General features: G+C 42.2%; 37 protein-coding genes, 1 tRNA gene and 2 pseudogenes (1 of these 40 cut by a window edge). 14 read left to right on the forward strand and 26 right to left on the reverse strand.

The annotated features are described in order from the left end of the window. The 6 genes from folC to pdxB all read right to left on the reverse strand — a co-directional run. Window positions 1–223 carry the 5' portion of a bifunctional tetrahydrofolate synthase/dihydrofolate synthase gene (folC, locus tag AAC147_RS17245; protein WP_047678482.1) on the reverse strand. It extends 1,076 nt beyond the left edge of the window, so 223 of the gene's 1,299 nt are visible here — the first part of the coding sequence; its start codon is at window positions 221–223; the stop codon falls past the left edge of the window. Then, a complete protein-coding gene (gene accD / locus AAC147_RS17250; protein ID WP_047678484.1) occupies window positions 216–1,160 on the reverse strand; it encodes an acetyl-CoA carboxylase, carboxyltransferase subunit beta in 945 nt (314 codons plus the stop codon). The genes folC and accD overlap by 8 nt, the downstream gene beginning before the upstream one ends. Window positions 1,161–1,311: 151 nt before the next feature. Next, the gene (locus AAC147_RS17255; RefSeq protein WP_276552539.1) at window positions 1,312–2,001 is read right to left on the reverse strand and encodes a DedA family protein; all 690 of its coding nucleotides are present in this window, start codon (window positions 1,999–2,001) and stop codon (window positions 1,312–1,314) included. A gap of 46 nt (window positions 2,002–2,047) precedes the next feature. Beyond that, on the reverse strand, window positions 2,048–2,887 hold the full coding sequence (gene truA / locus AAC147_RS17260; protein ID WP_047678487.1) for a tRNA pseudouridine(38-40) synthase TruA: 840 nt from the start codon (window positions 2,885–2,887) through the stop codon (window positions 2,048–2,050). Further along, a complete protein-coding gene (locus AAC147_RS17265; protein ID WP_047678593.1) occupies window positions 2,887–3,897 on the reverse strand; it encodes an aspartate-semialdehyde dehydrogenase in 1,011 nt (336 codons plus the stop codon). Before AAC147_RS17265 ends, truA begins: the two co-directional genes overlap by 1 nt. An 88-nt stretch (window positions 3,898–3,985) precedes the next feature. After that, window positions 3,986–5,113 carry a 4-phosphoerythronate dehydrogenase PdxB gene (pdxB, locus tag AAC147_RS17270; protein WP_047678596.1) on the reverse strand — a complete coding sequence of 376 codons (1,128 nt, stop codon included), beginning with the start codon at window positions 5,111–5,113 and terminating at the stop codon, window positions 3,986–3,988. A gap of 171 nt (window positions 5,114–5,284) precedes the next feature. On the opposite strand from pdxB, the gene AAC147_RS17275 reads away from it, so the two are divergent. Then, window positions 5,285–6,169: a DMT family transporter gene (locus AAC147_RS17275; protein WP_047678490.1), complete on the forward strand. Its 885-nt coding sequence runs from the start codon at window positions 5,285–5,287 to the stop codon at window positions 6,167–6,169. A 164-nt stretch (window positions 6,170–6,333) separates the two neighbouring features. Here the strand turns inward: AAC147_RS17275 and AAC147_RS17280 are convergent, their stop codons facing one another. Further along, entirely contained in the window at window positions 6,334–7,437 is a 1,104-nt protein-coding gene (locus AAC147_RS17280; RefSeq protein ID WP_156115310.1) for a hypothetical protein, read from the reverse strand. Window positions 7,438–7,773: 336 nt separating this feature from the next. On the opposite strand from AAC147_RS17280, the gene AAC147_RS17285 reads away from it, so the two are divergent. From AAC147_RS17285 to AAC147_RS17295, 3 genes are read left to right on the forward strand one after another with little or no spacing between them, the layout of a single operon-like run. Beyond that, a complete protein-coding gene (locus AAC147_RS17285; protein ID WP_047678496.1) occupies window positions 7,774–8,748 on the forward strand; it encodes a Bug family tripartite tricarboxylate transporter substrate binding protein in 975 nt (324 codons plus the stop codon). Between the two features lie 13 nt (window positions 8,749–8,761). Beyond that, entirely contained in the window at window positions 8,762–9,193 is a 432-nt protein-coding gene (locus AAC147_RS17290) for a tripartite tricarboxylate transporter TctB family protein (RefSeq protein ID WP_047678499.1), read from the forward strand. Between the two features lie 10 nt (window positions 9,194–9,203). Next, a complete protein-coding gene (locus AAC147_RS17295; RefSeq protein WP_047678502.1) occupies window positions 9,204–10,727 on the forward strand; it encodes a tripartite tricarboxylate transporter permease in 1,524 nt (507 codons plus the stop codon). 51 nt (window positions 10,728–10,778) lie between these two features. On the opposite strand, the gene fabB is transcribed toward AAC147_RS17295, so the two are convergent. After that, complete coding sequence (fabB, locus tag AAC147_RS17300; protein ID WP_047678505.1) at window positions 10,779–11,993, reverse strand: beta-ketoacyl-ACP synthase I; 1,215 nt, start codon at window positions 11,991–11,993, stop codon at window positions 10,779–10,781. A 214-nt stretch (window positions 11,994–12,207) separates the two neighbouring features. Between fabB and mnmC the strand changes: the two genes are divergently transcribed. After that, entirely contained in the window at window positions 12,208–14,253 is a 2,046-nt protein-coding gene (gene mnmC, locus AAC147_RS17305; protein ID WP_047678598.1) for a bifunctional tRNA (5-methylaminomethyl-2-thiouridine)(34)-methyltransferase MnmD/FAD-dependent 5-carboxymethylaminomethyl-2-thiouridine(34) oxidoreductase MnmC, read from the forward strand. Window positions 14,254–14,534: 281 nt separating this feature from the next. Here the strand turns inward: mnmC and AAC147_RS17310 are convergent, their stop codons facing one another. The 13 genes from AAC147_RS17310 to hutI all read right to left on the reverse strand — a co-directional run bounded on the left by AAC147_RS17310 (window position 14,535) and on the right by hutI (window position 28,425). Continuing rightward, entirely contained in the window at window positions 14,535–14,924 is a 390-nt protein-coding gene (locus tag AAC147_RS17310; RefSeq protein WP_231571304.1) for a GNAT family N-acetyltransferase, read from the reverse strand. A gap of 108 nt (window positions 14,925–15,032) precedes the next feature. After that, window positions 15,033–15,593 carry a hypothetical protein gene (locus tag AAC147_RS17315; RefSeq protein WP_231571305.1) on the reverse strand — a complete coding sequence of 187 codons (561 nt, stop codon included), beginning with the start codon at window positions 15,591–15,593 and terminating at the stop codon, window positions 15,033–15,035. Window positions 15,594–16,131: 538 nt separating this feature from the next. Next, entirely contained in the window at window positions 16,132–16,419 is a 288-nt protein-coding gene (locus AAC147_RS17320) for a YfcL family protein (RefSeq protein ID WP_047678508.1), read from the reverse strand. 21 nt (window positions 16,420–16,440) lie between these two features. Continuing rightward, window positions 16,441–16,992, reverse strand: a complete 552-nt coding sequence (locus tag AAC147_RS17325; protein ID WP_047678511.1) for an elongation factor P hydroxylase — start codon at window positions 16,990–16,992, stop codon at window positions 16,441–16,443. A gap of 36 nt (window positions 16,993–17,028) precedes the next feature. Continuing rightward, window positions 17,029–17,829: a sulfite exporter TauE/SafE family protein gene (locus tag AAC147_RS17330; protein ID WP_047678514.1), complete on the reverse strand. Its 801-nt coding sequence runs from the start codon at window positions 17,827–17,829 to the stop codon at window positions 17,029–17,031. Window positions 17,830–17,947: 118 nt separating this feature from the next. Further along, on the reverse strand, window positions 17,948–19,033 hold the full coding sequence (gene aroC, locus AAC147_RS17335; protein ID WP_047678517.1) for a chorismate synthase: 1,086 nt from the start codon (window positions 19,031–19,033) through the stop codon (window positions 17,948–17,950). A gap of 162 nt (window positions 19,034–19,195) precedes the next feature. Beyond that, window positions 19,196–20,128 (reverse strand): 50S ribosomal protein L3 N(5)-glutamine methyltransferase, encoded by a 933-nt coding sequence (prmB, locus tag AAC147_RS17340; RefSeq protein WP_047678520.1) that lies wholly within the window; start codon window positions 20,126–20,128, stop codon window positions 19,196–19,198. A gap of 180 nt (window positions 20,129–20,308) precedes the next feature. Further along, on the reverse strand, window positions 20,309–21,679 hold the full coding sequence (locus AAC147_RS17345; RefSeq protein ID WP_047678524.1) for an amino acid permease: 1,371 nt from the start codon (window positions 21,677–21,679) through the stop codon (window positions 20,309–20,311). An 80-nt stretch (window positions 21,680–21,759) separates the two neighbouring features. Beyond that, a complete protein-coding gene (gene hutH / locus AAC147_RS17350; protein WP_047678527.1) occupies window positions 21,760–23,319 on the reverse strand; it encodes a histidine ammonia-lyase in 1,560 nt (519 codons plus the stop codon). A gap of 14 nt (window positions 23,320–23,333) precedes the next feature. Further along, window positions 23,334–25,058 carry a urocanate hydratase gene (hutU, locus tag AAC147_RS17355; protein WP_197056343.1) on the reverse strand — a complete coding sequence of 575 codons (1,725 nt, stop codon included), beginning with the start codon at window positions 25,056–25,058 and terminating at the stop codon, window positions 23,334–23,336. A 295-nt stretch (window positions 25,059–25,353) separates the two neighbouring features. Then, entirely contained in the window at window positions 25,354–26,085 is a 732-nt protein-coding gene (gene hutC / locus AAC147_RS17360; protein WP_047678529.1) for a histidine utilization repressor, read from the reverse strand. A gap of 51 nt (window positions 26,086–26,136) precedes the next feature. Continuing rightward, a complete protein-coding gene (hutG, locus tag AAC147_RS17365) occupies window positions 26,137–27,096 on the reverse strand; it encodes a formimidoylglutamase (protein WP_047678532.1) in 960 nt (319 codons plus the stop codon). Between the two features lie 63 nt (window positions 27,097–27,159). Then, entirely contained in the window at window positions 27,160–28,425 is a 1,266-nt protein-coding gene (hutI, locus tag AAC147_RS17370) for an imidazolonepropionase (RefSeq protein WP_047678534.1), read from the reverse strand. A 111-nt stretch (window positions 28,426–28,536) separates the two neighbouring features. Here hutI and AAC147_RS17375 point away from each other — a divergent pair, with 111 nt between their 5' ends. Beyond that, complete coding sequence (locus AAC147_RS17375; protein ID WP_047678537.1) at window positions 28,537–29,157, forward strand: hypothetical protein; 621 nt, start codon at window positions 28,537–28,539, stop codon at window positions 29,155–29,157. A 91-nt stretch (window positions 29,158–29,248) separates the two neighbouring features. Continuing rightward, on the forward strand, window positions 29,249–29,791 hold the full coding sequence (smrB, locus tag AAC147_RS17380) for an endonuclease SmrB (protein WP_047678540.1): 543 nt from the start codon (window positions 29,249–29,251) through the stop codon (window positions 29,789–29,791). A 38-nt stretch (window positions 29,792–29,829) separates the two neighbouring features. On the opposite strand, the gene sixA is transcribed toward smrB, so the two are convergent. The 3 genes from sixA to fadI form a co-directional block, all read right to left on the reverse strand. Further along, window positions 29,830–30,327, reverse strand: a complete 498-nt coding sequence (gene sixA, locus AAC147_RS17385) for a phosphohistidine phosphatase SixA (protein ID WP_047678543.1) — start codon at window positions 30,325–30,327, stop codon at window positions 29,830–29,832. 301 nt (window positions 30,328–30,628) lie between these two features. Further along, the gene (gene fadJ / locus AAC147_RS17390) at window positions 30,629–32,797 is read right to left on the reverse strand and encodes a fatty acid oxidation complex subunit alpha FadJ (RefSeq protein WP_047678606.1); all 2,169 of its coding nucleotides are present in this window, start codon (window positions 32,795–32,797) and stop codon (window positions 30,629–30,631) included. Continuing rightward, the gene (fadI, locus tag AAC147_RS17395) at window positions 32,797–34,107 is read right to left on the reverse strand and encodes an acetyl-CoA C-acyltransferase FadI (RefSeq protein ID WP_047678545.1); all 1,311 of its coding nucleotides are present in this window, start codon (window positions 34,105–34,107) and stop codon (window positions 32,797–32,799) included. Before fadI ends, fadJ begins: the two co-directional genes overlap by 1 nt. A 727-nt stretch (window positions 34,108–34,834) precedes the next feature. On the opposite strand from fadI, the gene fadL reads away from it, so the two are divergent. Then, window positions 34,835–36,169, forward strand: coding sequence for a long-chain fatty acid transporter FadL (fadL, locus tag AAC147_RS17400; protein WP_047678548.1), 1,335 nt, complete (start codon window positions 34,835–34,837; stop codon window positions 36,167–36,169). Window positions 36,170–36,230: 61 nt separating this feature from the next. On the opposite strand, the gene mlaA is transcribed toward fadL, so the two are convergent. After that, window positions 36,231–36,983: a phospholipid-binding lipoprotein MlaA gene (mlaA, locus tag AAC147_RS17405; protein ID WP_047678551.1), complete on the reverse strand. Its 753-nt coding sequence runs from the start codon at window positions 36,981–36,983 to the stop codon at window positions 36,231–36,233. Between the two features lie 198 nt (window positions 36,984–37,181). Between mlaA and AAC147_RS17410 the strand changes: the two genes are divergently transcribed. The 6 genes and pseudogenes from AAC147_RS17410 to AAC147_RS17435 all read left to right on the forward strand — a co-directional run bounded on the left by AAC147_RS17410 (window position 37,182) and on the right by AAC147_RS17435 (window position 40,648). After that, window positions 37,182–37,256 (forward strand) — tRNA-Arg (locus AAC147_RS17410). 100 nt (window positions 37,257–37,356) lie between these two features. After that, a pseudogene (locus tag AAC147_RS17415) lies at window positions 37,357–37,539 on the forward strand (Arm DNA-binding domain-containing protein); the annotation flags it as partial. A 61-nt stretch (window positions 37,540–37,600) separates the two neighbouring features. Beyond that, window positions 37,601–38,754: pseudogene (locus AAC147_RS17420) on the forward strand (IS3 family transposase). Window positions 38,755–39,170: 416 nt separating this feature from the next. Further along, window positions 39,171–39,518, forward strand: a complete 348-nt coding sequence (locus tag AAC147_RS17425) for a hypothetical protein (protein ID WP_047678560.1) — start codon at window positions 39,171–39,173, stop codon at window positions 39,516–39,518. 147 nt (window positions 39,519–39,665) lie between these two features. Further along, a complete protein-coding gene (locus AAC147_RS17430; RefSeq protein WP_047678563.1) occupies window positions 39,666–40,274 on the forward strand; it encodes a hypothetical protein in 609 nt (202 codons plus the stop codon). Next, window positions 40,274–40,648, forward strand: coding sequence for a type II toxin-antitoxin system YafO family toxin (locus tag AAC147_RS17435; RefSeq protein WP_081988930.1), 375 nt, complete (start codon window positions 40,274–40,276; stop codon window positions 40,646–40,648). The genes AAC147_RS17430 and AAC147_RS17435 overlap by 1 nt, the downstream gene beginning before the upstream one ends. A gap of 163 nt (window positions 40,649–40,811) precedes the next feature. Here AAC147_RS17435 and AAC147_RS17440 read toward each other — a convergent pair whose 3' ends face one another. After that, window positions 40,812–41,087, reverse strand: a complete 276-nt coding sequence (locus tag AAC147_RS17440; RefSeq protein WP_047678569.1) for a hypothetical protein — start codon at window positions 41,085–41,087, stop codon at window positions 40,812–40,814. Window positions 41,088–41,376 lie beyond the last annotated feature (289 nt).

Below are 41,376 nucleotides of genomic sequence, written 5' to 3' on the forward strand. Positions count from 1 at the left end.
CAGCCAGAAAAATGGATTCAAGGGTATGACAGGTTGTGCCTTTGCCATTTGTGCCAGACACCGTAATGACTTTTGGGGCCGGATGTAATAGATCCAACTGCCTGGCGAGTGTTCCTACACGTTCAAGCCCCATATCGATAGCTTTCGAGTGCAAATTTCCAAGATAGGAAAGCCACGTCATCAGTGACGACGTAGCTTGAGGAGTTTGTAAAGTATCAGACATCTTCTTTATTAGGATTGATGTTTGTGTCAACTTCAACGTCAGCAGGTTCGGCAACAATTTCTGTCACCTCTGTCTTCGTACCAGGTTGTGGCTGATGAGTCAGCATTGCAAGCAGGTTAGCGATTTTTCCCCGCATTTCCGGGCGACGTACGATCATATCAATTGCTCCTTTTTCCAGCAGAAACTCACTGCGCTGGAAACCTTCCGGCAATTTTTCACGGACGGTTTGTTCAATAACCCGTGGGCCTGCAAAACCAATCAGTGCCTTAGGCTCTGCAATATTGATGTCACCTAGCATCCCCATACTGGCGGTCACTCCCCCCATTGTCGGGTTAGTCAGAACACAGATATAAGGTAAACCCCGATCCTGCATTTTCGCCAACGCAGCACTGGTTTTTGCCATCTGCATCAGCGACATCAGCGCTTCCTGCATACGTGCCCCACCACTGGAAGCAAAGCAGACAAATGGGCAGTTGTCTTCCAACGCCTGTTCAACTGCGCGAACAAAACGTGCTCCCACAACTGAACCCATTGAACCTCCCATAAAGCTAAACTCAAATGCACCAGCCACCACTGGCATATCGTGTAGTGTACCTTTCATCACGATCAGGGCATCTTTTTCCTGAGTTTGCTTTTGGGCCGCAGCCAAACGATCTTTATATTTTTTAATGTCGCGGAATTTCAGGATATCTTTAGGCTCCAATTCACTGCCTAACTCTGTCGTGCTTTCTTCATCCAGAAATGCCTGCAAACGCTGACGGGCAGAAATTCGCATATGGTGGTCACATTTCGGACACACTTCGAGATTACGCTCTAACTCAGCGCGGTAAAGTACCTGACTGCAACTGTCGCATTTTGTCCAAACTCCTTCAGGAATACTGGCCTTACGAGTTTGCATTATTTTGCTTTTATTTAGAATTTTTTCAATCCAGCTCATTAATGAACCTTTCCGTCTGATTCTGGCACATACTTTTAACAATGTATTCTCGGTATACTTGAGTATGTGCCAGCTTATGTTTTACGTGCCATTAAACCACAATGCTATAACAGTGTGGACAAAAAACTGCTCAAACCTGTTTGATGGTTATCTAATTATTATCTACCACTTTTTTAGATGCGGCACGGCGATGACGCCAAATTTCAATAACCCCAGGCAGAATAGAAATAAAGATAATTGCAACAATCAATAGTTTCAGATTCTTCTGAACAATCGGCATATCACCGAATAAATAACCAGCATAAGTGAACAATAATACCCATACAAACGCGCCAATGACATTATAAGCAGCAAAATGGCGATAAGACATTTTCCCCATCCCGGCAACAAATGGCGCAAATGTTCGGATTATTGGCACAAATCGCGCCAGAATTATTGCTTTTCCACCATGTTTTTCATAAAACTGATGGGTTTTATCCAGATAGCTACGGCGAAAAATCCTGGAATCCGGGTTATTAAACAATTTATCACCGAAAATTCGCCCAATAGTATAATTTATGGCATCACCGATAATGGCCGCAATGATGATCAACGCCACCATAATATGTACGTTAAGATCGTTAGAATCTAATGCCGATAGTGCTCCCGCTACAAATAGCAGAGAATCTCCCGGCAAGAATGGTGTAACCACCAGCCCCGTCTCGCAAAATACGATTAAAAATAAGATGCCGTATACCCAATAACCATAATCAGCAACCAATTCGGCCAAGTGGACATCAATATGTAAAATAAAATCGACAATGAACTTCGCGAAATCAATAAAATGAGTAAACAACTCCATAATATTCCTCGTTATGCTCAAACATCCTTGTCATCATTCGACAGTATCAGATTAATTCATCGGCCAAAAACAAAGGCCCCATAACAGGCTCAGGCAAGCCAAAATGGACAGGATAATCTACTGCAACTAAATACAGCCCTTCAGCTTTAGCTGTTGCGGCTGATTTTGTCCGATCTTTCAGTGCCAGCAATTCAGCCATCCATTGGATGCCCTGATTACCACAACCAATTTCCAACAAGCTGCCAACAATATTGCGCACCATATGATGAACAAAAGCATTGGCCTTGATATCTACAACCACATAATGCCCATGACGACTGACATTAATATGCATCAGATTACGCCACGGCGAATTGGACTGACACTGTACTGCCCTGAAAGAAGTGAAATCATTCTCTCCCAACAGACATTGTGCCGCTTCATGCATTTTTCTCTCATCCAACGGATAGTGAAAATGCGTGACACCTTTCGCCAGTACCGCAGGACGGTAACGATGGTTGAAAATAACATACCGATACCGGCGTGCCGTTGCACTGAAACGAGCATGAAATTCATCATCTACCGTTTTTACCCAACGTACTGCAATATCCGGCGGCAAATGAGTATTAACTCCCATTGTCCATGCTGCATCTTTACGTTGTACTGACGTTTCAAAATGCACTACCTGCCCGGTTGCGTGAACACCTGCATCCGTTCTGCCCGCACAGAAAACAGAAATAGGTTCATCTGCCACTTTTGACAATGCTTTTTCCAAACATCCCTGTACACTTCTGACTTCTTGCTGGCGCTGCCAACCATAATAACGGCTGCCGTCATATTCAATCCCCAGTGCAATTTTCACTTTTTTTGCTTCTGGTACAGACTGATTTAGTTCTGTAGCAGACATCAGTAAAATTGCTCCTGTATCAGTTTTTCTGCGATTTCAACCGCCATCAGAGCACCACCAAAGCGGATATTATCGGCAACAGACCAGAACTGTAACATCTCCGGCATTCCGTAATCATTACGCAAACAACCGATACTCAACCCATCAGCACCTGATGCATCTGTAACCTGAGTTGGATAATCACCCTCTTCCGAGAGCTGAATTTCTTCAAGACGTTCAAATTCTCCACGCGCTTCTTCTATACCAATTGGACGCAGTGTTTCCAGATTAACCATCTGAGCAATACCGTAAAACACGGAAGATTGAACACAACTCACTGAGACAGGCAAACCTTCATCCTGCAATATTCTGCGAACTTGATCGACGATACGACGCTCTTCGCGCACCGTACCTTCAGCATCAGGCAATAAAGGCAGCAGGTTAAACGCCAATTGCTTATTGAAATGTCCTTCATCGGGCGGAATACCATTCAATAAACGGGCACTTTGCCCTGCCAACTCTTCAATGGCAGCTTTACCATGTACGGAAACAGGCAATATATTGGTTAGCTGTAAACGTGCAATACCCGCAGCATCAATTAACGGTTTGATAGCTGTCAGCACTTGACTTGTCGCACTATCGGCAACCGCAATAATGTTACGGTTACGGTATTCAGCTAAAGCATACGGGTTCACTGTCGGGACAACCAACGGAACATCCGGTTCTGCTGCAAACAATCCACTGCTGTCAATGACCAGACAACCTGCTTCTGTTGCTTTTGTAATATATTGTGCTGTCACTTCCATACCCACAGCAAAAAATGCGAGCTGTGCCTGTGACCAATCAAATTCTGCGGCATCATGAACAGTGATATTTTTGCCGTTAATACGCTGGATTTTCCCGATACTTTGCTCACTGGCAAGAAGATGCAGCTCACCAACCGGAAACTGGCGTTCCTGCAATAACGCCAATATCGCTTCACCTACTGCGCCCGTTGCACCCAAGAGCGCAATATTCCAACCTTCTGACATGTTGGTTTTCTCCACTTCTTTTTTGTTCCACTGCTTTTTTATTTTGGTAACAGGCAAAAACTTCTGCCTGCATTAAATCACTTTTTCGTTAAATTAATTTAGCGTTAAACCCAATTCTGGATAGTAATTGAGCACTGTCTTCTGAATCACAATGCACTGTCAGGGAAGACCACTCTCGACGTTCAGGATAATTTTTCCGCAACTGGTCAAAAGCACCATCCTGCCCGGCTACCTGACGCAGTGGTGTATCATCACGGCGCACATCATACACTAAATGCATCAAGCGCTTCAGGATGCTTTGTGTCACTTCGCCATGAACTGTGATATGACTGAAATCAGACTCAGGCAACAACGCAGATAATTCTGTCTTCTGTGATTTCCCCAGGAATTCACAATACGCCTCAAAAACCTGAGTTGTGCCACGAGCCTTGCCTTCCAGAGTGTATCCCGCAATATGCGGTGTACCGATATCAATCAAGTTAAGCAAAGGTAATGAAAGGTTAGGCTCTGGTTCCCAGACATCAAGTACGACACGTAATTTTTTTCCGTTTTGCAGCGCTGATAACAATGCTTGGTTATCAACCACTTCACCACGACTGGCATTAATCAAGATTCGGTTGTCCGGCAGAGCAGAAAGTAATTTTGCATCTGCTAAATGATAAGTTTGATAAGGGCCTGATGGGTTAAGTGGCGTATGGAACGTCAGAATATCTGCTTCCCTGATCAGCTTTTCCAAAGGCCAGAATTCGCCTTCGTCTCCCCGATCGGCACGAGGCGGATCACACAACAAGGTTTTCACGCCCAAAGCAGCCAGTCGATCAGCCAGACGTCCCCCGACATTACCGACACCAACAATGCCGACAATTTTATCTTTCAGTTGAAACTGATCCTGTTCTGCCAATACCATCAATGCAGAAAAGACATATTCAACCACAGCAATTGCATTACATCCGGGAGCAGCGGAGAAACCAATGCCTGCCTGCTCTAACCATTGCTGATCAACATGATCCATGCCGGCAGTAGCAGTACCGATAAATTTCACCGGACTATCTTTTAGCAAGGACTCATTAACTTTAGTGACAGAGCGAACCATAAAGGCATCTGCATGTTCCAAAACCCCCTCAGGCACAGGGCGGCCCGGAATTGCCTGAACTTCCCCTAATTGTTTAAAGAGCTGTTCAGCATAAGGCATATTTTCATCGACTAAAATTTTCACTTTTCTCATCCAACGGCTTAAATGGGCGTGATCCGCTATTCTGCCATTTAATCGGCATAATACCTAATTCCCCTTTTTCTTTTGAGTTGCTTCTTTGTTAAAAGTCACGCGAAATCTATTGGTCATTGTTACACTAAGTACACGATATTCTGATACACGCGATTTAACTCAATGAAGAATCTATGGTTTCCCCTTATTGCTGTACTAATTTGGTCAATTAACGCTGTGGTCAGTAAAGCCGCTGCCACTTCAATTGAACCTGCTGCTATCGCTTTCTATCGCTGGTTCATCGCTTTTTTGGCTTTAACTCCTTTTATCTTATTACCCACACTGAAACAGTGGAAAATGCTTACCCGATATTGGTGGAAGTTATTGATCCTCGGTTCCCTCGGTATGGTTCTTAATCAAAGTCTGGTTTACTACGCTGCTCATACTGTCAGTGCAACACTGATAGGGATCTTTACTTCGTTGATCCCACTGTTGACTGTCATACTCAGTATTTTTGTCTTGCGAGTTGCCCCGACAGTTGGAATTATGCTCGGTACAGCTTTTTCCCTGTTTGGCCTTATATGGTTAGTTGGCAAAGAAGAACCTGGTGCCCTGTTACAACACGGATTAGGGTCAGGAGATATAATGATGTTTATTGCATCAGCAGCCTACGCTCTGTACGGTGTTCTGACCAAACGCTGGGCAATTCCATTACCGAACTGGCAATCACTCTATGTACAGATCGGATTTGGAGTCTTGTTACTTTTGCCTAACTTCATGATGACAGAAGATATCCGGTTAACCAGCAATAATATTTCTCTTGTGCTGTTTGCAGGTATTCCTGCTTCAATTATTGCTCCTTATCTGTGGATACAAGGGGTTATTCGCCTTGGAGCTAATATGACCTCAATCTTTATGAACCTGGCTCCTGTTTTCACCGCAATTATTGCCATCGCGGTACTCCATGAGAAAATGTATAGCTATCATCTGATTGGTGGGGGTATTGTGCTGGCTGGTGTAATTCTTGCTCAACAATTACGTATCCCAATAACGCGTCAGAAAACTTAACTAGCACTTTATCAACAATATTTTTACCAATTATCGCCCAATGTTTTACTGGGCGATAATGGAAAATAGTTATTATAATAAAATAGCTTCTGATGTTACCAAAGAAAATAAACCAAGTATTGAATAGCTAAATTAACTTTATACAAAAATATCATGTTAACTGATTATTTTATTTTTACTTGATTACTCACTATAAAATATCCTCCGAATTGAGTATACTTTCCACGCTCTGCATTGCGGGGATCTTTTATAATTTTATTCTTATTATCCGTTTTTCTGACTGACATTTTCCCCGGTTTATGAGCCCAAATATGGGAGCGTTCGTGCTTATTATTTAAAACCAATCGATACCAATGGTAGTCCCAGTCATCTGCATAATCGTCAGTAGCAAAAAGTGCTACAACATGGTTCGGATAGTATTTTTCATCTCTATAATCATCTAACATAATTAATCCATCTGACATTGCGCCATCTATAACAACTTTCATAGTGCGTTCTTGTAAAAGTTTCTCAGTATTCCCTCCCGGTTGATAATAATGTCCACCGGCATAATTACAGGCGTAAGAATAACAGTTATGTAACTTCTGCTTTTCAGATGTATTCCAGAAAGTTGTATTGAACAATCCCGCTTGCACAGTAATCAACTTACCCGTTTTCGGACTCAAGATATTGACTGTATAGAGTTCATCATTATTTACATCGTGTAAAGTATGTCTTGTTTCATTATGCAGGTCTTCATCTGGATCGTCTCCCTCAGAACAATCAGAAGTATCTTGCTGAAGGTTAATTATATCCTGAAATATCATGGACTTAAAGTTACTATTTTGGTTAGAGGACTCCATTAAAGTGAAGCCAAGATATCTACTTTGATAAAGATCGGGCGCTCTTCCATCACATATATAAAAAGAATTAGTCAACCCATAACTATGTGCTATTGTCTGCTCAGTGCCATCAATTTCGACTAAAAAACCAGAGAATCCAAGCTTTCCACAGGTTTCTCCAAAGTTAATTCCCTTAATATTATCCCTGAATAACCCCAGTAGCCATCTTGAGTTCATTTCATAATCGAGATCATAGTAATACCAGTAATAATCTTCCAGTCCAGAAAAAGTCAGTAATGTTACTCTAATCATTCCAGGCCCCATATATAATTTTAGTATGGATGTTGTTATTCTCAATAAATACAAACAATTACAAAAACATTTATAATCCATAAATTTATTTTTGTTAATATCAAAATTATTTAGATAAACATCTAAAACAAACATATTTCTATTATTTCTTTTAAAATTGTTTTATATTCTGAAAATACTACAGGTATATGAAGTCACTTCAAGTAATCATATATATGTTTATATTGCATGACATTATATTTTAATAAATCTAATGAATCATAAAAGTTAACTCTTTTCACTTTCAATATCTATTACATAACTTCAAAAAATCTTGAGGCATTTAAAAAATTAACATCTTTCAAGTTAAGTGATTAAAGTCACATCTAAACACTTTTTTCTGTTAATAGAATATTTCAGTTCTATAAATTAATAATGCACCGGAGATTTATAAAATTGTTTCCATCATCGGTGCTATGTGAGGAATAAAAAATGAAGATACTTAAAACATTATTCACTACTGTTGGCCTACTTTTCTGTACCAATACCTTTGCTGTCAGTGCTCCTGACAGAACGGAATGTATTGCCCCTGCTAAACCCGGTGGTGGCTTTGATTTAACCTGTAAATTAGTTCAAGTCTCATTGCTGGATACCAAAGCTATTGATTCACCTATGCGGGTGACATTTATGCCCGGAGGCGTTGGCGCCGTTGCCTATAATGCTATTGTTGCTCAGCGGCCTGCCGAACCCGGCACTATTGTCGCCTTTTCTGGTGGCTCTTTGTTAAATCTTGCTCAAGGAAAATTTGGACGCTATAACGTGAATGATGTGCGCTGGCTGGCCAGTGTTGGTACTGATTATGGTATGATTGCTGTTCGCAAAGATTCTCATTACAAATCATTAAAAGATCTCATTGATACATTCCAAAAAGATCCTACCAGCATCGTATTTGGTGCCGGAGCTTCTATTGGTGGTCAAGATTGGATGAAAACGGCCTTACTGGCAAAACAAGCTGATGTTGATCCGCGCAAAATGCGTTACGTCGCCTTTGAAGGTGGTGGTGAAGCAATCACAGCTCTGATGGGTAAGCATATTCAGGTTTTCTCTGGAGATATCAGTGAAACCCTACCTTATCTGACGAGTGATAAGCTGCGTGTTCTTGCTGTTTATGCCGATAAAAGGCTTGGCGGTGCTTTAGCGAATATCCCGACAGCCAAAGAGCAAGGCTACAACATCGTATGGCCAGTTATTCGTGGTTTTTACATGGGACCCAAAGTCTCTGATGAACAATATCAATGGTGGGTAGATACATTCAATAAATTACAACAAACGGATGAATTTAAAAAACAACGCGAACTACGTGGCCTCTTTGAATTCAATATGACAGGTAAAGAGTTGAATGATTATGTGCAAAAACAAGTTACTCAATACCATGAGATGGCTAAATCCTTTGGTTTAGCAAAATAACAGGAATAGCATCATGAGCGATCATATCTTTGCTGCTATCTGGTTAGTCCTGTGTGGAATTGGATTGGTCATTGGCTGGGGTATTCACAGTGAATACAGCTATGAACCTCTGGGGCCGCGGCCATTCCCGATTGCCATTATCTCATTGATGGCGCTATGCGCACTATTATTGCTATTCAAAAAAACGGAAATAACTCAATGGCCTGTACCACAAGTTCTGCGCCGCTTATTGCTGCTGATGGTTTCACTTCTCTTTTATGCAGGAACATTCGAGTGGTTAGGCTTTCCTCTGGCGACGACGTTATTGACCATCAGCATCGCATTGCTGTTTAACGCCTCACTTCTCGCTGCAATTATTTCTGGGGTGAGCTTAGGTATATCACTCTTTTTTGTGTTTGATCGCCTGTTAGATGTCACGCTACCCATTGGTAGTCTGTTCAGGTAAGGAGAATAAAATGGATACTTGGATATACCTGACACAAGGTTTTGAAGTCGCATTAATCCCTAAGAATCTGATTATCGCATTAATAGGCTGCTTCATTGGTACGGTTGTTGGTTTACTCCCCGGTCTGGGGCCAATAAATGGTGTTGCCATTTTATTGCCGTTAGCTTTTGCCTTGAAATTACCCGCGGAATCCGCCTTAATTTTATTGGCAACAGTCTATATTGGTTGTGAATATGGAGGGCGGATATCTTCAATTCTGCTGAATGTTCCGGGAGATGCCGCCGCAATTATGACTGCTCTTGATGGATACCCAATGGCGAAACAGGGGCAAGCTGGTGTTGCGTTGTCTATCTCAGCAATCAGCTCATTTTGTGGTTCACTTTTAGCTATTGTTGGTATCATTTTGTTTGCTCCTCTTCTGGCGAAATGGTCTTTGGCGTTCGGGCCTGCTGAATATTTTGCTCTGATGGTTTTTGCGATTGCCTGTCTTGGCAGCATGATGAGCCAGAATCCTGTCAAATCTCTATTGGCTGCTTTGATCGGGTTAGGGTTAGCTACAGTAGGAGTCGATGCTAATACTGGGGTTTATCGCTTCACGTTTGATAGTGTCCACCTTTCTGATGGGATTCAGTTTATTGTCGTTGTGATCGGTCTGTTCTCTGTCAGTGAAATTCTGCTGATGCTTGAAAATACTTCCACTGGACAAAAAGTAATAAGTAAAACCGGACGACTACTGTTTAACAAAAAAGAAGCCCAAACCTGTACCGGGCCAATATTACGCTCCTCAGTCATTGGTTTCTTTGTTGGTATCCTGCCCGGTGCCGGAGCAACGATTGCCAGCGCAATCACATACATGACAGAAAAACGGCTGAGTGGAAACAGCGATTCATTTGGTAAAGGTGATATTCGTGGTGTGGCAGCACCTGAAGCAGCCAATAATGCATCAGCATGTGGTTCATTCATTCCTATGCTTACTCTGGGCGTCCCCGGTTCAGGTACTACAGCCGTAATGATAGGTGCACTGACGCTCTACAACATCACACCGGGGCCTGCTATGTTTTCGGAGCAACCGGATATAGTCTGGGGGTTGATTGCTGCCCTACTTATCGCCAATATTCTTTTGCTCATCATGAATATTCCGATGATTGGGCTGTTTACCCGTATGTTGAGTATCCCTCTGTGGTTCTTAGTGCCAGCCATAGCCACCGTTTCAGCAGTCGGAGTTTATGCTGTACACAGTACGACATTCGATCTGATGTTGATGGTTGGTCTGGGGGTGTTCGGTTATATTCTTAGGAAAATGAACTTTCCAATGTCACCGCTCATCTTAGGGTTTGTATTAGGTGAAATGTTGGAACAAAATTTGAGACGGGCACTTTCAATCAGTAACGGTAATTTCGATATTTTGTGGAGGAGTACCATTGCTCAATCTTTGTTGGTCTTAGCTGTGTTGGTTATTATCATCCCTCCTATCTTGCGGATAGTTCACAAAAAACGTAAGAAAAATGAGAAGATTTACAGCCAATCCACATAGTTGGTGAATTGGCTTTCATGTAGACCGTTAAAACTTTTCAGTTTTAGAAAATCAGTTCATATACTTGCGCATTACCAGAGATGCATTTGTACCGCCGAACCCGAAGCTATTAGACATAACCGTTTTTAGCTCGCGTTCGGTAGGTTCAGTAATAATATCCATGCCAAGCGCTTTTTCATCCAGATCTTCGATATTAATACTTGGTGCAATAATTCCATGCTCCAACATCAATAAACTGTAAATCGCTTCCTGAGCACCGGCCGCCCCCAAAGAATGCCCGGTCATCGCTTTAGTTGCTGAAATAGCAGGTGTCTTGTCACCAAATACTTCTCTAATCGCTTCCAGCTCTTTCAAATCACCAACAGGTGTTGATGTGCCATGAGTGTTAATATAATCCACCTCACCTTCAATACCATCCAGAGCCATCTTCATACAACGCACAGCGCCTTCACCTGAAGGTGCAACCATGTCCAAACCATCTGAATTCGCTCCGTAGCCAATAACTTCAGCATAGATATGTGCGCCACGAGCCAATGCATGTTCTAATTCTTCAACAACAACAATACCGCCACCACCAGCAATAACAAAGCCGTCACGGTTTTGATCATAAGTACGGGAAGCTCGGTCTGGTGTTTCATTATATTTGGTAGAGAGTGCTCCCATTGCATCAAATTCACAGGCTATTTCCCAGCTCAGTTCTTCACCACCACCGGCAAAAATAACGTCCTGTTTACCAAGCTGGATTAATTCAACCGCATGACCAATACAGTGTGCAGAAGTTGAACAAGCGGAACTGATAGAGTAATTTACGCCTTTAATTTTGAACGGCGTCGCCAGACAAGCGGAAACACCGGAAGCCATTGTCCGTGTCACCATATAAGGCCCGACACCCCGTAAACCACGAGCACGCATACCATCCGCACAGGCAACCTGATTGTGTGGAGAACCGCCTCCAGAGCCGACAACCAGCCCTGTACGTAAATTAGAAACCTGATCATCGGAAAGGCCAGAATCTTTAATTGCCTCATCCATCGCCAGATAAGCATAAACAGAAGCATCACTCATAAAACGCTGTGTTTTACGGTCAATCAAACCTGTTGTATCCAGTTTGACATTCCCCCATACGTGACTGCGAAGCCCCATTTCTTTGAATTCTTCGGAAAAAGTGATCCCGGAACGGCCTTCTTTCAGAGATTTCAGCACCTCTTTCTGGTTATTACCAATACTAGATACAATGCCCAAACCAGTGATTACTGCTCGTTTCATTAATTACCTCATCAATATGTTTACCTGCGGGATTTCCTTCTCGCACTTTAGCGTACACTTGTACGCTGAACAAGTCCGATCAGGGTAAAAATCATGAACAATTGATCATAACCCAGACGTTAAGATCGCTCATAAGTGGTGTAATAGCATCAAGACCGTTAAAATCCTCGTTATTCTTCTCAACAATACAGGCCTTATTTTGAACAACAGTATTGTGCAAAACAGTGCTATCAGTAGCGCAACCCTAAGCTGGAATGAACAGGGCACACCTATTTCTGAGCAATTTGATGATGTTTATTTCTCAAATCAAGATGGGTTAGAAGAAACCATATATGTATTTTTACAAGGCAATCATTTTCCTCAACGTTTTAGCACTCATCACCGTTCTGATTGCGTTATTGCCGAAACCGGATTCGGTACTGGGTTAAATTTCCTTGTACTCTGGCAATCTTTTTCAGAGTTCAAACAGCAATATCCAGACGCTACGCTAAAAAGGCTGCACTATATTAGTTTCGAAAAATATCCATTAAAAGTCGCTGACCTAAAAAGTGCACATCAACGCTGGCCAGAGCTGCAAAAGTTTTCTGAAGAATTATGTCAGCAGTGGCCTTTACCACTTGCAGGTTGTCATCGGTTAATTCTGGATAATGGTGCTATTACTCTGGATCTCTGGTTTGGCGATGTAAATGAACTATTGCCCAAGGTAAATTCCGGCCTGACAGGTAAAGTTGACGCATGGTTTTTAGATGGTTTTGCTCCTGCCAAAAACCCACAAATGTGGAGCGAACAACTGTTCACTGCAATGGCAAAATTTTCTCGTCCGAAAGGAACATTTGCGACATTCACATCAGCAGGTTTAGTACGCCGTGGACTACAAGCAGCCGGTTTTACTGTCACAAAAATCAAGGGGTTCGGGCGTAAGAGAGAGATGCTGACAGGTGTTTTACCTGCCTCAGTTCACAACGCCAAAACGGATATGCCCTGGTTTGCCCGCCCTGGCACTGATCATACTGATGATGTCGCAATCATTGGTGGAGGAATTGCCAGTGCATTTACTGCTCTTGCTTTACTGCAACGTGGTGCAAAAGTCACGCTATACTGCCAGGATACACAGCCAGCACAAGGAGCATCAGGTAACCAACAAGGCGCGCTTTATCCTTTACTCACTGGTCGTCACGATCCATTAGAACGTTTCTTTACCTCTGCATTCACCTTTGCCCGTCGTCAATATGATGAACTGACTAGTGAAAACGTGTTATTTGAGCATCAATGGTGTGGTGTTAGCCAAATAGCTTATGATGAAAAAAGTCACAACAAAATCGACAATATGCTGCACACAGCATGGCCGGAAGATATTGCTGCTGGAATGGATCGTCAACAATTGAGTCAAATCAGCGGCCTAGATGTCAACTATCATGGTATCCATTATCCACAGGGAGGATGGTTATACCCGGCACAATTAACTCAAGAAATTATCAAACTTGCACAGCAACGTGGTATGAGGACATATTTCAACCACGAAATAACACGACTGGTTCAGCATGAAAATGGTTGGCAACTACACATTGAACATCAGGGAAAAACACAACTTAAAAACCACAAAGTGGTTATCATTGCCAATGGACATTGCCTGGCCCAATTTGAACAGACCGAAAAATTTCCTGTTACCGCAGTCCGTGGTCAAGTCAGCCATATCCCAACAACTGACCGGCTTAGCCAGCTAAAAAGTGTGCTGTGTTACGATGGTTATATGACCCCCGTGAATCCCAAAAATCAGCATCACTGTATTGGTGCAAGTTATCAACGCGATCAATTAGATACTCAGTACTCTTCTGCCGAACAACAGGAGAATCGTGATCGTCTCCTGAAATGTCTCCCTGATGTTGATTGGGTAAAACAAGTTGACATTTCAGAGGATAAATCCCGTCAGGGGATACGATGTGTGATTCGGGATCATATGCCAATGGTCGGGAATGTACCTATTTTCAGTGAAATTATGGCAAAATATGCCGATTTACCTCAACAGATACAGTCTGGGGAGAAAATAGACGAATCACCTTGCTACCCTGATTTATTTGTTATTGGCGCATTAGGTTCACGTGGTTTGTGTTCTGCTCCTCTAAGTGCTGAATTACTTGCAGGGCAAATATTTAATGAAGCCTTGCCACTTGATGATGAAATATTAGCGGCTTTGCACCCAAATCGTTTCTGGGTCAGAAAGCTGTTACGCGGTAAAAAAGTGAAAGCAGAAAGGCCTTAATTTTTGACAACCTCACCCGTCCTAAGAGGTTGTCGCAAAGGCTGAGGTTTTACGACACAACGAATAAGCCTCGATTTGCATCAGGCATAATTTGTCATGCCTGATGCTACTGAAATTGCATCAATTGAAACGATTAAAACTCAATTGTAGCTTTCTCATGCAATCACTAAGCGTTTCATTGCACAACGCTGGACTGCCGAAAACCCATATTTAATTTCATCTTGTAAAATCTGTTTCAATGCTTCACTTATCTGCTGAGATTCTAAAATAGAAAATCCCAGTCATTGATAAAAAGGAGCATTCCAACTGACATGACGGAAAGTCGTTAAAGTCACAAACTGTAATTTACGCTGTTTAGCAACCTGAATAACTGTTTCTATTAACGACTTACCGATTCCCTTTCTCTGCCAATCTCCATACACAGACAGTTCAACGATATGCAGTCCATCATCCAAAGGTTTAACCAGAATAAAGCCTATCGGTTTCCTCTTCTCCAAAGCTACCCAACTATTATCCTGAGCAGTATAGTCCAAATGTTGTTGTTCCGTTTGTACGTGACCATCAGCAATCCAGGCCAAATCAGGTATAAAACGAAACAACTGTGCAGCAGAATATTCAATTGCAGGTAATTGACTTACATCCGATGTTTGTGTTTGACGAATAGTAAACATGATTTATCCTGACAATTTATTTGATGGTCATATTAATAATATTAAAATAAATACTCCACTTATAAATAAGAATTTAAAATACGTCAGTTTATTGATTCTAAAAGTTATTCAAAGCATAAATTTCATTGCTGTAATAATAATACCAGAAAAACCAAACATCATTGTTACCATCCACTTGGTCTGAGCCGCCATTTTATCTGAAACTTCCTTATGTAGAGATAATATTTTACTATTCATAGATGACATTTCCTTATATACAGATGACATTTCTTTATTCACAGATGTTATTTCATTATGAATAAGTACTTTTACTGATTCAATATCAGCTTTTGTCGCATAATTGGATTTTATCACTTCCATATCTATTTTTAATTGTGAGACATCCGTTTTTAGCAGTGAGACATCTTCTTTTAACAATGAAACATCTATCTTTAACTGAGAAACATCTATCTTTAACTGAGAAACGTCTACCTTTAACTGAGAAACATCCGTTTTTAGATAGGAAACATCTAATTCCAGATTGTCAAATTTTTTTTCCAATTGTGGATTCATACTTTGCCTTCCCCTCCATCTTGAAGCACTAAAACTTATCGATTCAGGTAACAAAAACATCTTATCACCAGTATAAAATCCATATCCACTTCGCACAGAGCAACTTCCCAACCCCATGTTATTACCTCCTGAAATATCCTTTTCAACTCTGAACTTTCACAGATAATTAATTCTATTTTTTATGAATTATCTGTTTATTTTCTATTAATTAATCGCATTTCATACGATTAAATTTCCTCTCCTATTAAGCTGATAGAAAATCTATATTTTCTCTGTATTGAAGCAATCCAGAACTTATTGGATATACAACTAAAAAACACCTAATTATTGACTAAACCATGACCTAAACTTTACCACCATTAATTTTTTTAATCATCACGCGTTCTACTAATAACATGATTATTTTAACCGCCTCAAAAAGAATAGCACCACGCAAACTCTGATTTAAAAACCCTCTAAGTAACTCTGCTAACTATATTATCTTAATCTATATACACTATAAAAGGATCAATAAAGACTCATGCTTCTCAGTTTTATTATAGTTATTGCGAGCCATTGCGAATTTTTATGTAACCGAACATTGAGATTTACGTTATCTGCATAAAAAATAAGGGCTGCAAAACAGCCCTCAAGAAAGAATTTTAGTGTTAATAGATCACACCCTTACACTATTCAGTAGTTTTGCTAATAGTTTTTGCCAGGTCGTTAAAACTAAAACTTGATCTGGTGGCGTCAATTCTCCCACCTTAATCGCTTTATGGATACTTTCTTCTACACGTTGGTGAAGCTGTTCAATAGTATTAGCGCCTTCTTGTTCCAATTCGGCAACAGCCAGCGTCAGATGCCCGCGGAGGTATCCACCAGCAAATAATTCGTCATCACTGGCATATTCAACCATATCGTCTATATATGCCAGAATGCGTGTTTCAAACTCTGCGAGCATTGTTTTTCCTTAAAAATCAATTTAGTTAGCAAAAGGATCTTCCGGGTAAGGGAAATGTTCTGCTTTTAGTGGAGGCGTATTGTAAAACGATTGCAGCGCATGAATAAAGTGTGCTGCACGTGTGGGTATTTCGTTTTCAAGATATGCCATTACTTGCGCATGAACTTTCTGCTGAAAAGTAAAGCGATCCGGCTCAAAATCGCCGTCCAAATTATCGCAACTAATGTTGAAAGGAAAACCAGCAGCTACACAGAATAACCATTCTAATGCTTGTGGCTTAACTTCGACTTTCTCGAACTCCGCTTGAGTCTGGGCATCACGACCGTCAGGGCAATACCAGTAACCAAAATCAACCAATTTACGACGCTCTTTACCCGCAATACACCAATGCGAAATTTCGTGCAATCCACTGGCGTAAAAACCATGAGCAAACACAACCCGATTATAAGCTACCTCTTCATCCGCGGGCAGATAAACCGGCTCATTATCACCTTTTATCAAACGGGTGTTATAGTCATCGCTAAAACAATTATCAAAAATTTCAATCAGTTGTTGATAGTGATATCCAGCCATGTATTAATACAATATCCTCAAAATAATAGCCTAAAATCAAAAATAAAATGCCAGCCAGGAACGGATGGTATCACCGTGTTGATCATGGAGAAGCTTGATACTCATTAGAAAAGAGATAGTCACCAGCATTGGGCGGATTAACTTTTGCCCCCTGCTCAATACTAAACCAGCGCCTAAACGGGCACCAATCATCTGGCCGGTCAGCATGACAAAACCGAGCAGCCATAAAACCTGCCCGCCAAGAATAAAGAAACCTAATGCACCGAGATTGGCTGCGCAGTTTAACACTTTTGCATGTGCTGTTGCCTTAGCCAGATTGTAACCACAGAGCATTACGTAAGAGAGTGCCAGAAAAGAACCTGTTCCCGGCCCGAATACACCATCATAAAAACCTATCCCGCCTCCCGCAAGACAGCCAAAAGCTATCGGCCCCAAACGACGTTGTCGATCTTCTGCACCAATATTAGGTACTAGCAGAAAGTAAAAGCCGATAATCATCACTAATATAGGCAGGACGTAACGCAATAAATCGGGTGATACAAACTGAACCAGCAATGCTCCCGACATACCGCCTAGCACAGTCATAGCAATGGAAAATCGCTGAGAACGCAGGTTCACTATACCACGACGGATAAAATACAGGCTGGCAGATAACGAACCACCTACAGATTGAAGTTTTCCTGTTGCTAATGCCTGAACCGGAGAAACACCTGCTGATAATAGAGCAGGAATCGTCAATAATCCGCCTCCACCTGCTATAGAATCGATAAAACCCGCAACCAGAGCAACCAAAAAGAGAAAACCATAAACTTCTGGACCCAGTAATGACCATTCCATTATTTATTTCACCAGAAAATTACTTACCTGTTCATCAGGAGATCTTTTGGCATCGTTCGACGCTTATATCTCGGAAAATATATCCTGAAAAATATAGCTCGAAAAAACTGTTACCGATTTACCAGCTCGGAAGTATAGATGTGACATCGGCACACTGCGCTCTCTGACGCAACAGGTGATCCATCAGTACAATCGCCATCATAGCCTCTGCAATAGGAACCGCCCGAATGCCAACACAAGGGTCGTGTCGACCGCGCGTCACCATTTCTACCTCTTCGCCCTGACGATTAATGGTCTTACCCGATACCATAATGCTGGATGTCGGTTTCAGAGCAATATGGGCGATAATTGGCTGGCTGCTGCTGATCCCCCCCAGAATGCCACCCGCATGGTTGCTGATAAAACCTTGTGAAGTGATTTCATCCCGATTTTCACTGCCACGTAAGTTAACAACGCCGAAACCGTCACCAATTTCAACTCCTTTCACCGCATTAATGCTCATCAAAGCATGGGCAATATCTGCATCCAAACGATCAAAAACCGGTTCTCCCAATCCTGCTGGCACATTTTCAGCAATCACCGTCACCTTAGCACCAATGGAATCCCCCTCTTTTTTCAGAGTACGCAATAGCTCATCAAGTTGAGTTAGTTTACTTTCATCAGGGCAAAAAAACGGGTTCTGCTCAACGAACTCCCAATCTTTCAATTCACAATGAATATTTCCCATCTGGGTCAAGCAGGCACGGATACGGATACCATGCTTTTCAAACAAGTATTTTTTTGCAATCGCACCAGCAGCAACACGCATCGCAGTTTCACGAGCAGATGAACGGCCACCACCACGATAATCACGCAATCCATATTTTTGCTCATAGGTATAATCTGCATGACCGGGGCGAAAAACGTCTTTAATCGCACTGTAATCTTGTGAACGTTGATCGGTGTTCTCAATTAATAAACCAATACTGGTTCCTGTTGTCACACCTTCAAAAACGCCAGAAAGAATTCGTACCTGATCAGGTTCACGGCGCTGTGTAGTGTAGCGGGAAGTTCCCGGACGACGTCTGTCTAAATCAATTTGCAAATCGGCTTCTGTAATGGCAATACCCGGCGGAACACCATCAACAATACACCCCAATGCAACCCCGTGAGATTCACCAAATGTAGTGATTCGGAAAAACTGCCCAATACTGTTTCCTGCCATTCCTATCCTGCCGTTATTTCTTATGCGTTAAAGATGTGTGTTAATGATTTGATATTGGCTAACAATAACCTAACCAATGGTTAAAGCCTAATTGATTTCATCAACTTTATTTAAATTAAATTGATGAAAAAACGCTTTAACCATCAGCACAATGGCAAAATATTAGTCTTTAAATAGACAGAAATATTCGTGATATTCGGTCAATTGTTTGCGTGTGAGCATAAAAACACCATCACCACCATGCTCAAACACCAACCATGTGAATGGTACATCAGAGTATTGTTCAATCAAATGAATCATGCTGTTACCCACTTCACATATCAACACCCCTTCTTCGGTGAGAAAATCCGGTGCCGTGGCAAGAATACGACGGGCCAGATCTAACCCATCACATCCTGCTGCCAGTCCCAACTCTGGCTCACGGTGGAACTCATCTGGCAGATCACTCATATCTTCCTCATCCACATAAGGCGGATTGGTAACAATCAGATCGTATTTCATCGGAGGCATATCACGGAATAAATCTGACTGAATCGGTATGACACGGTGTAAAAGCCCATGATTTTCAATATTGTGCTCAGTAACGGCCAAAGCATCAGCAGAAATATCAACCGCATCAACTTCCGCTTCCGGGAAGGCATGAGCACAAGCAATTGCAATACAGCCACTTCCTGTGCACAAATCAAGAATGGCGGAAGGTTCCTGTGGGAGTAACCCGGCAAACTGAGTGTTAATCAACTCACCAATTGGCGAACGTGGCACCAAAACTCGCTCATCAACATAAAATTCATGCCCACAGAACCATGCCCGGTTAGTCAAATAAGCAACAGGAATACGCTCATTGATACGGCGCAAAACCCGCTCAACAATACGATGGCGCTCTGTGGTTGTCAGTCGGGCTGTCATCATATTTTCTGGGATATCCAGAGGCAGGTACAGTGTTGGAAGAACCAATTGCAAAGCTTCATCCCACGGGTTATCTGTTCCATGTCCATAATAGATGTTGGCTGCACTGAAACAACTGGTTGTCCAACGCAGCATATCCTGAATGGTATGCAGCTCTGCCACGGCTTCATCTACGAAAATCTTATCCACAAGTACCTCTAAACCACAAAAATGTCATTAGTGCGTTAGTTTGCCATGATCCATGCTACAAATCAGCAACCTGAATGTGCGAATTATTTTAAGCTCAGAGACTCATGTAAGCGTAACAAAAACACAAAAACCACCCTGCGTTAACAGGATGGTTTTTATCGGCGTTATCCATTTTGTTTATCAGCTAGTTTTTTCACCCGATTTTTTTACCCATAAGAAATAACTGACAGTCAGTAGCACAATCCACACGATTCCCACAAACAATGCGACACGCGTATTGGGGAAATAGCCCAGTACCATGATGATAAATGCCATAAATGCCATTGTCAGAGCCGGTGCTATTGGCCACAATGGAACCGGAAATTTAAGCTGTTTAGCCTCTTCTGTCGGCATTTTCCGGCGCATCATATATTGTGACAACAAAATCATCAGCCATACCCACACTGTGGCAAATGTTGCAATGGAAGCAATAATGATAAAGATTTGTTCAGGCAACAGATAGTTCAAAACAACACCGATTAACAAAATGACTGACATTGCCAATACCGTGATCCACGGTACTCCATGTTGAGTCAGTTTGGTGAAAGAAGCAGGAGCCTGTTTTTCCTGCGCCATGCCATACATCATTCTCCCTGCGCCAAAAATATCACTGTTAATCGCTGAAATGGCGGCTGTAATAACGACAATATTCAGGATATTGGCTGCGGAGTTAATCCCCAGACTGGAGAAGATCTGGACAAACGGGCTGCCATTCTGACCAACTTGATCCCACGGATAAATACACATCAGCACGAATAAAGTAAGAATATAAAATAGCAAAATGCGTAGCGGCACCGCATTAATTGCCCGTGGAATGGATTGTGCCGGATTTTTCGCTTCACTGGCGGTAATACCGATAACTTCAATACCTCCAAATGCGAACATGACAACGGTAAATGAAGCTATCACTCCTGCAATCCCATTCGGCATAAAACCACCGTGTTCCCACAAATTTGATAACCCGGTAACATGACCTGCTTCCTGACCAAATCCATACATCATAATCACGAAGCCACCGATAATCATGGCAACAATCGCTGTGACTTTAATGATAGAAAGCCAAAACTCCATTTCACCAAACACTTTGACATTGCACAGATTTATCGCCCCGATGAAAAAGACGATGCCGAGAACCCAAATCCATTGGTCAACATGGGGAAACCAAAGTTTCATATAGAGGCCAAATGCGGTGACATCTGCCAGACAGACAACCAACATTTCAAATACATAAGTCCATCCAGTCAAAAAACCCGCCAATGGCCCCAGATAGTGATTGGCATAATGGGAAAAAGAACCCGGCACGGGGTTATGGACAGCCATTTCCCCCAATGCACGCATAACCATAAAAACTGCCGCACCACCAATAGCGTATGCCAACAATACCGCAGGCCCTGCTGCTTGAATGGCTCCCGCAGAACCATAAAAAAGCCCAGTACCAATCGCCGACCCCAGTGCCATAAACCGAATGTGACGAACACTTAACCCACGCTTGAGTTGTGAGATGTTTTGCATGATTTATCCCTATTTTCTTTTATTATTAGATGTGAAAGATAAATACAACGATAAGGCCGGAGAACCGGCCTAAAAACGATTTAATTTATGTGGTTTTTCAGAATATTATTATTCGACAGGATCGTACCAGTCGGCAGCAGTGCAGAAAGTTGCTGCTCTGCTAACAATTGAATAGCTGTTTCAATGTCTGGTGAGAAAAAACGATCTTTATCGTAATGTGTTACTTTCTCACGCAGAATATGGCGGGCTTTTTCCAGAATCGGGCTACTCGTCAAACCTGCACGAAAATCCACCCCCTGACAAGCCGTCAACCACTCAATCGCCAGAATTCCCCTGACGTTATCCGCCATTTCCCACAAGCGGCGACCTGCTGCTGGCGCCATTGAGACATGATCTTCCTGATTCGCTGAGGTCGGCAGGCTATCAACACTGGAAGGATGTGCCAGTGCTTTATTTTCACTTGCCAACGCTGCCGCAGTTACTTGAGCAATCATAAAACCGGAATTAACACCGCTGTTTTTGACCAGAAACGGGGGCAACTGAGACATATTGCTATCCATCAGCAGAGCAATCCTGCGTTCTGACAACGCGCCGATTTCCGCCAAAGCGATAGCCAGATTATCCGATGCCATTGCGATAGGCTCTGCATGGAAGTTACCACCAGAAATCACTTCATCCTGTTCAGTAAAGACCAGTGGATTGTCAGAAACAGCATTAGCCTCAACCATAATGACATCAGCAGCATAGCGGATTTGGGTCAAACAAGCTCCCATTACCTGTGGCTGACAACGTAACGAGTAAGGATCCTGCACTTTCGGGCAGTTTTCGTGCGAGGCAGAAATGTTACTTTGTTCTTCCAATACAAAACGGTATAAAGCTGCAACATCAATTTGCCCTTGCTGTCCACGCACCTCATGAATGCGAGCATCAAATGGCTTACGGGAACCCAAGGCTGCTTCAACAGATAAGGCACCACAAACAATGGCAGATGCAAGTAACTCTTCTGCCGCAAAAAGCCCTTTCAAAGCAAATGCAGTTGAGGTTTGTGTACCGTTAAGTAGTGCCAGCCCCTCTTTTGCCACCAGTTGAATGGGCTTAAGTCCCGCTTTTGCCAGAGCTTCTTTTGCCGGCAACCATTCACCACGATAACGGGCTTTGCCCTCTCCCAACAATAACAGACTCATATGCGCCAGTGGAGCCAAATCACCAGAAGCGCCGACCGAGCCTTTACTTGGAATGCAAGGGTAAACTTCGGCATTTACCAATGTTACCAGTGCCTGAATAACTTCCAAACGAATACCGGAATAACCACGAGCCAGACTATTGATTTTCAATACCATAATTAACCGGACGATTTCATCCGATAAAGGCTCACCAACACCTGCTGCATGTGACATTACGATAGCGCGTTGCAACTCTTCCAAATCTTGCTCTGCAATTCGGGTATTTGCCAACAAACCGAAACCCGTATTAATTCCATATGCGGTTCTGTTTTCGCTGATAATACGGTTAACACATTCAACACTGCTCTCAATAGCCGGGAAGCATTGTGCATCCAAAGTTATCTGTACCGGATGCTGATAAACATGGCGTAACTCTTCAAGCGTCATTTTTCCCGGATGAATAGTCATATGTTTCATATCAATAACGCTCCTTATTTTATTTCTGCTGCTTTTGTTTCAAATGATGAGCCTTCTACTGCTTGTGTATTCAGCATGGGTAGATTCAATCCCTGCTCTTTTGCACATTGAACCGCCAGTTCATAACCCGCATCAGCATGACGCATGACACCCGTCGCTGGATCATTGTGCAGTACCCGGGCAATACGTTCTGCTGCGTCATCCGAACCATCACAAACAATGACCATGCCTGAATGTTGAGAAAATCCCATGCCAACACCACCACCGTGGTGCAGAGATACCCAAGTTGCACCACTGGCTGTATTTAATAGCGCATTGAGTAATGGCCAGTCAGAAACAGCATCAGAACCATCTTTCATTGATTCCGTTTCACGGTTAGGGCTTGCCACTGAACCTGAATCCAGATGATCACGTCCAATCACGATTGGTGCTGAAAGTTCGCCATTACGTACCATTTCATTAAATGCCAAGCCCAACTTAGCCCGATCTCCCAGACCTACCCAACAAATGCGGGCAGGCAAGCCCTGGAAGCTAATACGTTCCCGTGCCATATCCAGCCAACGATGCAAGTGGGTATCATCTGGCAACAGTTCTTTTACTTTGGCATCGGTTTTGTAGATATCTTCAGGATCACCGGAAAGAGCAGCCCAACGGAAAGGCCCAATCCCGCGACAAAAGAGTGGACGAATATAAGCAGGCACAAAACCGGGGAAATCAAAAGCATGTTCAATACCCATTTCTTTTGCCATTTGTCGGATATTATTGCCGTAATCAAAAGTGGGAATCCCCTGTTTCTGGAAAGCCAACATCGCTTCAACATGTACTGCCATTGAGGCTCTCGCAGCCTGAATCACCACTTCTGACTCTGTTTCGGCACGGCGACAATATTCTTCCCATGTCCAACCCGCTGGCAGATAACCATGTAATGGATCATGGGCGCTGGTTTGGTCTGTTACCATATCAGGACGAACACCGCGGCGAACTAACTCCGGTAAAATTTCTGCTGCGTTACCGCACAGTGCTATCGATACCGCTTTACCTTCCTCGGTGTAACGCCTAATACGTGCCAGTGCGTCATCCAAATCAGTTGCTTGCTCATCCACATATTTAGTACGCAGACGAAAATCAATACGGCTTTGCTGACATTCAATATTGAGTGATGACGCCCCCGCCAACGTTGCTGCCAAAGGTTGTGCACCACCCATGCCACCTAAACCGGCAGTCAATACCCAACGACCTGTCAGATTACCGTTATAATGCTGGCGCCCGGCTTCAACAAATGTCTCATAAGTGCCTTGTACAATCCCTTGACTACCGATGTATATCCAGCTACCGGCTGTCATCTGGCCATACATTGCTAACCCTTTGGCATCCAGTTCATTAAAGTGTTCCCACGTTGCCCAATGTGGAACCAAATTTGAGTTTGCTATCAATACACGAGGCGCATTCTCATGGGTTTTGAAAACCCCGACAGGCTTACCTGATTGCACCAGTAATGTTTCGTTATTCTCCAGATTTTTCAGAGTCTCAACGATTTTTTCATAACATTGCCAATTTCTGGCTGCACGACCAATTCCACCATAAACCACCAGCTCATGAGGATTTTCTGCTACGTCAGGATCAAGATTATTCATCAACATACGGAGCGGTGCTTCCGTTAACCAACTTTTTGCTGTGAGTTGCGTTCCTCTGGGAGCACGAATGACCGCGTTACTGAATTTATTATTTTGCATTGTCACGGTTTTTTCCTTTTTCACCTTTATGAAAATTTATTAACTGTATAGTTGTATATACATGTATATTCAATAGGCAAAAATGTGACGAAGATAAAGTCAATAATTTTGTGTGATTTCTTTTATTAGGAAGATCAATAAGATGATAATGATTTATTTTCAGGCTGGCAGAAGCATATTTTTGCTGGTTTTGTGTTTTATATCACATATTATTTACATTATTGTTACAACGGTCTTCTTTCTTTTCTCCTCTATGCATAAAGCAAAGAGGAGATGTTTTAACCAAATCATAAGCTCAGAATCACGAACTAAAACACCCTTTCAGTTTATAACGGTTACCAGGAAATAATAACTTAGCACTGGAAACAATATGCTCTTTCGACCAGGTTCGTCGGCTGATCAACAAACAGGGCGTGTTTTCTTCTATTTGCAGCAAACGGCAAGAGCGAGCATCACCTGCAACCGCTTCTACAATGTGCTCTCCTTCCGTAAGAGGAGCGACTATCGATAAATAATCATGAGCAGTTTGCTGACTGAAATCCTGCCGCAGATACTCTGGCACCGCCAACGCATTAACATAACGGTCTTCAATTTGTACAGGAATATCATTTTCATAATGAACAATAATTGAATGATAAATAAGTGTGCCAATCTCGATTGCCAACTCTGCGGCCTGAGTCATATTAGCCATCACTTCTGCAAGTTTCAGTACCTTGCAACTGTGTCGGTGGGAACGAGCCTCAATTTCAGCAGCAATACTGTGTATTTCAAATAAGGCAGATTGTCCTTTAGGCTCTGCAACAAATGAACCCACCCCCTGCAAACGGAACAGAAACCCTTCTGCTGTCAGCTCCCGCAATGCCCTGTTTGCTGTCATACGACTACAGTTAAATTGTTTAACTAATTCAGATTCCGAAGGAACCCTATCATGCGGTTTCCACTCCCCTGTATAGATTTTTTCAACAATGGCTTGTTTAACTTTTGCGTACAGAGGCACAGGCTTAGCCGCTTTATCTGATAAATCAATGGTCACAATAAATTCCTTCTTACTCCTGTCTATTTTAAGAATTATTTATTTCATGAATTATCCATTCCACCAATGCACTAATTGCCATGCAAGACGGGCCGCTGCTTTACCGCCCATACCCTGAATATCATACAATGGATTAAGCTCAACTAAATCAATAGCCTGCAATTTCTTACTCTGACAAATGGGTTGAATCAATGATAATAAGCGCTCTAATGGAACACCCAACGCAGCCGGAGCCGATACTGATGGCATTTGCCAGATTGGCAACACATCCAAATCAATAGTCATGTATATGATTTCAACCTGATTAATAATATCTTGTATTTGTTGCTGTACCTTATCCAACATGGAGTCAATACATTGAGTATCCCAAATAATTGTGACATCAAGGTGATTAGCTTCGTCTAATAAAGCCTGCGTATTTGAGGCCAGACTGGCACCTATACAAGTGTAATTAAATGGACGTTGTTGCTGATGACAATAATCAGCAAGCTGACGAAACGGGGTTCCCGATGTGGGTTGTGGCGCATTCCGCAGATCAAGATGCGCATCAAAGTTAATAATCCCTACCCGTTGAGTTGGAAACGCACGATAAATCCCCATGCCATGAGCAAATGCCGTTTCATGTCCGCCTCCAAAAATTAACGTCCGCATTTTCTGATTCTGACACTCATAGACAGCATCACTCAGAGCGCTCTGGGCTTCACTTAATTGTCCGCTATGAGCCTGGATATTACCCAAATCCACTAGCCATTCATGCCCATCATGACTCGCCATATTTGCCAATGACTGGCGCAGATATTCAGGCCCTAATTTAGCTCCCGGTCGCCCTTGGTTAAGTTTTACCCCTTCATCACATTCAAATCCCAATAATGCAATATGATGCGGAAATTGTTCTGGAGAGAAACGGGTGGGTTGTTTTATCGTCTGGAATATCCGTAATGCGTTATTTGCTTCCGCGAGATCATTCCGTCCTTGCCAAATGTTTTCTGATGTCGGATGCCATAATTTCATGTTATATCCCTCACTATTATTTATTGTTCTCTAGACAATGTATTGTTTTCTAAGTGATACTGTTTATGAATCACGATGTATAGAGCTATGCGTGATTGTTCCACGATAAACACGGTAAACTAATGGGTTATGTCCAAGTTCATACAATATATCAACGGGTTCCTGAGCATCCCAGACAACAAAATCAGCCATATAACCTGCAGTTAATTGACCGTGGCTATCTGCCCGCCCTAATGCACGTGCCGCATGGATAGTCACTCCCTGCCATACCTCTTCTGGTGTTAAACCAAACTGGACACAGGCCATATTCATCATCATACGCAAAGATGTAAAAGGGCTGGTTCCCGGATTAAAATCCGTCGAAATGGCCATCGGTACACGATATTGACGCAATAAAGCAATAGGAGGGCGTTTAGTCTCTCTCAGAAAATAAAATGCTCCCGGCAATAATACGGCGACAGTTCCACTGCGGCTGATCGTTTCAACGCCTCTTTCATCCAGATATTCAATATGATCAACGGATAATCCTTGATAATCTGCCACTAATTCAGAGCCGCCTAAATTAGAAAGCTGCTCTACATGGCCCTTGATGGGAATATTGAGTTTTTTGGCTGCGTCAAAGACCCGTTTAGTTTGTTGGAGACTAAATCCAACGGTTTCACAAAAAACATCTACAGACTCAAATAACTGCTTTTGCCAAAGAGCAGGAAGAATGGTATCGCAAACTAAATCGATATAAGCATCAGGATTATGTTTATATTCAGAAGGAACTGCATGAGCTGAGAGTAAAGTCGGACTGATTTCAACGGAGTTCTTTTGCTTTAGTGTTTGAATAACTTTCAGTTGTTTTTCTTCATTTTTCAGATCTAATCCATAACCCGATTTCATCTCAATTGTCGTTACACCTTCAGATATTAAAGCATTAAGTCGCTTTTGAGCGGCAATTTCCAATTGTTGGGCTGAACTTTGTCTGGTTGCATTGACTGTAGCATTAATTCCACCACCTTTAGCACTGATTTCTTCATAAGAAGCGCCATTCAAACGCTGTTCCCATTCCGATGCCCGATTGCCACCAAAAACCAAGTGTGTATGGCAATCTATCAGGCCGGGAGTGATTAATCGTTGCTCTGCATCAATCACCTTACAACGATTAGCTGGCACACTTTCTGTTGGTAAAATCGCCAGAATTTTTTCATCCCGTATGATCAAATCATGTCGTTCCAGCATACCATAATTGTGTTTGCCATCTATGTTGCTGATTATAGGGTTCATTGTGGCAAGTCTGGCATTACGCCAAATAATATCGCTATCTTTCAGTCCAATTGACATTAGTTTCTCTCCGTTACTTTTTTCTTGTCAATATCAGCCCGTATGTTGTATATACATTTATTTTATAACCAAAAAATTTTGTCAATCCATTTTATGAATCAAGGAGCAATTGTGAATTTTTTGGATGAAATTCTTAATGATAAAAATATATTAGATCTTATTAAATCACCTAAAGCAGCCTGTTTTAGATGTGCCGATTATGTCAGTGAATATCTTCATCGAGTACATATACCCCATCGGGCAATTGGCGTATTCATCTGGCGCGGCGTGGACGATAGTTGCCCTACGACTCATCTTGTTATTGAAGCTTACCATCAAAGCCAGAGAATTATAATTGATCCTACTATCACACAGTTCAAGAATTCTGAATTGTTCTACAAAACAATAGAACCCTTTTTTGGCAAAAGGGAAGAATGGCAATACCACTTAAACAATATTTTTTTAAATAAGCTCATTATCTTAAAAGAATACCCTTCAAGTCATTTGGCTAAAAATTCTATGGATAACTTTCTTTTCGCCCTGCCTTCTGATTTCAAAAACGACATTCATATCAATAAACCAATGTGGTACGAAAGATTAACCCAAAATCCTGCGCTCTGGGAAAAGCACGATCAAAATACGATCAATAGTTTTTTCCCCAGCACCAGAGAAAAGAAACATGTTCTACAAGCTCTTCAAAAAAGATTAAAACATTGGCAAGCCATTTTGAAGAAAACAACAAATAACCACTAAATATACATGGTTATATTATGTAATAGCATTTAAGCAAAATGATAGAAAATCAGGTACACTGACCAAAAGTTGTTAATAAAATTAGTATGTAATGAAGAAGAAAATAACATTAAGTGAAGAAGACATCAGCCTATTTAGAACGTCTGTTGCAGGAACCCGTCGTATTGCTCAAGATAAAGTCTTACATTCCCCCAGAAGAAAAAAAATCGGCCAGATTGCTCCTGAGCGTCTGATGCAAGAACAGGTCGATGCCAGTTACTATTTTTCTGATGAGTTCCAGCCCAATCTCGATATGGAAGGCCCGACCCGTTATGTACGTGAAGGTGCCAATCATTATGAGCTGAAGAAATTACGGCGAGGAGATTATCCCCCTGAATTTTTTCTGGATTTGCACGGATTAACTCAGTTGCAGGCTAAACAAGAAATTGGGGCTTTGATAGCCGCCTGCCGCCGTGAAAACGTCTATTGTGCCTGTATTATGCATGGTCACGGCAAACATATTCTTAAGCAACAAACACCATTATGGCTCGCTCAACATCCCGATATCATTGCTTTTCATCAAGCTCCCAAAGAGTGGGGAGGAAACGCTGCATTGCTCATTTTGGTAGAACAGGATGAGTTTATACAGCGCTAAATGTGAACTCTGCCTTTGATCAACCAGGCTTTTGTCATTTATTGCTTATCACTAATATTGTTTGTCACTAAGTGTGCTGGAGAGGTTTGCCATAATAGGCAGCCTTTCGCTGTCTGGTGATCCCACTCCACACAAGCAATACCGGATGTTGTAAACATAGGCGGAGTTTGTACAGGGCAAAGTTCAGATACTAAATAACCAACCAAAGGTAAATGGGAAACTAACAATACTGCTTTTTTTCCCTGAATTGCCAAAACTTGTAAGTAGCTCGCTACCAGTGCCGCATCACCCGATGGTGTTAACTCCTCTAACACCTCCTCACTATCAGGCAATGTCAAGCTCTCACGAACGACTTTCAGAGTCTGCCCTGCCCGGATATAAGGACTGACTAAGACACAATCGATATCAGGCAACTGTTGCGCAAGCCAAAGAGCCATTTTTTGTGATTCCTGACAACCACGTGGTGTTAATTCTCGCATTGCATCGCTGATTGAGTCGAAAGCGGCATCACCGTGACGCATAATAAAAACGAACATAATTCACCGTTGAGTTAAATTTTAAATTACACCGCTTTTAGGTAATTAATTATATGAAAATAAAACCATATTATTGATATACACTTTAACAGAAGGACATCAATTAGGATTGATAAGCATTCTGCCTCAAAATAAAAACAAATAAAATCACTAAAGACGAATTATATATATCTTGTTTGGTTATTATTATTTCATTTACTCAACAAGTAAAAAATATTATAAGAATCAGAAATCATTTGGCATAAAAAATCGGCTCTTGAACTGAAAGAGCCGATATAATTTATTCCACAAAAACTATAAATTATTCATAGAATTTTTCATTCTGTTCAGCCATTTGAACCAGGCGTTCACAAGGTGCAAATCTTTCTCCATGTTGTTGCTCCAGGCGGCGTAAAATTTTCACAACGTTATTACTACCTAGTTTATCCATATAACGAAATGGCCCTCCCAGGAATGGCGGGAAGCCGATACCAAATACTGCGCCAATATCGCCATCACGGGGGCTTCGGATGATACCTTCATCCAAACAGCGAACAGCTTCATTTAACATCGGCATTAAACAACGCTGAGCAATGTCTGATGGAGATATCTTGGCGTTAGGCTTAATTTTCAACAAAGAATAGATGGAAGAGTCAACCTCTTTGCTGCTTTTTCTGAATGACCAGAATCTACTTTTTTTGACCTCGTAGGAATAAAAACCACGACCGTTTTTCTTGCCTTTACGGTTGTCATTCAATACTGCATCCAGAATTGCCGGTGGAGTAAATCGGCTACCTAATTGCTCTATCAGGACAGGAATTATTTTTGTTCCAACATCAATACCGACTTCATCCAGCAAATTGATTGGCCCAATCGGGAAACCAAAATCCACCAACGCTTTATCGATATGGTTAACAGGTTCACCTTCTACTAAACAATAACCCGCTTCATTGATATAAGGAGACAAAATTCGGTTAACATAGAACCCTGCTTTATCACCAACAACAATCGCTGTTTTACCCTGTTTTTTCGCCAGCGCTACCGCCGTCGCAATTGTTTTTTCACTGGTTCCTGCATGCGGGATCACTTCCACCAACGGCATTTTATCAACCGGACTGAAATAGTGGAGACCGATAACTTGCTCCGGACGTTTAGCAACTTCTGCAATTTGGTGAATTGGCAATGAAGAAGTGTTGGAGGCGAAAATAGTTTCCGGTTTTGTATGTGCCTCAATTTCTGAAACCATTTTACGTTTCAATACCAGATCTTCAAACACGGCTTCCACTACGATATCAGCTTGTTTAAAGCCGATATAATCAGTTGCCCCGGAAAGCAGAGACATTTGACGGGAACACTCCGACGGTTTCAAACGCCGTTGTTTGACTCGTTTAGAAAGCAGATCCCATGTATATTTAAGCGCCTGATTGATACCTTTTTCATTAATATCTTTGATACGAACAGGCAAATTACCGCGAGTGACAGTAACGTTGGCAATTCCGCCCCCCATCAAACCACCACCCAAAATCCCCACATGTTTGATCTTAGCTGGCTGTTCTGAAGAACCCGTTTCGTTTTTTAATGAGGTAGCAGCGAAAAACAGACTGCGCAATGCTTCCGATTCTGGCGACATAGCCAGTTCACCAAATGCTTTGGCTTCCGCCTGAAAACCCGTCTTTTGCCCTTTTTCCAGTCCGGTACGAACGACATCAATAATCCGCTCTGGTGCCGGATAATGACCATGAGTTTTTGCTTGTGTTTTTTGTTGAACCATCCGAAACAACAGTGGCCTGCCCAAGGCACTTGCCAACAGACGCTGTGTCCATGCTAACGACTTACGCTTAATTATTCCTTTTTTGACATATTGAACAGCGACATCCAGCAAAATATCCAAAGGAACCGCATCATCTACAACGCCCAGGCGTTTTGCCTGATTTGCCTTCAGTTGGCGGCCTGTCAGCATCATATCCAGAGCAGAGCTGACACCTATCAGACGAGGTAATCGCTGAGTTCCCCCCGAACCGGGTAATAACCCAAGCTGCACTTCCGGTAAACCAAGACGCGTCTTATCATCCAGAGAACAAACACGTGCATGGCAGGCTAATGCTAACTCCAGCCCGCCCCCCAGACATGCACCATGAATGGCGGCAACAATCGGTAAAGAATAATTGGCAATCCGGGCAAACAATTCCTGACCTTTTTCAGCCAATTTTGTTGCTTCTTGTTGGGTTTGGCAGCCTGCGATCATAGTGATATCTGCGCCAGCGATAAATGTATCGGGTTTGCCGGATACAATTACCAAACCTTTTAAGCCGGAAACTTGTTGTGCCTTCTCAAAAACTGTCAAAAATTGTTCAACAAACTCCGCTTTCAGCGTGTTGACCTTCTCACCTGGGACATCAATCGTAATGACACCAATCTTGTCATCTCTGATAGAAAAACTGAAAACTGATTGTGTCTCTGACATAATTATTTCTTTTTCAGCCTGAGCCATCATTCTACCTCCAATACCATCGCTGCACCCAATCCACCGGCAGCACAAGCTGTTGTCAATCCAAGCCCACCACCACGACGGCGCAACTCATTCAGTGTCTGAGTCACCATTCTGGCTCCAGTCGCAGCAAACGGATGACCATAAGCAATTGAACCGCCCAATACATTGAATTTATCCATATCCACTTCGCCAATTGCCTGAGAGCGCCCTAATTTCTCGCGGGCAAACTTTTCACTGGCAAACATTTTTAAATTCGTAAGGGTTTGAGCAGCAAATGCTTCATGCATATCTATGAGCGAAAGTTCATTTAAAGTAATACCCGCTCTGTCCAACGCTAACGGCGTCGCATAAGATGGCCCCAATAGCATATCCTGCCAAACATCAATGGCTGAGAAGGCATAACTGCGTAAATAACCTAACGGAGTCATACCAAGTTCTTTAGCCGCAGATTCACTCATCAAAATAACCGCCGCCGCACCATCCGTCAGCGGTGTACTATTGGCAGCAGTCACTGAACCATGTTTGCGGTCAAAAGCAGGGCGCAACTTAGCGTAAGAGGTGAGTTCTGAATTTTTTCGGATATTATTATCTTCCAGCAGAGATTCATGGTACGGTGGGAAATGTGCTGATATCACTTCATTACGCAATAATCCATGTTCCCAGGCTTTAGCAGCCAATACATGAGAACGGTGAGCCAATTCGTCCTGCTCTTTACGACTGATATGATAGGTTTTTGCCATTTGCTCTGCCGTATCTCCCATTCGTAACCCCGTTGAGTATTCAGCAACAGCGGGTGATACTGGCAGTAAATCTTTTAACTTCAATTTACTAAGTAATTTAAGGCGTTGCGACAAACTCTTCGCTTTGTTCATATCAACCAGCGTGCGAGCCAATGATTTGGTTACCCCGATTGGCAAGACTGAAGAAGAATCAGCACCACCCGCGATCCCCACATTCACTGTCCCAGCCATAATGCTATCTGCTACATTCGCGATTGCCTGAAAGCTGGTTGCACAGGCCCGGGAAACGCTATATGCATCTGTACTAACACTTAAGCCAGCACCTAATACAATTTCCCTTGCAATATTTGGTGCTTCCGGCATTTGAACAACTTGCCCAAAAACTAATTGATCGATCTTCTCTGGTGACAGCCCACTTCTGATGACCAACTCACTGACAACCGCTTTTCCTAGATCAACAGCCGGAATACCGTGGTAGTTAGTCGCCTGTTTCGCAAAAGGAAGACGCAACCCACTGACAATAGCCACTCGTCCCTTTTGTTGTGCCACTTTTGTTGAAGAACGACTCATAGCAACTCCTGAAATAATCATTAACTAAATCAATTGATTAAAAATATTTACTCACCCCATAAGAGGTCAGACCTGATGGAGCATTGTTAACGCAATGCTGGAGAATAGCAAACAGGAATAAACTAAAAATGCGAGCAAGCGCAACTTTAATATATTTACAATCTACACAACTTGAACAGATAGCATGCGAGAAAAAGATAAAGAAATAATCATTGATTACCACGGATGAGAGTCAGTTTTTCCACTGCCTTAGACTACAGTGGAAAACAGTTGCCCAAAACCTTGACTCAAGAAAGAATTAACGCAATCCTAACTGGAATATCATTGCTTCTGCCTGACAACTAAGCGTAATTACGCGTAAGAACTACTGTCAGTTGCAATCCATCATCAACACAACAACAGACCAAACGGCAGTTTCTTCTGCGCACTACAACGTTTAATTACACTGTTTAATATCATTTATCTCACTATTTATTGATCTCAGCACATTAACGGCTTTTTATTTACAATTTATCAATCTGGGTGGTCTCTTTTTTGTTAAGCAAGTCCCATTTTTGTAATCAATTTCGTCATATTTTAAAAACATTCTTGCAACACATTATGATATCGGGCCTATACTTCCCGCACTGGTCTGATTTGTCATTATGATAAACTGACTCTACAATTCCGCGCTCTCAGCTACATTGAGTAGCATGTTAAATAATAATTAAACAATGAGGTTTTGGTTATGAACCAGAAAAACCTATTTACACGTTCAGCATTAGCAGTGGCGGTTGCAATTATTTCATCTAATGCTAGTGCTGCCGGTTTTCAATTGAATGAGTATTCATCATCAGGACTAGGTCGGGCATTTTCTGGAGCAGGTGTCGTTGCAGAAGATGCTTCTGAAGGTAGCCGCAACCCTGCAGCCATGACCCTATTTGAGCGTCCATCATTTTCTGGCGGCCTTATTTACGTCAAACCAAGCGTTGATATCACGGGCCAGTCCCCGCTTAAACACAGCACTGATGCAAAAAATATTGCACCAAATGCTCCGATACCAAACCTGCATTTTATTACCCCAATCACTGAGCAATGGTTTGTTGGCGCATCAGCCACGAGTAACTTTGGCTTAGGCACAAATTTCAGCAATAACTATGCAGCAGGCTCAATTGGCGGCAAAACCTCACTCAAAACTGTAAACTTTAATCTAAGCGGTGCATATAAACTGAATGATCAGTTCAGTTTTGGTTTAGGTGTGAATGCAGTTTATGCTGATGCTGAAATTATTCGCCATATGGGTGAATTAGGGCCAGCATTAACACTGAAATATAAACAGTTACTACCAAAACTTAATATTAACATTCCTGCAACCGCAGAAGCAGCTCGTTTGGAAGGCAAAGATTGGGGTTATGGCTGGAATGCGGGCCTTCTGTACCAGTTTGATGAAAACAATCGTTATAGTTTGACTTATCGCTCGAAAGTCAAAGTAAAGTTTAAAAATGGTGATTACAGCAACGACAAACCTGTACTACTACCAGATGGGCTAGGTGGCAATACAGTTAAAGGAACGTTAGATCTGAACCTACCTGATATGTGGGAAATCTCCGGTTACAACCGTGTAGCACCTCAATGGGCAATCCACTATAGCTTCCTCTATACAGGCTGGAACGAATTTAAAGAATTGAGGGGTAAACCTAAAAACGGTAAGGGCAATGATCTATTCGAAAAACACGAAGGATTCCGTAATGCCTACCGTATTTCACTAGGAACAACTTATTATCATGACGATAACTGGACTTTCCGTACCGGTATCGCTTTCGATGAAAGTCCTGTACCAGCACAGAATCGTTCTATTTCTATCCCAGACCAAAATCGCTTCTGGCTAAGTGCGGGAACCACTTACGCATTTAATAAAGATGCTTCTGTCGATGTTGGTGTTTCCTACATGCGTGGCAAAAAAGTCCATGTGAGTGAAAAATTACCAAAAGAAGCTCAACAAGGACCTTTCAGTGCACCATATGAATTCGATTCAAAAGGAACTGCATGGCTGTTCGGTGTAGGCCTTAACTACACATTCTAATCATCTTCCATGATCTAAAAAAGGATAGCCTGAGCTATCCTTTTTTAATTTCTTTATAAAATTAGTCGATAGAATCTAGCTCATCCTGAATAGCAGCAGCATTTGGATTTTCTTCTGGTGTCAGCTTCCCGCCATTAGCCAGAAAATCGTGGCGCTGGAAATAAGCCTCACGCATCATCAGATACGGATCAGAGGAATTTTTCATCAAGCCGTCTGAATCCAATAAACGCGCCCGGGTTTCAATGCCTTGAAATACCCATTTACCTACAGACATCCAAGGCGTGAGATAACTTAAAACAGGGTAAGTCATGTCTGCTAAATTTCCCCCCTCATCACGGGTGGTAAAACTGCCATAACCCGGTAAAACAACATAAGGGCCATAACCGACATTATAGTATCCTAGCGTACTACCAAAACGCATTGGATCCTGTTTTGCCAGTTTAGGGTTCGCCATTGAAGCAACATCAATAAGCCCTCCCATACCCAAAATAGTATTCAAAAAGAACCGATTAAAGTGCTTCGCACCTTCATTGATATCTCCACGTAGAAAGCTATTAACCATACTGGCAGGTTCTTCAAGGTTGCTCATGAAATTACCAATACCGTTTCGTGCAGGCATTGGCACATAATCACGCCAGACTACTGCGACAGGCCTTAGTACATAAGGGTCGAGAACATTATAGTTAAAGTTGAACATGGTACGGTTAAACCCTTCCAGCGGATCAGAGCGCCTTTGTTCATTCGTATTCGATGAACTCGCGCATCCCACCAGTAGCACAGCAGTAAGAGCAACCCCGCTCAGACGATACTTCATATTGTTCTCCATATGATTACTTTTTGCCATTGCCCGTTTTCGAGCATTATGCCTTTCAGCCAATAGCCGCCAATATGTTAAATATACTGCCAATTTTTCTTTAATGGTAATCAAAATAATTGGTGATTATATAGGCAAACAGTTCGTTATATCTTATCTCAGGAAAGAAAAAGAGATATACTACGCCCTGTTTTATTCGCCCTCTTAGTTAAATGGATATAACAAGCCCCTCCTAAGGGCTAATTGTAGGTTCGATTCCTGCAGGGGGCGCCAAACAAATCTCTCTCAACGTCTACCAAAGCCTCCAACCCCCATAAAAATAAAGCTATAGCGGGAAACTCTAATCCCTCGAAGTCTACAACCGTCTTCCTAAATCTCTACAATTTGTTGTATAGTTTTTTGTATAGAAATTCCCTATACATTGGCGGATGGCAACGGGCTATCTTTGTTAATTGATACCAATGGTTCTAAAGGCTGGCGATACCGTTATCAATTCGCGGGTAAAACTAAAATGATCTCGTTAGGTGTTTATCCGGTAGTAACGCTCACCGAGGCTGTTGTGCTTTAATAAATTCGGACATTTTGGTAAAGGAATAGAATGTAATTAAGGTGTCTTTATGAAACGAAAATCGCCCCAAAAATTTACTGATAACTTTAAAAGAGAAGCTGTCAATCTGGTTGTTGAACAGGGTTATACCGTCCCACTGGCGGCTGAAACTTTGGGTATCTCAACAAAACTCCTGTATACATGGCGAAAGCAGGCTGTGGAGCAAGCCAAACCCGGAGCGTTAACCACTGAGGAGCGACAGGAGTTATCGCAGCTTCGTAAAGAAAACAAACAGCTAAAAATGGAGAAAGAGATCTTAAAAAAGGCGAGCGCCTTCTTTGCGAGAGAACTGCTGTAAGGTGTTGGTTCATCAAAGAACATGCAGAGCAATTTCCCATTTGCCAGTGATGTCGCGTGATGAAAGTCAGTCATTCCACGTTTTATGCCTGGCAGGCAAAACCCGTTCGGCTGCTTTCCGATGAGCAACGCGCATTGCACCAAAAAGCCACCGCGCTGTTTAAAGAAAGCCGGGAAAGCTTAGGCTATCGGATGTTGGCGAAAAAATTACGCAAAGAAGGCTTTACTATCAGTGATTATCGGACCCGAAAGCTGATGAAACAGCTCGGCTTATCCGTCAGGCAGCGTAAAAGCTACCGGGCTCCACGCAAAGGGAAAGCTGTATCAACGTCCTGTAACCTGCTTAACCGGAACTTTAATCCGTTGGCCCCGAATGAAGTCTGGGCAGGCGATATTACCTATCTCAAAACGCCTGAAGGCTGGTTATACCTGGCCATCGTGATGGATTTATACTCGCGGCGGATCGTGGGATGGCAGATGTCAACGGAGATAGATACGACCCTGATCAGTCAGGCCTTAACGAAAGCGTATCACTTACGCCAGCCGTCAAAAGGCTGTGTTTTTCACAGTGATAGAGGCAGCCAATATACAAGCCAGCCATCTCGGAATCTGCTCGACAGTTATGATATGAGAGCGAGTCAGGGGGATGTGGGGGCCTGTTGGGATAATGCAGTCGTTGAACGTTTCTTTGGCAGTTTAAAGCCTGATTGGCTCTTCAAAATTCATCATGAAAATCAGGCGGAGATGAAAAAAGATGTGCTGGATTATCTGCATTATTACAATTTAACGCGATTACACACGGCTAATAATGATTTAACTCCTGTGGAATATGAAATGGCCTTCGTAAAAATGTCCGATTTTTCTTGAGCAGAACAGTTTCTGATGTGGTTCTGGAACTGGACAAATGCGTACAAAAAGAAATCGTTAATAGAGTTGCGTAATTACAAAAGTCGGTATATTGTGATAAGAGTGATAGCAATGTCACACAGCTTATTAGTTTTTCTCGAATAGTGAGAAACAGTGACGTAGTATTATCACAGGTTTATTGCTTCAGACATTTTGTCTCGCCATCGTGCGAGGTTTTTTGTTTTTGAGATAAAACGAGATTTATTATGATAATTATCATTCCATTGATGATTATTAATAAACTCTAAAACTTTCTTTTTATCTGATTTAAGTTATCAGCGTTGTCCTTATTTTAATATGGAATATTCAGATGTTGTGTAGGTAATATCTAATCAATGCTTGATTGAGATTAATCCATATAAATAAGGGGGATTGTTATGATAAATAAAAAAATAAGTATTCTTGCGGGATTGTTTTTATCCCTGGTTGCCGGAGCGGGTATGGCTGCGGAGGATAAGGTTACCAATACGGCTGAGACTGTATTTAGTTGTGCAAAATGGATACCCGATGGAGAGTATTTAGGGAAATTTGAAAATATAATTCGTATGAGTAAGGCTCCAAATAATCACTATTGGTTTGTTAACCAAAAAAGAAATCTTGAAGGCTGCATTCGTGTGGAAAGAGCAAGTCAAGTGCTTAATCCGGTTGTTTATGATGCTTTCCTTCAAGGGAAAACCATAACAATTAGAGTTGTTGATAAATATGTAACAGATATAAGATATTGATTTTATATCATTAACTTATTTTCAGACCTCGCTCCAGCGGGGTTTTTTGTTTTCTGGGGATACCTTCCGTTTGAACACTGGCAATTGCTGCAAGAAGGAATTGTGTCTATAATGTCGGCAACATCATACCGGATAAAGGAGGGGCAGATGAGCAACGCTAAAACGATGATAGCCACCTTCGTTGGTGCACTGTGTATTTCGCTGGCTCCGGTCCCTGCCAAGAGCGTAAACATCCCAGTTATTCCAAATATGCAGCAGCGTGATCAGGTATCTCATAACGCACCGAGTGGTTTTGTTTTTTTACCCATATCGGAAGCCTCTTCCATTTTGAGAGAGGATGCCGCCAATTTGCGCGCCGTGTTACAAAAGATGATTGCGTTACGTGAGAAAAATGGGGGCGGGCTTTTATACCCTGCATCCTTTCGCTCTAAGGTGATCAAGGCTGTGAAAAATCAAACACAGTTCATTTTTGAGCTTAAAGAGGCTATAAAAATTGCGATTACCGAAGTAACCTCGTCCGGGCAGCAACAAATCGAATCGGGCGTATCCAGTTCTCGCAAACAGCTTATTGAGTTTGGTAAAGCGGTAGCCAGTGTTGAGTTCGCTCTTCAGGATGTGCTTGCTGCCTATGAGCAGTCGAAAGCGCCGGGTAAAACGCTTGCCACAACTGGTCTTATTTCTGCTGATGATGCAAGAAAGCTAATTGAAGCTGAACATAAAAAAATTGGCCTGTCTCAATCGGTGTTTGGTCACTGATGCCTTTCAGTATTCATCCTGACGTAGAGCGTCAGAACATTGCTATTTTCTATTTAAAACTACTGAGGGAATGGAAGGTTAACCATATTCTTCCAGATGTCTTTGGTAATGAAGGTCAATGGGAAGATTGCGCTTCACTCTGCGATTCCCATGTTTACAAAATCCATATTAAGCTACCCGGTGAAAGGGCGTGGAAAGATAACAAACCACAGCTAGACAGAAAATCAAATAGTTATCTGGTTTACACCCGGCATTGGTTGAATACTGACAGCTATCAAATAATAAGCATTATGACGCCTAATGCGCATGAAATTGCGCGAACCACCTTTAAAAGCATACTCGCCCAGCGTGCAGAAGATTTCCAGAACAGCTAACCAGGCGGGGCTTTTTCATATCTACCAGTAGTCAACTCTAAGTTTACAACTCAAGCATTTCGCTGAACTCAACAAAATGGTCATGACACCATAAATTCAAGGCTGCGCATGGCGTGGCCTTTTGTGATGACTAAAATCCCCCTAAATAAGGGAGATTTCTAATTTAGCGTTGCTTGAATGTTTCATAACCACATTTTGAACACAAATACACATCCCTTTGGACGCCTAAATCGTGGAATGTAGGATCGGGTTCTGTTCTATCAAGGCTATAGTTCATCATTCCGCATTTAGGGCATTTATCACCAGGTTTCGCCTGTATGTAGGCTTCAAGTTCAGCAACACGTTGTTTTAGCTGCTCTACTTCATCGGGTACGGATTTAAGTCTTTTCCATAAAGGGATCGAATCTAACAGATTATTTAACTCGGAGAGTATTCCCATGAGTAACCTCGTTAATAAGACAATTTTAAAAGAAGATGGAATTACACTTTGTAAGCCATCGATTTATGAGCTGAATATCATATCTGACAGCGGTGAAGGTAAGGAAATACAGGTGTCACATATGGGAAATAAAATAGTGACATTTGAATTAACTACAGAGCAATGCTTATCTTTGTCCGAAATATTATCCAGATAAAACTATCCGATAACGGAATAAATTCAAGGTCGCTTAATGCCTGTCTCTTATACACAACTTTGTATCCTGCTGTTTTTTTTATATGAATTATTT

This window comes from Xenorhabdus sp. NBAII XenSa04 (genome assembly GCF_963866145.1).
Taxonomy (GTDB): Bacteria; Pseudomonadota; Gammaproteobacteria; order Enterobacterales; family Enterobacteriaceae; genus Xenorhabdus; species Xenorhabdus indica.

Excerpts from the sequence above, each read along its gene's own strand:
- fadI (WP_047678545.1), bottom strand. The coding sequence starts at position 34,107 with ATGAGTCGTTCTTCAACAAAAGTGGCACAACAAAAGGGACGAGTGGCT.
- AAC147_RS17280 (WP_156115310.1), bottom strand. The coding sequence starts at position 7,437 with ATGTTTGTTTTAGATGTTTATCTAAATAATTTTGATATTAACAAAAAT.
- mlaA (WP_047678551.1), bottom strand. The coding sequence starts at position 36,983 with ATGAAGTATCGTCTGAGCGGGGTTGCTCTTACTGCTGTGCTACTGGTG.
- fadJ (WP_047678606.1), bottom strand. The coding sequence starts at position 32,797 with ATGGCTCAGGCTGAAAAAGAAATAATTATGTCAGAGACACAATCAGTT.
- AAC147_RS17310 (WP_231571304.1), bottom strand. The coding sequence starts at position 14,924 with ATGTTTACTATTCGTCAAACACAAACATCGGATGTAAGTCAATTACCT.
- accD (WP_047678484.1), bottom strand. The coding sequence starts at position 1,160 with ATGAGCTGGATTGAAAAAATTCTAAATAAAAGCAAAATAATGCAAACT.
- AAC147_RS17295 (WP_047678502.1), top strand. The coding sequence starts at position 9,204 with ATGGATACTTGGATATACCTGACACAAGGTTTTGAAGTCGCATTAATC.
- AAC147_RS17325 (WP_047678511.1), bottom strand. The coding sequence starts at position 16,992 with ATGGCTGGATATCACTATCAACAACTGATTGAAATTTTTGATAATTGT.
- AAC147_RS17440 (WP_047678569.1), bottom strand. The coding sequence starts at position 41,087 with ATGGGAATACTCTCCGAGTTAAATAATCTGTTAGATTCGATCCCTTTA.
- AAC147_RS17320 (WP_047678508.1), bottom strand. The coding sequence starts at position 16,419 with ATGCTCGCAGAGTTTGAAACACGCATTCTGGCATATATAGACGATATG.
- truA (WP_047678487.1), bottom strand. The coding sequence starts at position 2,887 with ATGTCTGCTACAGAACTAAATCAGTCTGTACCAGAAGCAAAAAAAGTG.
- AAC147_RS17285 (WP_047678496.1), top strand. The coding sequence starts at position 7,774 with ATGAAGATACTTAAAACATTATTCACTACTGTTGGCCTACTTTTCTGT.
- smrB (WP_047678540.1), top strand. The coding sequence starts at position 29,249 with ATGAAGAAGAAAATAACATTAAGTGAAGAAGACATCAGCCTATTTAGA.
- sixA (WP_047678543.1), bottom strand. The coding sequence starts at position 30,327 with ATGTTCGTTTTTATTATGCGTCACGGTGATGCCGCTTTCGACTCAATC.
- AAC147_RS17345 (WP_047678524.1), bottom strand. The coding sequence starts at position 21,679 with ATGCAAAACATCTCACAACTCAAGCGTGGGTTAAGTGTTCGTCACATT.
- AAC147_RS17255 (WP_276552539.1), bottom strand. The coding sequence starts at position 2,001 with ATGGAGTTGTTTACTCATTTTATTGATTTCGCGAAGTTCATTGTCGAT.
- AAC147_RS17265 (WP_047678593.1), bottom strand. The coding sequence starts at position 3,897 with ATGTCAGAAGGTTGGAATATTGCGCTCTTGGGTGCAACGGGCGCAGTA.
- AAC147_RS17315 (WP_231571305.1), bottom strand. The coding sequence starts at position 15,593 with ATGGGGTTGGGAAGTTGCTCTGTGCGAAGTGGATATGGATTTTATACT.
- AAC147_RS17275 (WP_047678490.1), top strand. The coding sequence starts at position 5,285 with ATGAAGAATCTATGGTTTCCCCTTATTGCTGTACTAATTTGGTCAATT.
- fadL (WP_047678548.1), top strand. The coding sequence starts at position 34,835 with ATGAACCAGAAAAACCTATTTACACGTTCAGCATTAGCAGTGGCGGTT.
- fabB (WP_047678505.1), bottom strand. The coding sequence starts at position 11,993 with ATGAAACGAGCAGTAATCACTGGTTTGGGCATTGTATCTAGTATTGGT.
- AAC147_RS17330 (WP_047678514.1), bottom strand. The coding sequence starts at position 17,829 with ATGGAATGGTCATTACTGGGTCCAGAAGTTTATGGTTTTCTCTTTTTG.
- AAC147_RS17435 (WP_081988930.1), top strand. The coding sequence starts at position 40,274 with ATGCCTTTCAGTATTCATCCTGACGTAGAGCGTCAGAACATTGCTATT.
- AAC147_RS17425 (WP_047678560.1), top strand. The coding sequence starts at position 39,171 with ATGATAAATAAAAAAATAAGTATTCTTGCGGGATTGTTTTTATCCCTG.
- AAC147_RS17290 (WP_047678499.1), top strand. The coding sequence starts at position 8,762 with ATGAGCGATCATATCTTTGCTGCTATCTGGTTAGTCCTGTGTGGAATT.
- hutG (WP_047678532.1), bottom strand. The coding sequence starts at position 27,096 with ATGAAATTATGGCATCCGACATCAGAAAACATTTGGCAAGGACGGAAT.
- aroC (WP_047678517.1), bottom strand. The coding sequence starts at position 19,033 with ATGGCAGGAAACAGTATTGGGCAGTTTTTCCGAATCACTACATTTGGT.
- AAC147_RS17430 (WP_047678563.1), top strand. The coding sequence starts at position 39,666 with ATGAGCAACGCTAAAACGATGATAGCCACCTTCGTTGGTGCACTGTGT.
- hutH (WP_047678527.1), bottom strand. The coding sequence starts at position 23,319 with ATGAAACATATGACTATTCATCCGGGAAAAATGACGCTTGAAGAGTTA.
- hutI (WP_047678534.1), bottom strand. The coding sequence starts at position 28,425 with ATGTCAATTGGACTGAAAGATAGCGATATTATTTGGCGTAATGCCAGA.